We start from the raw sequence: 57671 nt of genomic DNA, 5'->3' as shown, positions 1-57671 counted from the left end.
CACGGGCTGGATGGAGATACCGTGATCGGCGAGGTTCTTTTCGAAGATTTCGCGGGTCCGCGATCCCCGCTCTCGCATGACGAAGGACAGGCCTTCAAGCTCTGCCACGAAGACGCTCTCCCGCGCCGCCAGCGTGTGAAAGACGGGCACGCACAGGCCAAGCCGCATGCTGAGGAATTTGACGCCATAGAGGCGCGGATCATCAGGTGCACGGGCGGTAATGGCGACATCGGCGCGATAATCGATGATCTGTTCCATCACCCGCGCGGAATTGTCCACCGAGAGCGAAAAGGTTAGCTGCGGTCGCTCTGCCTTCAGCCGCGAGAGGATCGGCAGCGGCAGCACGGGGCCATCGGCAGCGACGCGCAGATGCCCGCCCGCAGAACCCGTATCGCCGCGCAGGAAGGCCTTGGCCTCGTTTTCGGCCTGAAACAGGCGCGCGGTGATTTCGAACAGGCGTTCGCCCTGCGGGCTGAGGCTCACCCCCCGCGGTTTTCTTTCCAGAAGGTTCACACCGCTGATCGCCTCCAGCTCGCGCACATGGGCTGAAAGGGTGGATTGGCTGATCGCCATGTCCCGCGCGGCCTGAGAAAAACCGCCCGATTGCGCGACGATGTGAAAGGCCTTCAGCTGGGTGGTCGACATGAGATCCTGTTCTGCCGGCGCTAGCGCCGTGTGCGCCTTCCTTCTGCCGTGCGATTATCGGCGAAAACGCTGACAACACCATGACGCCCGCGGGAAGGCTTCGTTTACCCTGTGGCGTAACCGATGGCGGCCATGGGAAATCGCTATGGCGCGTTTACACTTTGTTAGGAATTCGTCATCCGGGCGTTAGCCCCTGCCTCTAATCGTGCCGCCATGGCCTCGGCCAATCCGTTTCACGCAAAAAGGCCCAAGAGATGACGACTTCGCAAAACTCGATCGCCAACCCCATCGAAACCTCTTCCGACTGGCTGCTGAAGATCCCGGACCTCGCGCAGCAGCAGAGCATTCTCGTTTCGCCCGGTGGCACCGGCACGGTAACGTCCTACAGCCTGGTATATGACGTCTATTTCCCTTCGGGCGGCTCCACCGAATGGATACCCTTCCTTCAGACGGATCTTACCAACAGCAACGACGGTGACATTTTTGGCTCTGCAAGCAGTGCCAGCTACGGTATCGGCATCGGCGGTAATTATCGCGGCACGGCCAAACTGGATGCCTGGAACCGTGTTGGTGTCACGATCGAAAAGAATTCGAACGGCACCGTTTCGATGAATAAATACGTCAATGGCGACTATATCGCGACCCAGCAGATATCGTCCAATCCGGGACGCTTCGCCATCGACCTGTCCAAAGGCTTCCTGATCTTCTCGGATGAGGATGGCGATACATCTCCCGGCTATCTCAGCAATTTCCTCTTTCTCCAGAAAGTGCTGACGAAGGCCGAAATGTCCTATCTGGGCGCAGCAAAAGCATCGGGTATTCTGCCGGATGTAATGAAGCAGGCGGCAGAGCAGACAGGCGCTCTCGAAGTCCGTTTCTCGGAAGGCTCGGCCGCACCTGCAATCGGCACGGGAACGATTACCGCAAAGGGCACCACGCTCGAATTCACGACGCCTGCAAAGGCTAACGTCCTGGGAATTGGCGAGACGGCCCCTGTCGATCCGTCGGCCGTGGCAAAAACCGCCATGATCAAGGACATGATGGTGACGCCCGACGCGGCAAACGTGACGATCGATCTGTCGAAGTACTTCTCCGGCGAAAAGCTTACCTTCACCGTGCAGAACAGCGAAAACAAGGTCGTGAATGCGGTCCTTGCGGAAGGCAACAAGCTGACGCTTGACTTTGCCGAACTCGGCCATTCCGACATTCGTGTGACCGCGACGGACGCTGCCGGCAAAAGCATGGCCGACGACTTTCGTGTGCGTGTGGCCGGCCCGAACGCCTATACGATCGCGGTTTTTCCAGACACGCAGGACTATACCTCGAACGATGGCATCAAGCATCTCTTCGGCGACATGACGCAGTGGCTGGTCGATAACCGCCAGAGCCACAACATCGTCTTCATGAGCCATGTGGGCGATATCACCCAGAACAACCAGTCGTCCGAATGGGATATTGCCGAAGCTGCGCTGCGCAAGCTTGATGGCAAGCTGCCCTATGCGCTGCTTCCCGGCAATCACGATCAGGGCTCGTCCGGCAACGCCGCAAACCATTCTTCCGACCAGCTGGACAGCCGCTTCTCGGCAGCAAAGCAGGCGGCGACCAATGCCGGCACCTTCGGGGGCGCTTACGATCAGGAACAGGCCGCCGCCCGCAACACCTACAGCACCTTCACCGCGCCTGATGGGACCAAGTGGTTGTCCATTTCGCTCGAATTCGGCCCGCGCGACGACGTGATCCGCTGGGCGGGCGATGTGATCGAGAAGTTTCCCGACCATCGCGTGATGCTCGCAACGCATTCGCTGACGAGCTATGCCGGGCGTCAGGACAATCTGGCAGCGCCGCTCTATGACGAAGGCGCCGGCTATGATTACGGCATGCGCACCGATCAGCGCGGCGCAAATGACGGCGAATATGTCGCCCGCGTCTTGTTGTCCCGTTATCCGAACATCGTCATGACCTTCTCCGGTCACATCTTCGGCGATGGCGCAGAAACCGACATCACCTACAACCAGTTTGGCGAGCCGGTCTTCCAGTTCCTGGTCAACTACCAGAACGGCGTATCCCGCGAAATCACCGGTAACGGCATCGAGTCGCGCGGCAATAACGGCGGCAACGGCGCGATACGCCTGATCACCATCGATCCGGACAATAACCGCATCTCCACCGAAACCTACTTTACCGCCTTCGACGATTACCTCGACGGTTACCGCAGCAAGCCGGAAATCGATCGCAACGGCCTGACCGGTTATTATCGCGGTCATCAGGAAGTGTTCGAAAACGTCTATGTCGGTGCAGGCAAGGCGCGCGCCATGGCCGACGCCGGTGACGACATCGTCGCCAATGCGGCAACCGGTGCATCGAAGGCAAGCGTTAACCTCTCCGCCGCCAAATCACTGCTATCGGCAGACATCAAGAAATTCGTCTGGACGGACAAGAACGGCGATGTGGTTGCCGAAGGCAAGGAAGCGGTTGCCGATCTTTCGCTCGGCAAGCACAAGCTGACGCTGACGGCAACCGACGCCAACGGCGTCAAGACCACCGATAAGATTGACGTTCTCGTTCGCGGCGACCGCACCCTGCTTGTTGAAAACTTCAACGACGGCAAGGCGGACGGCTGGGCCACCAATTTCGGCGCGACCGATGGCAACACCGGCAACTTCCTGCTCAAGGGCACGGTATTTTCGCGCTCGAGCACAACGGATGGCCTTGCCGCTCCGGAGGCAGCGCTCTTCGACCAGAGCGATGCGACCGGCAACAAGCTTGTTTATATTGGCGGACAATCGGCCGGCTGGAGCGACTACGTCCTGGAAGCGACGCTCATCCAGCTCGATAATGACGCAATCGGCGTCTACTTCTATTACAAGGACGCGAACAACTACTACCGCTTCTCGATGGATGGAGAAACGAACCGCCGCCAGCTGATCAAGGTTTCGGGCGGCAATGAAGTTCTGCTCGCTTCGGTCAATGAGGGCGTTCAGTATAATATGGAGCTTCCGCTGACCGTCTCGGTCGTCGGCGGCGTCATCAACGTCTTCCTGGGTGACAAGAACGTCTTTGGCGGCCCCGTCGTGGATGCGACGTCGCCACTCTCCGGCGGCACGGTTGGCGTCTATTCCAGCGGTCAGCGCGCCTCGGTTTTCGATGACATCGTCGTCACGCGCGCGGTCACGACCGCCAAGGCCGGGATCGACCAGCGGGTCGACGACCTGGATGGCGATGGCAAGGCTTCCGTCACGCTCGATGCATCCGGCTCCTTTGGCCCTGAGCATCTGACTGGCTTCGTCTGGACGGACCTCGACGGCAATGTCGTCGCCACAGGCAAAAAGGTCGACGTCGCGCTCGATACCGGCATCAACAGGCTGATCCTGAAGGTCACCTCCGCCAACGGTGCCGTTTCGACCGATCGCGTTGATGTTACGGTCGTGGAGAAGGCGAAAATTCTCGTTGCCGAGGATTTCTCCTCCGCTGGGGCCATGGCGCGCTTCAAGATTGTTGACGAGGGTGAGTTCGGCGGTATCGGACCGGATGGAAAGTCCTCTGAGTGGCTGATTTCCAACGGCAGGCTGGTTCAGACAACCGAGCTTGCAAGCCGTGAGCTGACCTGGAGCGGCGCAACCAACTCCGACTACTGGAAACGTGGCTGGAGCCCGATGGGGGACGGCGTCAACGTGCTGCGCCTTGGCACTTATGCGCTCTTCAACGACCCGGCAGCGCTGGCATGGACCGACTACGCCATCGAAACAACGTTCCAGACACCTGACAAGGACGGTCTCGGCTTCCTGTTCCGCTACAAGGACAGCAAAAACTATTACAAGCTCGAACTGGATGCCGACGGCATTCTTGATCGCACTCCGAGCAATGGTGCCGGCAGCATCTTCAATCTCGTCCGGATGCGAAACGGCATCGAGGAAATCCTCGCTCAGGTGCCGGGCAAATATGAGCCTGGCCAGGATACGAAGCTGCGCGTCGAGGTCATCGGCGACAAGATCACCGCTTTCCTCAACGAAGAGGCGCTGTTTGCCTATCCCATCGGTGATCGCGAACTCGACGCGGGTACTTTCGGCCTCTATTCCTGGGGTAATAAGGGTCTGGCCTTCGACAATCTGACAGTGGTCAATCTGAAATCCGGCCTCGAGGCGGGCACAACCATCAACGGCACGGAAGCGCGCGACACCCTCGTGGGTACAGATGCCGATGAAACGATCTTCGGCCAGGGGGGCGATGACCGGTTGATCGGCAACGCCGGCAACGACCGCCTAGCCGGCGGCGATGGCAACGACGTGCTGATGGGCGGGGCAGGGCGTGACGCGCTGTCCGGCGGCGACGGTGACGACGTGCTGTTTGGCAATGAGGGCAACGATATCGTCTCCGGCGGTCTGGGTGACGACGTCATCGAAGGCGGTACCGGCAACGATCTGCTGCTGGGCGGTGATGGCTCCGACACCTATGTCTATGGCCGCGGTGACGGCTCCGACGACATCGTCGAGACCGCTGGCGCAACGGGCGACAAGGACGTTCTCGTTCTGCACGATATTGCCAGAAACGAAGCCGTCGTGCACAAGTTCGGCGACAACGTCGAAATCGAATTCGGCAACGGTGAAAAAATCTCGCTGCGCAGCCAGCTCGCTGGCGGCGGTCTAGAACTGGTGACCTTCGCCGACGGAACGCTTCTCAACCGCGATGCGATCGTCAAGGGTCTTGTCAACCGTGGCCCGGTTGCTGCTGCCGATACGCTGGCTGCAGTCGATGAAGATGCGGCATCCTTCCTTATTTCCTTCGCCACATTGCTGGCGAATGACAAGGACGCCGATCTCGACCAGCTGGCGGCGACGGGTGTCTCCCTTGTCGCGGGTGGAACAGCGGTTATGGAGGAAACGGGCATCCGCTTCACCACGGCTGCCGATTTCAACGGCACGGCGTCCTTCAGCTACAGGATCACTGACGGTCGCGGCGGTTCGAGCGAGGCGACGGCAAGCTTCACCGTCAAGCCTGTCAATGACGCACCTGTTGCCGCCTCCATCGCCGTCAAAACGGATGAGGATGTAGTCCTGAAGGGCAAGGTCGTTGCATCCGATATCGATGGCGATACGCTGACCTTCGCCATCAAGGCCGATGCCGGCGCGGCGAAGGGCGAAGTCAAGATCGACGCGGCGACCGGTGAGTGGGTCTATGCGCCGAACGCCAATGTGAATGGAACCGACAGCTTCACGGTTGTCGTTTCCGATGGCAAGGGCGGCAGTGCCGAGAGCGTTGTCTCCGTCACGATCAATCCCGTCAACGATGCGCCCGTGGCCGTAGACGACAGGATCACCGTATCGGAAAAGGATAGCGCCAGCTTCGATCTGGTCGCCAATGATACGGATGTGGAAGGTGACCGCCTGACGCTCATCAGCGTCGCAGTTGCAGGCGTCGCGGGCCTTGCCCTGACCAGCGAACAGGCAGCTGCTGCCTTCTCCGTGGTCGATGGCAAGCTGGTTGTCGATCCTTCCTCGGCTTTCGCGGCCCTGGAAGATGACCAGCAGGCGGTCGTGACGCTCACCTATACGGTCCGCGACGCCAATGGCGGCGAAGCGCACGGCACCACAACCGTGACTGTGAACGGCTACACCGAATACACCATCGTCAGCGGTACTGACGGTAACGACGTCCTGGTGGCTGGCGATGGCAAGGACATGCTGGAAGGTGGTGACGGCAACGACACGCTGCTGGCCGGTGCCGGCAACGACATGGTGGATGCGGGCGCTGGCAACGACCGTGTGGTTGCTGGTTACGGCAACGATATCGTCGAGGGCGGCGCCGGTAACGACGTGCTGATGGGCGGCGCCGGCAATGATGTGCTTCACGGCGGTGCTGGCAACGACCAGCTGAACGGCGGATCGGGCGATGACACGCTGATCGGCGGGGCGGGCAACGATGTGCTGACCGGTGGCAGTGGTGCGGATACCTTCGTTTTCGCGGCCGGCAGCGGCCGGGATGTGGTGACGGACTTCCAGGCCGGGGCTGACGGCAAGGATGTCGTCGAACTCTCGAAGGACGTCTTTGCGGATTACCAGGCGTTTATCGCCTCCGGGGTCTTCACGGATGGCGACCACGGTGCCGAGATCGCCTTCAAGGACGGGTCGACGATTACCTTCGATGGTGTGAAGACCCAGCAATTCGTCATCGACGACTTCCGCTTCGCGTAAACCACCAGGGCGCATCCATCCGGGTGCCCTTCAAATCGCGCCAAACCCGCCGATTTCGGCGGGTTTGTGCTTGAGGGAGCCTGGCATGAGTGGCCGACCCTGTCGGCAAAGACGAAGTAAGAAAACGTCTTCGTCATTGGCCCCCCGGGGGCCGGAGAGCACGCTGTCGCCAATATTGCTGCAGCGGACGTGCTGACCGGCGCTGGCGCTGGACGGGATCGCCCATATTCGGACGGCGACCTGTTGGACGGCCAGCGTCGAACCAGCTGCGGGGGGATATCTCAAATCATAATCGATGTAGGGGAGGGCGGTTTTCATCGCCGATGCGTGTGATGACTCATGAATTTTCTTGATCGATTGTCGCAAATGCACGCGCAAGATTGACGTTTTTCCGGTGCGGCGCTACCACCTGTGCCGGTGCCCGTCAGCCGACGGTCATTCGCTGAAATAGCGGCTGGTCGGCGTGCTCGGGTTGTCGTGTCAAAGGGGGAACCGTCCTTGTCGCTTTATCCTGTTCTCCTCGGCAGGCTCGCCCGGCCGGATCTGTTTTCCGATCTCGCAGGCATCGCTCTCGGCGGCAAGGCTTGGTCGGGCGCGGAATTCGATGTTTTAAATCCTTCGACCGGTGCGCTGCTTGCGCGGCTGCCGGATATGGGGCCTTCGGAAACCCGGGACGCGATCGACCGCGCGGCCGAAGCGCAGGGCGTGTGGCAGAGCCTGCCGGCCAAGGATAAGAGCGCGGTGATGCGCCGCTGGCACCAACTGATTGTTCTCCATTCGGACGACCTCGCAACGATCCTGACGGCAGAAATGGGTAAACCGCTGACGGAGGCAAAATCCGAAGTCGCCCATGCCGCTGCTTACGTGCAATGGTATGCCGAGGAGGCGAACCGCATCTATGGCGAAACGATTTCCGCCCCTTCCAACGATCGGCGGATGCTCGTTATCAAGCAGCCGGTGGGCGTGGTCGGCACCATCACGCCGTGGAATTTCCCTGCATCCATGGTCGCCCGGAAGATTTCGCCCGCACTTGCCGCCGGCTGTGCCATCGTATTGAAACCAGCGGAACAGACGCCGCTGGTGGCAGGGGCAATGTTCGTGCTCGCGCGGCTTGCCGGTTTTCCGGAAGGGGCGCTTAACCTTATCTATGCCAGTCAGGGCGCCGATGTCGGTGCGGAATTGTGCACCAATGCCAGGATACGCAAGATCAGCTTCACCGGCTCAACCGAAGTCGGGCGGCTGCTGATGAGCCAATGCGCGCCGCAGATAAAGAAGCTCAACCTCGAATTGGGCGGCAATGCACCCTTCATCGTTTTTGACGATGCCGATATTGATGAAGCCGTGGAAGGCGCCATTCAGGCGAAATTCCGCAATGGCGGCCAAACCTGTGTTTCGGCCAACCGCATCTATGTCCAGTCGGCGGTTCACGATGAGTTTTCGGAAAAATTCGTTGCGCGGGTGGCAGAATTGAAGGTCGGCGACGGCTTCGATCCCGAGGTGACCATCGGTCCGATGATCGACAGCCACGCCATCGACAAGATCGAGGCACATCTGGCCGACGCCGGCGCAAGAGGCGGCACAATAAGGTGTGGCGGCAAGCGTGTCGGCAATGGCGGAACCTTTTTCGAACCTACGGTCCTTACCGGCGTCACCAGCGCGATGCGGGTGGCGCAGGAAGAGACTTTCGGACCTTTAGCGCCGATCATCCGTTTCGACGATGCGGAGCAGGTTGTTCGTGAAGCCAATGACACGATCTACGGTCTGGCTGCCTATTTCTACGCCTCCAATCTCAAGCGCGTGTGGCGTGTTGCCGAAGCCCTGGAATATGGCATGGTCGGTATCAATACCGGCCGCATGTCGTCGGAAGCAGCTCCTTTCGGCGGTGTCAAACAATCCGGCATCGGCCGCGAAGGTTCGCGCCACGGCATGGAGGATTATCTTGAAATGAAATATCTCTGCATGGGCGGCATATAGCGGCCGGCCGTCACGGGTTCCCGTGGATCATCGCCCTCAGTAACATTTGTGCGCCAGCGACGCTGGCTGCGATCAGCCTGTCGTTCATCAACGAGAAATGCAGGGTAGGCTGGTGAAGCAGCAGCCCTTTACGAAACCGATGGCCGCCATGGGAAATCCCTATGGCGCGTTTACGATTTTTCAGGTCTCCGTCATCCGCACGTTAGCCTTTGCCGCTAGGCGTGCCGACATGGCTCTCGGGCCACTCCCGTGTCGCGAAGGAAGGGCAGGAGATGACGACCTCTTCAAACATGATCGCCGGCCCGCTCGCGATGCGCTTTTTCCCGTTCGCGGAAGATTGTCACAGGCGTATTGCCGCCGGCTGATCCCGCCGCCGCGATTTCAATGGACAGTAAAATGCGTTTCCAATCCGCCAATAGTAATGTTCGTCAGATCAAGGGTGTATTTGCGGGCTGCGCCGTCGCTTTCATCGGCGTCGGTCTCATGAGCGCCCTGGTCAATATTCTTTATCTCACCGGCTCGCTGTTCATGATGGAGGTCTATGACCGCGTCCTGCCCAGCCGCAGCCTGCCGACGCTGGTGGCGCTGTTCGCCATCGTGGTGGCGCTTTACGTATTTCAGGGTCTGTTCGATGCCCTGCGCGGGCGCCTTCTGGTGCGCATCTCCGATCGTCTCGATCAGGTCCTCTCCTCGAGGGTCTACGAGGCGGTGATCGGATTGCAATTGCGCCTGCCGGTCAGCGGCGCCCAGGCACAGCCGCTTCGTGATCTCGATACAATCCGCTCTTTCCTGTCAGGAAGCGGGCCGACGGCCTTGTTCGACCTGCCCTGGCTGCCTTTTTATATTGCCATCTGTTTTGCCTTTCATTTCTGGCTTGGCGCCACCGCGCTTGCCGGCGCCGCAATTCTCACCGCGTTCACGCTGATGACCGAGCTTGTCTCCAGACGCCCCGTCGAGGAGGCCGCACGACACGCCTCCCAGCGCAATCGGTCGATTGAAAGCGTGCGCCGGAACGCCGACATCGTCGCCGTCATGGGTATGGTTCCGCCCCTGCGCGATCGCTGGCAGACGGGCAACCGCGCTTATGTGCGCGAACAGCGCGCTGCAAGCGATATAGCCTCCGGTTTCGGCGTGGCAAGCAAGGTGCTGCGCATGCTGCTGCAATCCGGCATTCTGGCGGTTGGGGCGTGGCTGGTCATCAATGAGCAGGCGACACCCGGCATCATCATCGCCGGCTCCATCCTGTCGGCGCGGGCGCTCGCGCCGGTGGATCTCGCCATCGCCAACTGGAAGGGCTTCATCGCTGCCCGGCAGAGCCGCCGCCGTCTCGAAAAGACGCTTGCGCTGTTGCCGGATGCCGCCATGCGCATGGACCTTCCGGCGCCCCGCTCCCTTCTCTCCGTCGAACGTGTCGGCGCCATTCCACCGGAAGCGACCGAGCCGGTTCTGCAGGATGTCGCCTTCACGCTGGCGGCCGGCAGCGCCCTTGGCGTGATCGGCGCGAGCGGTTCGGGGAAAAGTTCGCTCGCACGGTTGCTGGTCGGCCTCTGGCGCCCGCTCAAAGGCTCGATCCGTCTGGATGGCGCAACGCTGGACCAATGGCCGGCAGAGGCGCTGGCGCGCCACATCGGCTACATGCCGCAGGCAATCGACTTGCTGGACGGCACCATTGCGGAAAACATCGCCTCCTTCGACCGGCAGGCGAGTTCGGAAAAAATCATCGCGGCCGCCCGTGCTGCGCGCATCCACGACCTCGTTGTGAGCCTGCCCGATGGCTATTCCACTCTGGTAGGCGAAACCGGCCGACAATTGTCGGCGGGGCAAAAACAGAGGATAGCGCTGGCGCGTGCCCTTTATGGCGAGCCGTTTTTCGTTGTGCTCGACGAACCCAATTCCAACCTCGATTCCGAAGGCGAAGAGGCGCTGACGGCTGCCATTCTCGGCATTCGCGAGCGTGGCGGCGTGGCCGTCATCATCGCCCATCGTCCAAGCGCGCTTCTGGCCGTGGACAAAGTGCTCATGCTCGCTGACGGACGGCAGCAGGCCTTCGGCGCCAAGGAGGAAGTACTCGCCAAGGTGCTGCGTCCGGTCGGTGGTGCGGCAGGCGCCCTCAAGGTCGTGCAGACCACGGAAGCAGGAAAGATCTGAATATGGATGAATGGCAGACACTCAGACGCTCGATCCGCAACCATATTTTCGTTGGTGGACTGGGTTTTCTAACCCTCGTCGGCGTCTTCGGCGGCTGGGCCGTCGGTACCGAGATTGTGGGTGCGGTCATCGCGCAGGGTTCTCTGGTGGTGGAAACCAGCCTGAAGAAAGTCCAGCATCCCGTGGGCGGCGTTGTCAGCGAACTGGCCGTGCGGGACGGAGACCGGGTCAAGGCAGGCGATGTGGTCATGCGTATCGATGCGACGATGACCAAGGCCAATCTCGCCATCATCGTCAAGAGCCTCGATCAATACACCGCCCGCAAGGCGCGGCTGGAGAGCGAGCGTGATCGGGCCGGCCGGGTGATTTTTCCGCAAACGCTGCTCGATCGCGCCGGCAATGGCGAGGTTCTGGCCATGATGAATGCCGAACAGCGCCTGTATGAAAACCGCAAGGCGGTTCGCGAAAGTAAAAAACGCCAGCTCGAACAACGCGTGCGACAGCTTCGCGATGAGATAAGCGGCATGGAAGCCGAGCGCGCGGCGAATTTGCGCGAGCAGGGCATGGTCGATGAAGAGCTCATACGCTTTCGCTCCCTGCATGAAAGGGGGCTGATGGAAAAAAGCCGCCTCAGCACACTGGAGCGTCAGGCCACGGATATCGACGGTGATATTGGCCGGCTGATGGCCGGCATTGCCGGGGTCGAAGCGAAGATCAGCGAAACCGCGCTGCAAATCCTGCAAATCGACGAACAATGGTCGGAAGAGGTGGGTTCCGATCTGCGCGAAATGGATGCGCGCATCGGTGAATATGTCGAGCGCCGGGTGGCGGCCGAAGACCAGCTGAAGCGCGTCGATATCCTGGCGCCGCAGGATGGGGTGGTGCACCAGCTTTCAGTGCACACCATCGGTGGTGTTGTGGCGCCCGGCGAGCAGATCATGATGATCGTGCCGGAAGTCGACAAACTGGTGGTCGAGGTCAAGGTCGCGCCGCAGGATATCGACCAGATCTATTACGGTCAGCTGACCAACCTGCGCTTCTCCGCCTTCAACCAGAAAACGACGCCGGAAATAACCGGGACGGTGGAGCGTATCTCCGCTGATGTGACGGTGGATCAGCGAACGGGCACCAGCTTTTATCTGGTACGTGTTGCCACGTCGCAAGAGCAGATAAAGCGTCTTGGCGAATTCAGCCTCATGCCCGGCATGCCGGTGGAAGCTTTCATCACGACAGGTGAGCGAAGCGTCTTGTCCTATTTCCTCAAGCCGTTGATTGATCAGGCGAACCGCACCTTCAGAGAGGCTTGAAGGCAATGGGCGAGGGGCGTAGCTAGCGAAATGGTTTGCTCAATTCTGCGATGTCATGCGCTTTAATTGGCGCGTGGCGTTGCAGTTTTCATAGGGCGCTCGGAATTCTGAGCGGTTGGGCCGCCAAGCGGCGTGATTTGGGCGTAACTATTCCGTGTGATGTGGCCCGGTGTCGTTCCATGAAGCGGACAGTATGTCCGTAACGCCCCCTCCGCTAATCGTTGTCCGACAAACCCTCCAGGGGGTAGCTTCCCTTTGCAACCGCATCGCGTTCGTCGAGGCAGGTCCAACCTGGGACAGGCAGCTCATGCTGTGCCGTGTTTTTGCTTTCCGGAGAAATTGAACGGCCGTGTTGAAGCCGGGACTGGAAGCGAAGCGTTTGCATTGTGTGAGTTTCAAAAAGTTTGAATTGACCGCCTCTCACGGCGAGGCAAAACTTGGGGCATTGGCAAGGGAGAGCAAAAATGGACCAGCCGTGGCGTCACATGACAAGCGCACCGAAAGACGGTACCCGGATTCTCGTGACGATCCGCTCGTCGGAGCAAGGCCCGGCACAGGTGGATCTTGTTTATTGGTCCAATGGCGACAGACTCGGAGCAGAAGGCTGGCGAGCTTCGGATTCCTCACCGGGTCGGATAATTGAATATGCGGAACCGGAGCTGAAGTGCTGGATGCCGGTTCCGGCGGCGAATACCGGTGGGCTCTCGGCGCCATCTCCCTGGGAAGGGGATGATGACCGCGAGCTTTTTGGATCCGGAATATGATGGGTGGAATTGCAGTGAATTTGCGGGAATATCGCGGTGTATCATCCCTGCCTCGTCCGCGGAACTGATATCGCAAGTGCACCTGCATCATCCTGATGCCCTGCGCGCAGGATCGCGTGCGGGTATGGATGTCGTGCTCAGAGCATTCTCGATTGCAGCGCCTGAGGCGGTGTTGTCGAAGACGCACCAACCGTCAGGCGCAACGAGTTCGCAAAAGTGCCTGATCTCATCGTCGCTATAAGTGGAATAATAGATCTTTGGTTTTCCGTGCAGGCGAACATATCGCGGGGGTTCGTTGAAGGTTTCCGCAGGCCACACGAGCACCGGATCGGCGAAAACGCGGTCAATCTTGTATGTTTTCAGCAAATCAACCGCTTCCTGCGACGCCCAGCTCTCGTGCCGGGCTTCAATGACAATCTGCCCGTTATCAGACCCACGCATCGCCTCGAACGCCCTGTCTGACGTCCGGATATCAAAGGCAAGCGATGGCGGAAGCTGACACAGAAGCGGTCCACGCTTTCGACCCAGTGGCGCAAGGTCTTCCATGAAAGTTTCAAACGGTTCGGCTATATCGTTCATTCTGCGCGTATGCGAAATCTCTTTGGGCATCTTTGCAGAGAAACGGAAGGGGTCGGGCACTGATTCAGCCCACCGCGCGAAGGTGGACGCCTTGTGCCGACGGTAGAATGTGGAGTTGATTTCGACTCCATCAAAGACCGAGGCGTAACGTTGAAGGCCGCTCCCTTCTGCCGGGAACCGGTCGGCCACCTTTCTCGGGATGGACCAGGCCGCAGTGGCAATGATTGGCAAATCGTGTCTCCTTCCCCTAACCGGATCCAGTTCAACTCTTTAAAGCTCGATTTCAGCTCAAAAATTTGCTCCAGCCAAGTTCGTCTTAAAACCTCGTCGGCTGACAAGGTTCCGCGACGGTGATCCGGTCGGGGGTCCAGCCGGCTCTTTTCAGTGTCGCTTGCTGGTAAATAGCCGGTTGCAGCATCGAGACGGATCTGGGTGCTCGAATAGTATTTCCGTTACACAGTGTTGGGTGTTGGCGTCTGCGTCTTCCCGTGAGAGTAGCGATGAAACCGGACAATGACCCGGAGCCGAGACTGACCGATGATTGAAATTTCCGCTGCTGCCAGTTGGCTAATGGCTGAGTTCCGACCGGGCTTGGAACACTTCGACAAGGTCCGCGGTTTGTACCAAGGGTCAAGGCGGAAAAGAGAGGAGATATCATGTCTAACTCAAAATCCACGGATGGCGATTACGCCGAAAACACGGGTACGACCGACAATCGGTTCGGCTACTCGCTTGAAAGCCAGGCTCAGTTTGACGATGCCACCGAGATAGCGCGCGGAACGGCCGCCGGCGAAACCCTCAATGTTTATCGCCTTGAACCTGTTGCGGCGCCGGACGACCCACGCTGGCAGAATGCGCCTGCCCACGGAACCGTGGTCGTCGCAGCGCGGACGGCGGGTGATGCACGGATTGTCGCTGCAGGTGCGGAACTCGATTTCATGGAGATCGACGCCCTTCCCGCTGAAGACGTGTCGACGTTGAATGCAAGCGCCTTTAGAGATGAAAAACTCTATACGGTGATCGAAGTGGAACACGGCCGACAGGGTCTGACGCGAGGGGTGATGGACGGCGATGTCCGTATAGACACCATCAAGCCAGTGCAGATCTGAGAACGTGCCGACCCGAAGGGCTGCGGGATTCTCCGTTCTGCCGCAGGCTTTCAGTTATCAGCTCCGATCTGGGTAACGATATGATCGTCAGCTCACCCGGCGGGCCTGCTCCCGTCAGGGGATACGCGTTCCGGGCCAAGCTGCGAGAGCAAGGTCGATCAGCCGCTTCAGCAAGGCGTTGCAGGCGCCGTCGCAGGCTTGGGCGGACATGCCCTGGATGATTGCACCATAAAAGCGGGCAAGCGTGTCGGTATCGGTTCCCGCCGGCAGTTCCCCTTCGTCGACTGCACGGTCGAAGCGGGTCTTGAGGGCCTGCATCGATGCCTCGCGCAATGTCGCCGTCAGACGCGCTACGGACGCATTTTCTTCCGCATGCTGCAGGACGGCCGTGGAGACCATGCATCCGCGCGGCTTGTCCGGCTGGGTGTCTCCATCGGCAATATCGTAAAGGTAAAGCCTCAGAGCTTCGTAAAGCGGCAGATCGGACTGCAATATGTCGGATCGACGGCTGTTTTCACGAGCAATGCTGAAATCCAGCGCCTGGCGGTACAACTCCTCCTTCGATCCGAACATCGAATAGAGCGTCGGTGGATTGATGCCCATCGCTTTCGTCAGATCGGCGGTTGAGGTTCCTTCGTAGCCGCGCTCCCAAAACAGCCGCGCCGCGATGTCGAGCCCGACGTCGCGATCGAGCAGGCGGGGTCTGCCTCGTCTGCGGACTGGTGTCTCCATAAAATAGTGGTCCCTATTAAATTGTTGACAGGTGCGTTTCGCTCCTTATTTATAGGGGTCACTATTTATTTTGGCAACGGAGTGATCAATGTCCAGACGACTTGCAGACAAGACAGCCCTTATCACTGGAGGTTCACGCGGGATCGGCCGGGCGGTTGCCCTTGCCTTTGCCAGCGAGGGTGCCGCGCTGATTGGCGTGCATTATGCCGCCAACGCGGATGCGGCCAATGCCACGGTGCACGAGATCGAAGGGCTCGGCGTCAAGGCCGTCGCCGTGAAGGCCGATCTCAGACAGGGCAAGGACGCGGCCGACAGCCTGTGGGCGCAGTTCAGCGAAGCAGCGCATGTCGAGACGGGCTCGACCGCTCTCGACATTCTCGTGAACAATGCCGGTATCGCGCCCGCACTGCCATTGAAGCAGACGAGCGAAGCCGCGTTCGATGAGGTGATGACGATCAACTACAAGGCGCCGTTTTTCCTGATCCAGGCCGTGGCCGACCACATCCGTGAAAACGGCCGTATTATCAACGTGTCGACCGGGTTTACGCGCATCGCAGCGCCGACTCATCCCGCTTACGCCGCGTCCAAGGGCGCGCTGGAAACGTTGACATTGGCGCTGACACCGGAGTTTGCCACGCGCGGTATCACAGTCAATGCCGTGCTGCCGGGTGTCACGGAAACCGACATGAATGCAGAGTGGCTGTCGTCTCCGGAAGCACGCGCTGGCGCCGAAGCCCTCTCTGTATTCTCGCGCGTCGGAAAGGCGGAGGATATCGCCGACGTGATTACCTTCCTCGCATCCAGCGATGCCCGCTGGACGACGGGGCAGATGATCGATGCAACGGGCGGCGCCCGCATCTAGGGTACGTTGCTCTTGCTTTAGCTAAAGCTGTTCAAGCAAAAGCAGCCCACGAGGAGAGTCTGATTAAGTTCAGCTTGCTCGTCGTTCATCATCACATCCACGGGCGCTACGCGTGTCCGTGGCGTCGTTATCCCCTTGTGCGGTGCCGCCGAGCTACGCGCAAACATGGTCGCGGACATGTGACGCGCCGATCCCTGTAGATTGATTCTGCCGGCGCGCCGTCTAAACGCTTTGCACGACCATCCAGCGGGATGCAGCCCAAGGCAAAGCCACCGGCGCTGTCGCGGCGGGTTCAGCCAAATTCCGATAGTGTTCTGTCGCGCCTGCAGCCTGCCTTGGCAAAAGCCGTCCATTTCTAAATTATTCTGCCGCGATTGTTACGTTTCCGAAACGGGCTTTGACGAGAAGCGCGGCTTCTGCGATTGCCTGATTTACCCGGGCGTTCACCACGGGAGAAACCTGCCCTTCCACGTAATCCCGGCCGGAGGTGTAGATTGCGGTCGGCGTCACGAAGGCTTCGAAAAAGGCAAATAGCGGCCTGAGTTGGTGTTCCACCACAAGCGAGTGCCGGTCCCCGCCGCCTGTCGCCGTCAAGATGACAGGTTTGCCCCTGAGGTCGGCGGGATCGAGAAGATCGATGACGTGTTTGAAGAGGCCGGTATAGCTTCCCTTGTAAGTCGGTGAACCGATCACCAGAGCTTCAGCGTCGATGATGGTCTGAACGACCTGCCGCGCGCTGCCTTCCAGGTCCGCTACGGATCGTGCCGAGCTTAGGGAGGAGCCGAGATCCTCAACGTCGAAAACCTGATGTTGCAGGCCCAGTTGGCCGGCCAGCGCCTCGCTGACGCTTTCGACGAAGCGCTTTGTGCTTGATGGCCGCGATGTGTTGCCGGAGAAACCGACGATCAGATTGTTGCTCATTGAACTTTCTTTCGGGTGATCCTGCATAAATGCGGTTTGTGTCTGCGCGCCCTAGGCCGTCTTGAGAATCGACAGCCCGGCCGGATGTGCCGATCGATCATTCTCGCCGGTCTTCCACTTCTCAAAGGCGGCGCGTCCGAGAATGGCGACGGACGTGTCTTCCTGAGGTGCATGGACGAGGACTGACTGGATATCCCGGAAATGACGCTCGAGCCCGAGATCGGCATTGAGACCGGGGTTGCCGATGCCGCGGACCGCCAGCTGGACAGCGTCGCGGATTTGCCTCCCGGCGAGAAGGCGGGCCCTTATCAGGTGTTCGGCATCGCCAATATGGTTTGCGAGCGCGCCAAAGATGATCTGGCGGGCGCCGGCAACCAGAAGGTCGATTTCACCCGAGAGTTCAACGAAACGTTCCGTTTGCGCAATCGGGCGGCCAAGATTAGCCGGCACGCGCTCATGCGCGAAGCGGATGAACGCTTCTTGGGCGGCTTCGGCCGCGCCCAGATAGATGGCAGTGAGTGCAAGCGTCATTGCCGCGTGGCCGCGATTATCCTGCTGGGCGACCGAGGGATCAACGAGCTCCAGCACATTTTCTGCCGGGATTTCAACCTCAGTATATTCGACATCGTGCGAACCGGTCGCTCGCATGCCGAGGCTTTTCCAGTTCTCGATAATCTTGATGCCGGGCAGACCGTTGGGGACAACGAAGGTGCCGACCCGCGGCTGAACCTCATCGGTATGCGCCCAGACGAGAAAATGGGTGAGGCCATAGGCACCCGTTACGAAGCGCTTGCGGCCCGTGATCGACCAGCCATTTGCCGTCCGGTGCGCACGCGTGGCCGGCAATCCGCCGCGGGCCGGCGACCCCAGCTCTGGTTCCACACGCGCGGCGTTCAGAAGAAGCGGCTGCTGCATTGCCTGTGAAAGAAGTTCCCTGTAGAGACCGTCCGGCCAATGGCCTTTCGTGGCCTGCCCGAGATGTGTAAAAATCGTCATTGCGCTGATAAGCGCTACAGAAGGATCGCCTCGCCCGAGCGCCGCCAGAATATGGGCTGCGGTGCTCAAGGTTCCTCCCGGTCCGCCATAACGCGTGGCCACAGTGCTTTCGAGAAGTCCAGCCTTATGAACGGCGCGAATACCGGTCCAGGGAAACTGACCGGTCTGATCCGCATCCGGTGCGGCTTCGGAAAGGACGCGCGCGGCTGCGTCGAGTGCGGTGGGGTCATAGGACATGCGGATAGCGGCTTTCTCATGGTCGGCAGGCGGGATCATCCGTCACAGGGGTGGATGATCCCGGTCTTGGAAGAGAGGTGGATCGGTCCGACGGCGTGGTCGGACTGCCGTGATCAGGCGGCGGCCTTCTTCTTCGCCTCTTCGCGTTCGCGAATACCCTCGCGGACGAGGGGCAGGATGTATCGTCCGTAGTCTACGGCATCATTATAGTTGTCGTATCCACGGATCGAAATCAGATCGGCGCCAAGGTCGATATAGTCGAGAATGGAGTCGGCGATCGTGCGTGGCGACCCGACCAGGGCGGTCGTCGCGCCGCTGGCATTGGTGGCGGTAACGGTCGGATACCAGAGCGCGCGGTCATGGACGTCGCCGCGCTTGGCGATATCCAGCAGACGCTGGGACCCGATATTGGCAGGAGGCGCTGCATTGACCGGGGCACGAGACAGGCCCTTCTGGCGGTTCTCGTTCAGACGGTCGAGAACCCTGTGCGCCTTTTCCCAGGCCAGTTCATCCGTTTCGGCGACGATCGGCCGGAATGTAACCCAGATCCGGGGGCGGTCGGTGCGCCCGGCTTTTGCGGCTTCGGCGTAGATACGGTCAATCTGCTGTTTTGTTTCAGCCAGCGGTTCGCCCCATAGGCCGAAAATGTCGCAAAGGGAGCCGCCGATACGATAAGCAGCATCCGAAGAGCCGCCGAGCGAAATCGGGATAAGGCCATTGGTCGGACGCACGGCGCTGCGGAACTGCTTGAACTGGTAATATTTGCCTTCGAAATCGAACGGCTCCGTCGAAGCCCATGCAAGGCGAAGAATGCGGATATATTCTTCCTGACGCTCGTAACGCTCTTCCTTGTTGAGGAAATCGCCTTCGCGTGCCTGCTCCTCGTCGCTCCCGCCCGCGATGAAGTGGACGACAACGCGCCCGCCGCTCAACTGGTCGAGAGTGGCGAGGGACTTGGCCGCAACCGTTGGATAAACCGTGTTGGGGCGGAGCGCGACAATGATCTTGATGTTCTTCGTGTGCGCAAGCACCGTCGCACCCAGCGTGAAGGGATCGAACGAAGAGGAGGAATAGGGAATGAGCGTGTAGTTGAACCCGTAGTCATCCAGTGCCCGCGCGTAACGTTCCAGAAACAGCGGATCGACCGGAGCATCAGGGATGGGGTTCAGATCATTGGATGCGTTGGGAAAGCTGACGCTGATGAATTCCGCAGCCATGGGAGCTCCTTGCTGTTTCTAAATGTCGAGTGAAAGCTAAAGCCGACGTGGCATATGAGGAAGACAGGTCTTTCTATTTCTATGGAAAATGTAGAAAATATTGCCTGACTATTCTGGTGGCCTAGAACCGGCGATTGCCGCCGGGCCTGCATCTGCGTCATAAGGGCCGGTTTTCCACCCAAGGGAGGGAGCAACCGTCGTCGCAAGATCGGTGAGCAATCTTACGTTTTCGGTCAATCCGAAAGCCGGAGGCAAAAAGAGGACGAGCTCATCTGCGGCCGCCAGCCCGGGGTCGCTCAGTACCGCCTCAATGACCGTATCCGGTGCGCCCTGAAAAACGGGGGAAATCATGGCACCAGCCGGTTGGCCGGCAGGAGCCAGCGCACCCTTCGGGCGTGAGGCCGCAATGCCGACTGTGCGACGTTCAAGGTCATAGGCGGCATATTTTTCCCGCAGTTCCGGAGTGGTGCCGACCAGGATCGACGCTGCAACGGCGACCGGAGGCGGCGTTGTCTTCCAGATTCGCAGCCAGTGAGTGCGATAGGCATCGATGATACGCGCCTGATATTGGCCAAACGTCTCGCCCTCGTCCTGATCGTGAAGGACGGTACCGGAAATCAGGCCGATACCGAGTTCGGCGGCCTGAATCGCTGAATCGATACTGGCGGAGCCCTGTCGGATACGGCTGCGCAAGGTGGGGCTGTGTGGGGTCACCCGCAACTCGGCTCCCGGAGGCGCACCAACGTCGTTCGGCGTAACAACGTGCAGAACATCACCGGCAATGGCGGCAAGAAAACGCGACTGTCGCCGCTTTGCCTCTGTCCGGGCATCGGTATCCACGGATCCAAATACGGCATCGAACGCCCCATTTGCCCCGGTTGAAATCGCAAGTTCAAGCCGGCCGTCGATCAGCAGGTCGGTCGTGCCCGCCGCTTCGGCCAGCAGAATGGGGTCCTGATAACGCATCGGGATGACGGCGGAGCCAAGCGTAATGTGCCGTGTATGCTGGCCGACCGCCGCAAAGAAGGGCAACGGGGAAGAAAGATAGTGGTCGAAATGGCGCTGATAGGCCCAGCCGGACTGATACCCAAGCCTTTCCGCCTGTCTGAACAATTCTATGCCCTGTCGGAGCCCCTTTGCCGGACCGTCATCGTCGTTGAATGATACCCGCGTATTGACACCCAGCCGGCTTTTCGGCCGGAACAATGCGGGAAGGTCGCGCGACGCTGCTGCAATATTCATGCGAGTTGTTCCTTCCGCAGCGCGTGCGGGGCTGCATGGGTGCGGGCCGTTCCGGCGATGCCCGATGGGATGGAGTTCAGCAGCGACGCGGTGTATTCGTGTCGCGGATTGCCGAAAATCTCGGTGACGGTCCCATGTTCGACAATGCGGCCTCGCTGCATCACGGAAACGCTGTGCGCAAGTTGTCTGACGAGGGCGAGGTCATGCGAAACAAAGACATAGGTCAGTCCGAGCTTCGCCTGCAGCGACAGCAGGACCTCGACGATATCCGCCTGAACGCTGACATCGAGAGCGGATGTGGGTTCGTCCAACACGATCACATCAGGCTTGAGGACCAGCGAACGGGCAATTGCCACACGCTGACGCTGCCCGCCTGACAGGGCTGATGGCTTGCGTTCCATGAGGTGCTCGCTCAAGCCGACATTTGCGAGAGCTTCCCGCACCTGCTCGGATCGCTGCTTCGGAGTACCGATCTCGAATCTGTCGAGCGGCTCACGAACAAGCTGGCCCACCTTCCATGTCGGGTCGAGTGACGTGAACGGGTTCTGGTAAACCAGTTGCAGATGCCGCCATACCGACCGCAGGGAAGCGCGGCTCTTGCTTGTAACGCTCTCGTCGGCAACCGTGATGGTGCCGCTTTCCGGCTGCTCGAGCCCCAGCAGCAGGCGGATGGTCGTGGTTTTCCCGGAGCCGGATTCGCCGACAAGCGCGTGTGTCGTGCCTGCCGGAACCGTAAACGAAATATCATCCACAGCGGTCAGGGTTTTGCCATCGACGGTGAAGCGCTTGGTAACGCCGCTGACAGCGATCTTTGGCGATTTGTCACTATCGAGAAGGCTGAACCCCGGATCGCGAAATTTGGCATAACGCTCCGGGTTGAGCGCGGGCACGTCGCCATGGAGTTTTTTGGCATAGGGAGAGGAGGGGGAGGAAAAAACAGCCGATGTCCTGCCCGCTTCCTGCACGACGCCGTTCTTCAGCACGACGAGATTGTCCGCCCTCTCCGCCGCTATTGCGAGATCATGGGTGATGAGAAGCAGGCTGATGTTCAGCTCATCGCGAAGACGGGAGAGGAGATCGAGAATGCGTTTCTGGATTGTGACGTCGAGCGCCGACGTCGGCTCATCCGCCACCAGCAATGCGGGGCGCGGTAATATTGCGAGCGCGATCAGTACACGCTGCAGCATTCCGCCCGACAGTTGATGCGGATAGGAATCGTAAACCCGTTGCGGATTGTCGAGACCCACCTTTGCGAATGTTTCCAGAATGAGGAGCTTGCGGATTGCGGGGTTGGCCTCTTCCGTCAGCGCTGCCGCCTCCAGCGCCTGCGCGCCGATTGTTCTCACAGGATTGAGAGAGTTGCCCGGATCCTGCGGCACGAAGCCGATTTCGCGGCCACGAAAAGGCCTGAAGCGCCGTTCCGGCAATGCCAGAATGTCCTGCCTGTCGAAAACGACCCGGCCCGTGGCGTTTGCGCCGTTGGGAAGCAGTCTTAGTACAGCCTTTGCGATGGTCGACTTTCCCGAACCGGATTCTCCGATCAGCGCAAGGCTTTCGCCACGCCCAAGCTCGAAGCTGACACCGTGCACGACCTCCTGCCGCCCGTAGGACACGGCAAGATTTTCAACGCCGAGCAGGGGTATGGCGGGCTGCGGAGCCTCTGCCACTATCCGGGGAGGGGTCGGCGCTGTTTTCAATGCGATTTGCGAAGCCATCGGCTGATCCTGTTGACAGAGAGGACGGTCACGATCGTAACGAACGCGGGCGCATAAACGAGCCAGGGCCACTTGAGGTAGTCCTTGCCGATCGAGGTCAGCAGGCCCCAGTCGGAAGAGGGCGGCGGATCGCCGTAGCCGAGGAAGGCGAGGCTGGCGATGACGAGAATGGACTCGCCGAATTGCAGGACGGCCAGCGGCAACATCGAGCGGGATGCGTTTGGCAGCACATGTCTCAGCACGATGTAGCCGCGTGAGCCACCCGAGAGAAACGACGCCTCCACGAAGGTCGCCTGACGCGTCTTGATGACCTCTGAGCGCGCCACACGGGCGAAGAAGGCGATCGCCGATATGCCTGTCGCAATGGCGGCGTTGATTGTCTCGAAGCCGATTGCCGTGACGATGATGACCGCCAGCAGGAACTTCGGGATGGATAACAGCACGTCGACAAAACGTGCAAAGACGATATCCACCCAGCCGCCGAAAAATCCGGCAAGCAGACCGATCACACCGCCGATGACGACGCCGATGACGACAGCGACCAAAGCGCTCGATACAGATGAAGCGGTGCCATAAACGACCCGTGTATAGAGATCGCGCCCGAGATGATCCGTGCCGAACCAATGGGCAAAACTTGGCGCAAGAAGCTTGTCAGCCGGGACGCCGTTGATCGGGCTTTGGGTGGTGAAAAACTGCGGTGCAATCGACCAGGCGACGACGATTGCGATGACAAGCAGGGAGAGGCCGACCGTTACAGTTATGTTGAGAGTTTTCAGTCTCTCGAACGGATTGCTGATGGAAGCCGGGCTGGAAATAAGGCTCATGGTTTGGCCCCCGTTTCAAGGCCAAGCGACGTGTCATCGATCGTCGACAGGCGGCGTTTTCGGCCAACGATAATTTTTACCCTTGGATCGAGCAGCGGATAGAGGAGATCGGCGATGAGGTTGACGACGACGAACACCACGGCCCCCAGCGAGACGATCGCCTGCAGGACCGGCAGATCCTGAGTGCTGACGGAACGCTGGACGAGACTGCCGATACCGGTGCGGCCGAATACCGTCTCCGTAATCAGCGAATTGCCCAGAAGTTCGCCGACGGTGAGGGCGATAACCGTCACCACGGGCAAGGAAGCGGGCTTGAGGAGATGTGTTGTGAAAAGCCGTCTTGGCCCGATGCCGCGACTGCGGGCAACCGCTGCGTAATCCTGCTCTGCCTCATGATCGAGATTGGCGATCAGGACCTCCGCGATCTGTGCGGAAAACGGTATGCCGATGGTGATCGCCGCAAACAGCGTGGCCCAGAAACTGTCGGGTTCGATGACCCGGAACAGCCTGAGCTGAAAACCGAAAAGGTGGATCAGAAACAGGCCGATGACGAAATTTGGTGTCGACAGGAACAGGGAAGGGAAGGCGCGCAGCAATCCCTGTCCGTAACGCTTCGGCACGACCTGCGTGCCGTAGGCGACCGCAAAGGCGAGGATCAGCGCCACGGTCAGCCCGGCGGTGGCCAAGACCAGCGTCGATGGCAGCACCTCGGCGATGAGCGTCGAGACCGGTCGGTTGGAGCGCATCGAGATGCCCAGATCGCCTGTCAGGAAGGCCGACAGGGAGTGCCAGAGCTGCACGATGATCGGCTGGTCCAGCCCCTGTGCCGCAATGATTTCGGCGATCTCCTGCTCGGTAAAGCCGTTCTGCGGGTTGCGCAGAACGCTGGTGATCGGGTCGCCAGGCAGGACGCTGACGACCACGAAGGTGAAGACATAGGCCAGAAGGATGACGACGATCGCCTGGCCGAGCCGCTTTGCGGCGTAGGTTAGGTAGGCATTGCTCATGCCGTCACCTCCTTGACGTTACTCGGTGGGTGCTGGCGTCATTCGGCAATGAACGCTGTGTAATAGCTGGCATAAGCGACGCCGTTATAGACTTCGCCCTTCAGCTTCGGCGATTGCACGTAAATGCGCTGAACGATTTGCGTGCGCGGGATGAAGTAGCCCTGTTCCAGCACGTATTTTTGCAGGCCATCGAGCAGAGGCTTCCGATCCTCGACGGAACCTGCACCAGCGATCTTGTCGCGCAGGTCGTTGAGCGTCGCATCACGCTCGTCCAGCGCAAACCAGTTCTCGCCATTATTGGCGTTGGTCAGGATGCTTGCGACCGTGCCGGCGTCGATAAAGCTGCGGGTGACTTCATATGTCGGAACGGCGGCGCCACCGAATTTGACCTTCTCGCCAAAGGTCACGACATCATAAGCCCTGATATTGACCTTCCATCCAAGCCTGCCGAGCTGCTGGGCAATCAACTCATCGACTGATTTCGAGGTTGCCAGATAAGGATTGGAATGGATCGTCAATTCCAGCGGCTTGCCGTCCTTCACGCGAACGCCGTCCGCACCCTTGACCCATCCGGCTTCGTCCAGAAGCTTTTCCGACTTGTCCGGGTTGTAGGCGAGGAGATCGCTGTGATCCGTGGCTCCCGGGACGTTGCTCTGGATGAAGGACGTCGCGAGCTTCCAGTCCTGCGTATAGACTGTGTCGATGATTTCCTGACGGTTGATACCTGCCTGAAGTGCCTGACGCACCTTCACATCATCATAGGGCTGAAGCTTGGTGTTGACGGCCCAGCCGTTGACGAAGCCGAGATAACGCGGGGTCGCGATGGTGAAGCCTTCCTCCTTGAGCGATTTCAGTTCCTGGGGCGAGGCGTTGTACGCGACATCCGCCTGACCGGACTGAACGGAGGCGACGCGAAGGGATGGCTCAGAGACCAGCTTGTAGGTGATGGTATCGAGATAGGCGGGGCCGGTGTGGCCGACTGCGGCGGGACCCCAATTATAGTCCTTGCGCTTGACCAGGGTGACGTGGTCGCCCTCTTTCCAGGACTCCACCACATAAGGTCCGCTGCCTGCGGTCTTGCTGAGGTCCGCCTGCTGGCCGGCAGGCTGGGCAATGGTCTTGGGAGAGATCAGGATGGAGCCGTGGTAGCCAAGCGTCGGAATGAACCCGAGCGTCGGCTTCTTGAAGAAAACCTTGACCGTCGTCGCATCAACCGCTTCGGCGTGATCATAGGTCTTGGGGAAGAGGCCGATCGGGTTGATGCCCTCGTTCTTGCGGCCGGCATACCAGATGTCGAGATTGGCAACGACGGCCTTGGCATCCAGCGGTTCGCCATCGGAGAAAGTCACGCCGCTTTTGAGGTGGAGGGTGAACTCCGTCGCGGTGTCGTTCTGCTCCCAGCGCTCGGCAATCCACGGGCTGACCTTGCCTTCGGCATCGACGTACAGCAGCTTATCCGTGACATGACCCCATATATGGCCCTGGAAACTGGAGATCGCGCTGTTGTTGGGGATCCACGTGTCGCCCAGGGAATCGATCAGAAACGTGATGTCACCGCCATCATGTGGCGTGTCTGCGGCCACAGCACTCAAAGGTGCAGCCGTCGATAAAAACAGCGAGGCGGAAACAGCGAGCGAAGCCGTAAGAAGCAGCCGACGACGCGAAAGAGACGATGAGAAAGGACGCTTTGTCATTGTATGATCCTGAAAATTCCAAAGTTTTTCGTTGCAATTTCGGCATCTCCTGGGATGCGCGTGCTTCTGCGGTGGCTGCTCAAACGCATGTCAAGCCGTTGCCGCGCCGGCCTCTCGGCCGAGCAGGAGATGCTTAAGTTCATTGGTGGCCTGATTGGGCGACGCGACGCTAGCGAGCGGTTCCCGAGAACCTGCGTGGCAGAGGAGCGCGCCCGCTTCTACATATTCCAGTCATGGCGCGATTCCCTTCTGCGCTGTCCGTCTTGCCCTTAACCTAGCAGTCAGGCGTGAGGGAGAAAGACTGGTTATTCTTTTTCTATGGATTTAGTGAATTATTTTATCGTCATTTCGGCGGCTATTTGGATTGGTGTTTCAGGGCCCCTTGGAATGCGGGGTTCCGGCGTGGAGTGACGACGGCTCGGCGTCTGGGCCGACCTGGTCTCGCGATACAAATCGCATGGCCTGGAAAATTGTCACGGGCGGCAGAGCCCCGGTGAAGCGCTCGATATCCACCTTCGCGATCTGGCCGGTCGATGCCTGCGACAGTTTCGATGTGCCGATATCGCGGGTCAGAATATTTGGATTTCCGTGGATGCATATCGAGTTTTCGGCAGTTGGATCCTCTGGTTCGAACCAGGCGCCGGTAGCGAGCTGCATTACCCCCGGCATGACGTCTTCACTGAGAAGGGCGCCCGCCAGGCAGCTGCCGCGCTGATTAAAAAGCCTCACGACATCGCCGTCAGATATTCCACGAGCCGAGGCGTCGGCTGGATGGATACGGACGGGCTCCCTGTCCATGATCTTGGTGGAACGGCTGAAATCGCCATAGTCCAGCTGACTGTGCAGGCGTTGATATGGTTGATTGCAGACGAGATGCAGCGGATAGAGGTGCGCATCGTCTGGAGTTTCCATTCTGGGTGGATACCAGCGCGGATGACCCTTGCAGTCATCATAACCGAAACCCTCGACGGTCCCGGAAAAAATCTCGATCTTTCCTGAGGGGGTCGCCAGCGGTTTCGTTGCGGGATTCTCAAGGAAAGCGCGCGCCGGTCCACCGTCGTCCGGCTTGACTGGAAGGGACAGTTCTCCGCGTTCCCAGAAGGTTTCAAAGTCCGGCGCCTCATGGCCCGACGCGGCAAGTGCCTGACGGGTCGTTTCGTATAGAAAGGCAAGCCATTCTCCGCTGCCGCGGTTTTCGGTGAATGCCTCGAATCTGCCGAGTTCGCGGGCAATGCCGGCGAATATTTCGTAATCGTCGCGTGCTTCGCCGACGGGGGCGATCAGGCGCTTCATGGCGATCATCAGCGGATCGCGATCGGCGGCGCCGATGTCGTCACGCTCAAGCGTGGTCGTGGCGGGCAGCACGATATCGGCGTGTCTGGCGGTGGAGGTCCAGGCGGACTCGTGGACGATGATCGTTTCCGGCCGCCTGAAAGCGGCTCGCAACCGGTTGATATCCTGATGATGGTGAAATGGATTGCCGCCCGCCCAATAGACAAGCCGGATGTCAGGATAAAGAAGCGTGCGCCCGTTGTAATGGAACTCGGCGCCGGGATTGAGCAGCATATCGGAGATGCGCGCGCAGGGAATATAGTCCGGCACAGGGTTTTTGAATTGCTGCAGCGTTGGCAGGGGAACGGCGAGCAGGTTCTTGCCGATATTGCCCAACGCGCCAAGGGAATAAGAAAATCCGCCGCCGTCCGATCCGATCTGGCCGAGCATGGCGGCAAGCACAATGCCCATCCACACCGGCTGCTCTCCGTAATCGGCCCGCTGCAGCGAATGACTGACGGTGATCAGGGTTCTCGAACCGGCCATCCTGCGCGCCAGCCTGCGTATTGCGTCCGGCGCGATGTTGCAGATTTCGGCCGCCCATTCCGGGCTTTTGTGCTGGCCGTCCTCCCTGCCGAGAAGATAGTTTTCGAACCGGTCATATCCGACCGTATAACGCTCCAGAAACGTCCGGTCGTGCAGGCCTTCCGTAACGAGGACGTGCGCCAGCCCGAGCATCATCGCCACGTCGGTGCCCGGGATGATGGGAAGCCACTCGGCATCCGCCTCAGCGGGGAAATCGTCTGCCAGAGGGCTGATGAATGTGAAATGCGCACCGCGAGCCTTCGCGCCGGCAAGTTTTTGCCGGACCGTGTGCGTGCTGATCCCTCCGCCGTGGACATCGGCATTCTTGATCGCCATCCCGCCAAAGGCGAGCACCAGCTCGCTGCTGCGTTCGATGGCATCCCAGGTCACGCTCTTTCGGTCGAAGCTGTCATAAGGGCCCAGGACATGGGGGATTATGACCATGGCCGCACCGGAACTATAGGTGTTGACCGACCGGACATATCCGCCGAGGACATTCAAGAAGCGGTGGATCTGGCTTTGCGCGTGATGAAAGCGACCGGCACTGGACCAGCCATAGGAGCCGCCGAACACGGCGCTTGGACCGTGACTGTCGTAGACCCGCCTCAGTTCGTCGGCGACCAGTGTCGTCGCTTCGGCCCAGCTGACCTCGACATAGTCGTCAGCGCCCCGCCGCTGTGCATGGTCGGTTTCGCGCTCAAGCCACCCCCGCCGGACAGCGGGCCGTCGGATGCGGACGGGGCTGTCGGCGATCGCCGGAAGATTGCCCAGTAGCGGGGATGGATGGGGGTCGCCGGAGTGAGGCTTTATCTCCAGTCGCCCATTTGTGAGCTGCCCGGAGAAGGCCCCCCAGTGAGAACTGTGAGTCTTGAAGGAATTCATCGTGTCGCCCCAGCGGTCGCGGATCGCAAAGTAACATTCTATCTCGGCAGGATTTTGCCGGGATTCATGATGCCGGCTGGATCGACTGCATGTTTGATGAGCGCCATAAGATCGACCGCGTCACCATGCTCTTCACGCAGGTAGGCGATCTTGCCGGTGCCCACGCCATGTTCGCCGGTCGAGGTGCCGCCGACCGAGAGGGCGTATTGCACCATCTTCTTGTTGATGGCCGCCACCTCGCCGAGCTCTTCCGCATTGCCGGGATCGACCGCGAAGACGACATGATAATTGCCATCGCCGACATGGCCGAGAATGGCAGCCGGTACGCTGCAATCCTGCAGGAGCTCGCGGGTCTTCAATATGCAGTTGCTGAGCTGCGAGACCGGAACACAGACATCCGAAGACCAGCCTTTGGCGTTTGGCCTTTGCGATACGACAGCATAAAATGCGTTGTGGCGCGCTTTCCAGAGGCGATTGCGTTCTTCAGGGGCGTTGGCCCACTCGAAATCCTTGCCGCCATGGTCTTCCACAATGGCGGACACCATATCGACCTGCTCCTGGACGCCGGCGGGCGAGCCGTGAAACTCGAAAGCCAAGGTGTCCTGGATCTTCAGCTCCAGCCCGGAATAGGCATTGACGGCCGTGATCAGGCCACGGTCCATGAGCTCCATGCGGGCGACGGGGATGCCGAGTTGCACGACCTGAATGGCCGCCGCGACTGCCTGTTCGACGCTCTCGAAAGAGCAGAGCGCCGCCGAGATGGTTTCGGGTATTCCATAGAGGCGAAGGGTTATTTCGGTGATGATCCCCAGCGTTCCTTCCGAACCCACGAACAGCCGCGTCAGGTCGTATCCGGCAGAAGACTTTCTGGCGCGACCGCCGGTTTTGATAACCTGGCCGGTCGGCAGCACCACGGTCAGGCCCAGTACGTTTTCACGCATTGTTCCGTAGCGGACGGCGTTGGTGCCGGAAGCGCGGGTTGCAGCCATGCCGCCAATCGAAGCGTTTGCGCCGGGATCGATGGGAAAGAACAGTCCCATGTCTCGCAGATATGTGTTCAACTGCTCCCGCGTTACCCCGGCCTCGACCGTACAATCCAGATCTTCACTGCTGATACGGGTGATTTTCGACATGCGTGAAAGGTCGATCGAGACCCCGCCATTGACGGCTGTCAGATGCCCTTCCAGCGAAGTGCCGGCGCCAAAAGCGATGACGGGCACGCTTTCCGCCGCACATAGCCGCACGATCTCGGACACTTCGGAGGTGGTTTCCGCGAAAGCGACCGCATCGGGAAAGGCGGCTGCGTGATGCGCCTCGCCCCGCCCGTGCTGCTCGCGCAGTGTCGGCGACGTTGAAAGACGCTCCCCGAGGAGGTCTCGCAGGGATCGGATGAGAGAAGGAGACAGGTCAGGCATAAAACATTCCGTGTAGGCGGGTCGCAAAACGCTGCGACAGACTTACAAACCTTGAGGGCGAGGCGCGCGGCCGGCGACGCCATCTGGCAGTGAACATCAGGCGGCCAGTTTTTCGCCCCTGAGATGACGCTCGAGGAACGGAAGGCTGTCCTGCCCCCAGTAGAGTTCATCCTGATAGCGATAGGTCGGAACCCCGAACACACCGGCGGCCCTGGCAGCTTCGAAGCTCGCCTTCTGCAAGACAGCAACCGCGTCGCTTTTGCCATGTTCATCGAGGGCTACAGCATCGAAGCCTGCAGCCGTCGCGATGGCCTGGCGGATGTCGGCCTTGCCGATGTCTTCACGGCGGACCCAGAAGGCCTCCTGCAGTGCAACTGCAAGCTTCAGCCAGTCTTCACCGGTTTCGATTGCCGCCGCAACCATCAGGCCTGCCGGGGACGGATCCGAGAGCGCAGCGCGATTGTCGAAATTGAGCACTTTTCCGCGCAATGCCGCCCACCGCTTCAGATCCGTGATCCAGTAGGCGCGTCTGGCCTCCGGGCGATTTTTCGAGTAAATGCCACCGTTTTCCTCGATCAGCGGAATAAGGTGAGGGCGGATAGTGGCGCCCTGCTGTTTCGCCAGGGCGGCAAAGGGTTCAACACCAATGAAGGCCCAGGGTGAGCCGATGCTGAAGAAATAATCAATCGTCTTTGTCATTGTCTGCTGCTTTCAGTTCGGTTGATCGGTGGAGGCGGCGGCCGTGGCGAAAACGGAGAGAGCGCAGTCACGCGCGATCAGCACCGCCTTGGGGTCGCGTCCAACCGCGACGGTCGCCAGCGCCCCTTCGTAGAGAAGTGAGAGATGGGCGGCGGCGATGTCCACTGTGCTGCCGGCCCTTGCCAGGATAGCGGCGAACAGGTCCCTGACCTTCGCCTTATGGGTACGCGCAACGAACACGACCCGCTCGGATTCGCCATGTTCGGCAACCGCAAGAGCGAAGGCGCAGCCGCGAAAATCCGGGCTGTCGGCCTTTTCGTGGAGTTGCTCGAAAATCAGCCGGATCTGCTCCTTCGGAGCCATGTCCGCATCCACCACGTTCTGAAGCGCGTGGATGACCCGTTCATGACGCGCTTCCAGATAGGCTGCAACAAGATGATCCTTCGAAGGGAAATGCCGGTAGAGCGTCGCCTTCGCGACATTCGCTTCCTCGATGATCCGATCGATGCCGACAGCCCGGATGCCTTCGCGATAGAAGAGCGTGCCGGCGGCGGTGAGTATATGGTCTGATATGGCTTCTCTCATTATATCGTTTCACACTGTCGTTTGATAAATCGCACTGCTTGAGGCCGCCGGTCACGAAGGGCTGGCGGGATTGGGCTGCGCCGGCCGGTCCGGGCCGGCGATGAGCGACGTGATTGCATCGAGCGGCAGCGGCTTTGAAAACCCGCCCTGTTGCGCCAGTTTGCCGGCCAGCGTCTGAACAGCGTCGTTATACGGCGTTGGCACATTGTGAAGCCGGCCGAGCAACACGATCTCTCCGTTGAGGAAATCCACCTCACTTGAGGCTCCGCGCCTGAAACTCTGCCACGTCGATTGCTGGCCCGGGTGAATGCCGCTGTTCGGCGCTACTCGCCAGTTCGAGATGTCTAAGGTTCGCTCGGAGGGTGAGGCGAGGGTGTAACCTGCCGCGTCGAGCACATGGCGGGCTTCATCCACCAGCGCCGCGCTGATCTTGTCGTTCAGATCGGCCGGGCCGTCGAACAGTTCGAGGACGTTGCGAACGTTGTGGAGGAGCTTTGCTGCTTTCCAGCGGCGGATATCGTCACTGGCCTCGGCAAGATATCCCGCCCTGTTGAGGTCTGCCGTGACCTGCGTCGTCACGTCATCCTGTCCGAGCGGAAAACGCCCGACTGTCACGATGCCCAGTTGCGGCTCGCCGCCAACCACCACCTTCCCGGTTTCTGTGAACCGCGCCGGTGTCAGAATGCTTGCGCCATACACCCTGGAGAATGTTCTCAGGGCATTGGCTTCAGTCGCCAGTCCATTCTGAAAAGTCACTATAGGCAGCTGTGCAGCCGCCGGTGCCGTCGTGTTGGAGACGTTCTGCCAGGACCAGAAGGCGAGTGCGCTTATGGCATCCTGAGCCTTCACCGTGAGCAGGAGGATATCATCCCGTCTCAATTCCGGAAGATCCGTCAGGTCGAAGACCTTCAGATCGATCTGCCGCGTCTGTGCGGGTCGTTGAAAGGTGAGGCCATGCTGCCTGATATGGCTTATCTGGGCTCCCCGCCCGAAAAGTGCATAATCAATGCCGGAAAGTGCAAACTGTGCTGCAAGGCTCGCGCCCACCGCGCCGGCGCCAATGATAACATAACGTGGCATCTGTCGTTTCTCGTCCTGTCTTTTTACGCTCCGGATCTACGGAGATATTGGTGTGGTGATTGGTTCGGCGGTTTCGGCGGCGGTTGAGGACGGTGGCAGGATGCGTTCCGGAGCATTCTGAACGGATCGTAAGGCCTTCGAGCGGGGCAAAGGAAGACCGGTCATTCTATATCTACTAATTTTATAGAAAATAAGTTCCCGAAACCGGTGATTTCGGGAGAGATTGCGCCGCCCCGGCCCGCGCCTTGTATCGCCGGGGCAAGGGCGCGCCTTCGTTTGATACCGTCAGCCGCAATGGAATTTATTTGATAGCGAAACCGAGGCGACGCAACGTCCGGCTCAGTTCCGCACGGCCCTTCAGCGCGGCGGCGTTCTCCACACGCTGGGAAATGGGCCCTGTCCAGCCATTTTGGGGCAGGCCCTGTTTTTCCTGAAACACCTTTAATACCTCATCATAAGAATTGAGGTCATCGTGGGCGGGTTCCGAATAGGTTTCATGAAACAGAACGGATGATTGTGACAAGCGCGGTTTGACATCTGTTTTTACCGCCGGGTCAGGATAGCCGACCGTCAGGCCGAAGACGGCAACCGTCTCGGCAGGTAGGTTGAGTTCGCGGGCCACGTCCTCCGGCCTGTTGCGGATGCCGCCCACGTAGCAGGAGCCCAGGCCGACTGAATCAATTGCGGCAACAGCGTTCTGCGCTGCCAATGCAGCGTCGATGGCGCCGATCAGGAAGCTTTCCAGGTAATCCAGTCCTTCACCCTCATTCCCCTGGCTTGAAGCGACCGTGCGCAGCCGCTTCAGGTCGATAAGCCAGATGAGGAAAAGGGGGGCATCCTTTATATGGGCGTTGCCGCCGGTGAAACCCGCCAGTCGTGCCTTGCGCTCCTTGTCCTGCACCGCAACCACACTCCACGCCTGAAGATTGGATGATGTGGGCGCTGATTGCGCGGCGGCGACCAGAAGCTCCAGGCTGCCCTCCGGCAGAGCTTTGGGCAGATAGGCGCGGGCGGTGCGATGGTTCAGCAAGGCGTCGATGGTGTCATTCCAGAAAGGCGGAGAAAAATCGGCCTGCATTCCATAACGGGCCTCGACGCGCTGCTGTGGGATTTCCAGTTTGGTAATCGGACTGGGCGGGGTCATCGGATGAAACTCCATAATTGGGGGTGGAAGGGTCGGGCTCGAATGTGCGGATCAGAAAAATGGCAAATTCCTGTGATTTGATATGGCCTGCCGAGGCATCTGCCGAGCAATGTCCTTCTCAATCGCGATTTTGAGATGAAACAACATTTCCACGGGAATGCTGAAACAAACGCCGGCGAGATTTCTTCGCATTCCACCATCTGCTCCGGATGCGCAACGAAGATCCCGATGGATGGGGCAATTCAGCGCGAGTTTTGGTGCCTGCTTGCGTAAGTATTGAAATAAAATTCCGCAAGGAATGATTTCTTCGACTAGGAGGAAGAATTTTATCCTTAGGAATGCGCTGCATTGCCCCGATGCTTTCGTCATCGAAACGACGTTTTCAAACGGGGATTTTCATGACGATCGGACGCCGGCAGTTCAATAAAATGCTTCTTTTGGCAACAGCAGGAACGGCCCTGCCTGGTTCGGTGTTCGCAGCGGGTGGCGATGCGAGCCGGCCCGTCTCCGGCGGCACGCTCAGGCTGCTTTATCGTGTCGATCCCGGCAACGCGCTTTTCGCCATCAACACATCGTCAGGCACGGGGCAGGCGATCGGCCCGAAGATTGTTGAAGGCCTCCTCACATTCGATTTCGACCTCAAGCCGCAGCCCTTGCTGGCAACGGAATGGTCCGTTTCCGATGACCACCTGCGTTATACGTTCAAACTCAGGCCAAATGTGAAATGGCATGACGGCAAAGATTTTACATCGGAAGACGTTGCCTTTTCGATTTTCCGCCTGAAAGAAGCGCACCCGCGCGGCCGCATAACCTACCAGAACGTTCAGGCGGTGGAGACGCCGGATCCCCTCACTGCCATTATCGTTCTGTCCAAACCCGCACCGTTTCTCATTGCTGCGCAATCGAGTTCGGAATCGCCGATCGTGCCGAAGCATATTTTCGAAAAGCTGAAGCCCGCCGATGGCCAGACGCTGCAGACTGCTATTGGCACCGGCCCCTTCAAACTGACCGAATGGACGCCGGGGAGCCATCTAATCTTCGATCGAAATCCCGATTATTGGGATGCTGGCAAACCCTATCTTGATCGCATCATCCTGCGCATCATCACCGACCCGGCTGCGCGGGCAGTGGCGCTGGAGACGGGGGAAGTCGATCTTGGCGACAACCCCGTGCCGCTGGCGGATCTCGAACGGCTGAAGCAGAACCCCGATCTCGTTCTGGATACGAACACCTATGCCTATGCGGGTCCGCAGCAGCAGTTGTTCTTCAATTATGATAACGAAATCTTCCGCAAGAAAGATGTTCGCCTGGCCATTGCGAAGGCAATCAACCTCGACGAGATCGTCAATGTGGCGCTCTTCGGGTATGCGCAGATATCGCCGAGCCCCGTCAGCACGGCCCTTCCCAACTGGTATGATGCTTCGGTCAAGCCATATGCCTACGACCCAAAAGAAGCGGAAAAGTTACTCGACGCGGCGGGATATCCACGCAAGGAGGACGGCAAGCGCTTTCCAGTGCGGTTGACCTACAATTCCTATCTGACGCCGGGCTATGCCGATGTCCTTCGCAGCCAGCTCGAAAAGATCGGCATTGCCGTCGAAATCCGCAAATACGACCTGCCGACCTATCTGAAAACTGTCTATACGGACCGTGCCTTCGATCTGGTGGTGGAATCGCTCTCCAATACCTTTGACCCATCGCTCGGCATCCAGCGCGCCTACTGGAGCAAGAATTTCAAGATCGGGCTGCCCTTTTCCAATGCGGCAAACTACGCCAATCCAGAGGCGGATGCGCTTCTTGAAGCGGCCGCCATCGAAACGGATCCGAAGAAACGCTGGGTAACTTGGAGCAAGTTCCAGCATCTCATCCATGACGACGTCGCCTCCGTCGATCTCGTGGCGGCGGGAAGCCAGATCGTGGCGCACAAGCGGGTCAGGAACTATGTCACCGGCGCGCAGGGGCTGAACTGGAGTTTCGGCGATCTGTGGCTCGATCCGACCGCTTGAAACCCCGCATGAAAATTCCGGATTTGTCAGGAGAAAACGCAATGTCCGTATTTGCTGTAACAAAAGATCGTCTCATCGAATGGCTGCGGGATGGCAGGGAACTTGCGGTTCTGGATATCCGTGCCGCCGAGGACGTGGGGTATGCTTCACCGCTATTTGTCGCCAACCTTCCGGTTGACAGGCTGGAGGCGGAAATCGATCGCTTCATTCCTCGCCCCGTCGTGCGCACCGTGCTGGTGGATGATGGAAAAGGCAGCGCGGAGCAGGCGGCCGAACGGCTTGCCGCCAAGGGTTGGACCGACATTCATTTTCTGCGTGGCGGAATCCCGGCATGGATAGAAGGTGGCGTTGAGGCGTTGCCGACATTCGATATTCCTGGCGTTCCTTTCGTTCAGAAGGTGAGAAGCGAGAAAAACACGCCTGTGGTTTTTGCGCGTGAGCTCAAGGCGTGGCAGGAAGCCGGTGAGGATGTTGTCATCCTCGATACGCGCACATTGCCGGAATATGAAAAAGCGCACGTGCCCGGTGCGATCGGTGTGCCGGGGGCAGAACTCCTGCTGCGCTTTTCCGATCTCGTTCCCTCGCCCAAAACAAGAGTCGTCGTCTCCTGCGCGGGCCTGCCCCGCGCAATTCTCGGCGCGCAGACATTGATCGACGCCGGTGTCGAAAACGATGTCAGTTACCTGCATGATGGGACGCGCGGCTGGACGGATGATGGATTTGAGCTGGAAACAGGCCGCTCCCGAACATATTCGCATGTGAGCGCCAGCGCGAAAGAGATTGCAGAAGCGCGATTGGAGGCCTTTTCCGGGGATGACGATCTGCTCTTCATCGACCGCCCGACCACCGAGACATGGTTGAAGGATCCATCACGAACGACCTATTTCCTGGATGTGCGCACACCGGAAGAGTTCGAAGCTTCCCATCTGCAGGGCTCAATTTCGTCGGAAGGCGGGCAGCTTCTCGGTGTCGCCTATCGAACGATCGCGGTGCGCGGTGCCCGGGTCATTCTGGTGGATGACCTGCTCGGCGCCCGCGCCAGGGTCGTGGCCCATTGGCTGAAACGCAGAGGGTTCGAAATCGCGCTCCATTTACACGACTTCGAACAGGGTGCCGAAGCGGCAGCCGCCTAGACCCGGCTTTTGGGTGTTCGCCAGACGGCTCTACAGACAGGAATTTGCAATGACCAATGCCAGCCATGCCTGGGGTTCTGCGCCCAGCAAAAGCTTTGAAGTGATCGCCGAGAGGTTTCGGGGAATTTTTGCCGAAATTGGCGAAGATTCGATACGACACGATCTGGAACGCGAGCTTCGTTTCGATGACTATGAAGCTTTGAAAAAGGCCGGCTTTTCCAGATTGCGCCTGCCGGAGAAATTTGGTGGTCTGGGCCTGACGCTTCCCGAGCTTTTTGGCTTGATCATTGAACTCGCGCAGGCGGATCCCAACCTCACCAATGCTTACCGCAGCCATCTCGGCTTTACGGAGGATCTGCTGAATGCACCACCTTCGCCATGGCGGGATGCGTGGCTGGAGCGGATCGGACGTGGCGAAACCATTGGCAGCGGCTTTTCGGAAATCGGGGATGCCAAACTTGGAACCTATTCCACCCAGCTCACCCGGGATGGCGGCGGCTGGCGGCTGAATGGCGAGAAATATTATACGACCGGCTCGCTCTATGCCGACTGGATCACGCTTGGAGCTGTAGATGGCGACGGTGTACCGGTTGGTGCGCTTGTTCCCACAAAGGCTGAAGGCGTCGAGATCGTCAACGACTGGGATGGTTTCGGACAGGCGCTGACGGCAAGCGGCACGGCGCGTTTTACCGACGTGGCGATTTCCGAGGACCTCATCAAGCCGAGCGCGCTTCGTTTCAGCTATTCAGGCGGCTTTTTCCAGCTCGTCCATCTGGCCTCGCTTGCCGGGATCGGCCGCTCGGCCGCATTGGAGATCGCCCGCCATGTTGCGGAGCGCAAACGCGTCTATCAACGCAGTAACGCCGCGCGTTTTTCTGAAGACCCACAGGTGCTTCAGGTCGTGGGGCGGATCAGAGGCGCGGCCTATAGCGCCGGCGCCATCGTGTTAAAGGCCGCGGAAGCCCTGCAGGCTGCCTATGATGCCAATCTGTCTGGAGACGAGGAGCGCATTGCATCTGCGAACCGTGACGCGGAGCTGGAGGTCAGCCAGTCGGTTACGGTGGTCAGCAACCTTATCCTGGATGCGTCCACTGCCCTCTTCGATGCGCTTGGCGCCTCAGCCGCAAAACGCAGCCATGGTCTTGATCGTCACTGGCGAAACGCCCGCACGATAACCTCACACAATCCCCGTATCTATCACGACCGTATCGTTGGAGATTTCGCCGTGAACGGCGCCTCACCAGCGCCAAATGGAGGCGTGGGGATAGCACCGCAAACGCAGAAGGAAAAATCCGAAGCATGATCAAAACATGCGGTCCGACGGGCGATAAGCATTGGAGCCTGTTGTTCGGTATCCACGCAGCGCAAACAGGATAGTGAAATTGGGCAGGATTTATCGGGATTTTACAGAACTCGTCGGCAATACGCCGCTGGTGGAACTCGCCAGAATTCGGACGAAATACAATCTCCAATCGCGCATTCTCGCCAAGATCGAGTACCTCAATCCCGCAGGCAGTGTCAAAGACCGCACCGCCTGGCGCATCATACGTGAGGCTGAGAAGAGCGGCCGATTGAAGCCGGGCGATCTTCTTTTTGATTTGACCAGTGGTAATACAGGCATCGGAATTGCGGCGGTTGCCTCCGCACGCGGCTATCGCACGAAATTTTATCTTCGCAATACCATCAGCGAAGACAAGATCAACATCCTCAGGCAATTCGGCTCCGAGATCGAACTGATCGAAAATGAGGAGCTCTTCCAGCCGGATGCCATCCATCGCATCATCGACAGGATCAAGGCTGAAAATCCGGATGCATTTTATACCGGCCAGCGTTCCAATGATGCCAACCCGCAGGTTCATTTCGAGACGACCGGGCCGGAAATCTGGCGCGATACCGACGGTGACATCGATATCCTGGTCGCCACCGTTGGTACGGGCGGCACCGTGTCCGGTGCCGGACGTTTCCTGAAGGCGCAAAAACCGGAGATAAGGATCGTTGTTGCCGAGCCGACACCGCAGTCCGTTCCATCCCCCGAAAACCCCGGCGCTTCCACGATCGAAGGCGTCCACAAGGTGACCGAGGTGGAGGAAGGGACCTTGCCGGAGACCTACGACAAGAGCGTCGTGGATGAAGTCATTGCCGTTACCACCGAAGAGGCGCGGCGGGCAGCGCTTGCGGTGGCCAGAGAGGAGGGCTTCCTTGTGGGAACCTCATCCGGTGCAGCCATCTTTGCCGCGATCGAGCTTTCCCGCCGCGCGGAAAACAACGGCAAGACGATTGCGGTCGTGTTTCCGGATAGTGGCGAGCGCTATCTTTCGCTTTTTGATGCCCCTGACTGAAAAGTCTGCTCGCATGGTTCGCGGCCCCGGAGAAGTTTGAACTGTGCCCGTGAATGACCATGTCGGCGAAATCATTGCCCTCTGACGCCGGATGTGGAGCGAACACAAGACCGTCAGCCGCCGATGCTTGAAAAGAGCGCAGGCCGTTATTGAAGCGGCCTTGAATGTCCCATTTTCAAACGCTACATTCCATCGGTCCGCAGCAACAACAGGATGGTCGACAATGGATTTCAACCCGATAGCAACGCCACTTTGCCTTGCCATGCGGGAAAACCTTGTCCATGACCCACTTTATCACACTCTCCAATCTGTCCTGGTTCACGCCTGACGGTCGTTCGCTTTTCACCAATCTGAATATTGTATTCGGCCCGGAGCGTGTCGGGCTGGTCGGTCGTAACGGCGTCGGCAAGACGACGCTCTTGAAGCTGATCGCCGGCGAATTGACACCATCTTCGGGTTCTGTCTCTGCCCCATCGGGTATCCACATCCTGCGTCAAAGCGTCCAGGTGGCCGAAGATGAGACGATTGCCGATCTCTTTGGCGCGCGTGATGCGCTCGCTGTACTTGAACGGGCGCAGGCGGGTGGCGCGACGTTGGAGGAACTGGCCGATATTGATTGGATGCTTGAGACGAATATCGAGGCGGCACTCGCGCGCTTCGGCCTGTCCATGCCCGCGACGACACTGCTCGCCCGACTCTCCGGCGGGCAGCGCACCCGTGCAGCGCTTGCCGCTCAAATCTATCATGCACCGGAGTTCCTGATCCTCGACGAACCCACGAACAACCTCGATCGTGACGGTCGGACTGCAGTGATCGAACTTGTGAGCGGCTGGCGTCACGGCGCAATCATTGTCAGCCATGATCGTGAATTGCTCGAAACGGTCGACAGCATTGCTGAACTGACATCGCTCGGTATCAGCCGTTATGGCGGAAACTGGAACCACTACAGCGATCGCAAGGCACTGGAGCTTGACAATGCCAGGCATGAACTGGCCGAGGCCGAGAAGCGGCTCAGCGCCGTCGAGCGCAAGGCGCAGGAGACGGCCGAGCGGCAGGCTCGTCGCGATGGTGCAGGCAAAAGGAAGGCGGCGGAAGGAGGAATACCGAGAATTTCGGCCGGAGGGCGCGCCATGCGGGCGGAGCAGACAAGCGGTGACAGTGCCGCCACGGCGCGCCGAATGACGGGGGAGGCCAAGGCAGACGTCGCAGAGGCGCGAGGGCGCATTGAGGTGCTTGAACCATTCATGCTGTCCATACCGTCCACCGAACTGGTGGCGTCAAAGACGGTTCTGCGGCTGGAAGACGTAACTGCGGGTTACGAACGCAATGCGCCTGTCCTGTCCGATCTGTCGCTTGCGATTACAGGTCCGGAACGGATTGCGGTGGCGGGGCCGAACGGTTCGGGAAAGACGACGCTGCTTTCCGTCATCACCGGGTCTCTCGCGCCATTTTCTGGTTCGGTCCGAGTTGAGGTTGCTTGCGCGTTGCTGGACCAGAAGGTCAGCTTGCTACGACCCGGGCTATCCATCCGGGACAATTTCATGCGTCTCAACCCGCGGTCCAGTGATAACGCCTGCCGGGCCGCTCTTGCCCGCTTCCTGTTTCGCGGCGACGCCGGTTTGCAGGATGTGCGGCATCTGTCTGGCGGCCAGATGCTGCGCGCCGGCCTTGCCTGCGTCCTTGGCAACCAGAAGCCGCCGCAGCTTCTCATACTCGATGAACCGACCAATCACCTCGATCTTGATTCCGTCGCGATCGTGGAGGCCGGCCTGAAAGCGTATGACGGCGCAATTCTGGTCGTCAGCCACGACGAGGCGTTTCTGGAGGGGATCGGCGTGTCCCGACGGTTTGAGCTTCATGGACGCCGTCAAACATGAGCAACGCCGCGCATTTTAGCGCGGCATTTGGTCATTCCAGAAGCCAGCTCGACGGTCTGAAGAACGTCCTGAGGCTCTCTGTGCAGGCGATTGACGGCAGCACGCATCTTGATTTCTTGTTTCGAAATGGAGCGGCTACCCGCCACTGCGGTTCAGCGTTAAACCTGTGCCTGGCCGCCGTCCGCGAAGAGCTCGGCGCCGTTGACGAAGCTCGCATCATCGGAGGCGAGGAACAGCGTCGCCTTGGCGATCTCTTCGGCTTCGCCGACGCGACCGAGAGGGATGCGAGAGGCGAGGTAGTCGAGCAGGCCCTGCTGCTGTTCCTTGTCGTCGCCTGCAAGTTCGACGAGGCCTGGTGTGCGCGTGGCGCCGGGCGAGATGACGTTGACGCGGATGCCCGTGCCCTTGAGGTCGAGAGCCCAGGAACGAGCCAGGTTGCGCACCGCGGCCTTGGAAGCGGAATAGACGGAAAAGGCAGCCGTGCCTTCGGTGCCGGCAGTCGAACCCGTCAGCACGATGGACGAGCCCTTGCCCATCAGCGGAAGTGCCGCCTGCACGGTCAGGATCACAGCTTTCACGTTGCGGCCAAAGGTGTCGTCAATCTGCTCCTCGGTGATCTGGCCGAGCGGCAGCATGGTGCCGCCACCGGCATTGACGATGAGGGCGTCAAGGCGGCCCTGTTCCGCCTTCACCTGGGCGAACAGCTTGTCGAGGTCAGCGTTGCTCGAGGAGTCCGCCTGTACGCCGACCGCGCCCTGTCCTATTTCTGCCACCGCTTCGTCCAGAGCGGCCTTGCGGCGGCCTGTGATATAGACGCGTGCGCCTTCGGCAGCGAACAACTTGGCCGTCGAAAGACCGATGCCGCTGGTTGCTCCGGTGATGACGGCGATCTTGTTTTGAAGCCTGTTGGCCATGTTAACTCTCCTGATGCTTGGGCGCGCGAAATGGTTCAGCCCGAATGCACGGCCTGTTGAAATTCTGAATTTGCTCGGGATGTGGCGCTGGCCATTGGCCTCGTCACAGTCCGATGAGGAGAAGTTAGTTCGTCAGCCCGGTGGAGAGAAGCCGCTCAGGGTGGAGACATTATCCATCTGGATGGATAGTCGCCGTCACATCGCGCCGTGTGTCGACCGCTTCGAACACCTTCGCTGCCCATTCCGTGAAGGCGCGTAGCCGCGGATTTGGGAAACGATCAGCGGGATAGACGAGATGAAGGGGATGATTGTCCGGCTTCCAGTCGGGGAGAAGTTCAACCAGCGCCCCGCTCTTGAAATGGGGCCGCGCGAGAAATCCGAAGCTTTGGCCAATTCCCAGTCCCGACAGCAGCGCGTTCAGATGCGCGGTACTCTCGTTGACGGAAACGCCGCCAGAGGCCGGGAGATACTCGCTTCGCTCTTCGCCGCGCTGAAAACGCAATGGAAATCTCTTTCCAGATGACGCGGAGAAGTAGGAGACGATCCGATGCTTCTCGATATCGTCAGGTCGCTCCGGCAACTGCAGACCAGCCAGATAGGTGGGCGATGCGCAAATGACGTAGTCCAGCTCGCACAGCTTCCGCGCCTTCATCGATGAGTCACCCAGCGCCCCGCCGCGAATGACGCAATCGATACCCTCACTGACGAGATCGGCGGGGCGATCGCTGACACCGAGCATGAGATCGATTTCTGGATAATGGCGCTGAAAATCCGAAAGTGCCGGGATGAGGATCTGGTTTGCCAGCACAGATCCGATGTCGACGCGCAGCTTTCCTTTGGGTGTGCTGCGGGAGCCGGCAATAGTGCCGTCCATGTCATCGAGATCGGCGAGGAGCTTCAGCGCGCGTTCGTGATAAGCGACGCCCTCCGTGGTCATCGTGACCGACCGCGTGGTGCGCTCCACGAGCTTTGTTCCGAGATGTGCCTCGAGATCCTGCACCAGCTTGCTGACTGAGGACCGAGGAAGGTTCAGCATATCCGCCGCCTTGGCGAAGGACCCGGCTTCGGCGACGCGGACAAATGTTCGAATGGCGAGTATCTGATCCAAGAGAGGCCCAACAAGCAGGTGGAGATAATCTACATCTACACCTGGCCGGCGAGCCCTGCCATGCAGGTTCTTGCGAAAGGTGGATAAATCTGCGCCATACGACGATATCCGAACGTTCATTCACGAACACAGGCAAAACGCCGCGTGTCCTTTCGGGCACGCGGCGATTTATCGTGAAACCGGATGGCAATTCCCTCGCGATCCGGTTCCGTTCATGCCTGTGCGTCAGCCGATCTTCACATTGTCGTCGCGCTTGATGGCGATGACGGTCGAGCGGGGCAGCTTGCCTTCGCCGTCCGGGAAGGGGGCGTCGGGGTGCTGGATGCCGACGAAGTGGGTGCGCTTGTCGGCGGACCAGGTCTGGCCGGTGACTTCGGAACCCTTCGGCGCAGTCAGGAAGCGCTCAATGCGGCCAGTGGCCGGGTCGCCCGCCAGCATCTGGTTGTTGCCCTGGCCGGCGAAGTTGCCTTCATTGGTGTCCTCGCCATCGGTCTGGATCCAGAGCAGGCCGGTCGAGTCGAACATCATGCCGTCAGGCGAATTGAACATGTTGCCTTCGTTGATGTTCGGGGAGCCGGCATAGGCGTCCTTGTGGACGGCGGGGTTACCGGCCATGCAGAACAGGTCCCACTTGAACTTGCCGTCCGCATGGTCGTCATTTTCTGGATACCAGCGCACGATCTGGCCGTATTCGTTCTTCTCGCGCGGGTTGGCGGCATTGATCGCCATGGCGTCGCCGCCGGCATTGGCGCGCAGCTTGCCGTCCTTCATTTCGCCGCGGCGGCTGTTGTTGGTCAGCGCGCAATAGGCTTCGATGGCGACGGGGTTGATGGCGACCCATTCCGGGCGGTCCATGGTCGTCGCGCCCACCTTGGAAGCGGCCTGGCGGGTGAAGACGCAGATTTCGTCGATCTTCATGCCCGTGGTTTCCGGCGTCAGGGCAAGCCACTCGCCGGCACCGTCATCGGAGAACTTCGCGACGTAAAGCGTGCCTTCGTCCAGCAGCTTGGAGGTGTCGCCGCCCGGCACGTAGATGCCGCTGGAGACGAATTTGTAGAGGAACTCGCCGCGCTCGTCGTCACCCATGTAAACGACGACACGGCCGTCACGGGCGATCACCACGGCGGCGTTTTCATGCTTGATGCGGCCAAGCGCGGTGCGCTTGATCGGCGTGGACTTGGCGTCCGAGGGATCGATCTCGACCACGTAACCGGCGCGACGTGGTTCATTGGGGTTCTTGGCAACGTCGAAACGGGCGTCGAACTTCTCATAGGCGTAGCGGGTCTCGGCGACGATGCCGTAACGCTTGTAATCGTCAGGCAGCTTGAAGGCGGCGTCGGTGGTGCCGAAATAGCCGTTGAAGTTCTCTTCGCAGGTGAGGTAGGTGCCCCAGGGCGTGCGGCCTGCGCCGCAATTGTTGAAGGTGCCGAGACAGTCGACACCCTTGGGGTCGGCGGCGGTCTTGACGAGATCGGAGCCTGCGGCCGGGCCGGAAAGCTTCATCGGCGTGTTGTGGTGGATACGGCGGTTGAAAGGGCTGTCGAGAACGATTTTCCAGCCGTCCTTGTCTTCCGCGACTTCCATGACGGTGACGCCCTGCATGTTCTGCAGGATTTTCACGTCGTCGGCCGTCTTCGGGTTGCCTTTTTCGGCGTGCGGCAGGTTGGTTTCCGGGTTCACATATTCATGATTGACGGCGATCAGCTGGTGGTTGCCCACCACGAAGAGTTCCATGCCGTCGGTATTTTCGCCGAAGACCTTGTCGGAATTTTCAACGCTGACGCCCTTTGCGGGGTCGAGATCAGGAACGTTGGAGAACAGCGGCTGGCCCCATTTCGCCAGCGGCTTCCAGTTATAGCCTTCCGGCACATGGATGGTGTGGTCGGTGGCGGCGGCAACCGGCTTGAAGGGGAAACGGCTGACGGCGGCTTCCCGCGCTTCGGCCGAGGTGCTGCTCATCAGGTTGCCGAGCGTGCCCATGGCGGCTGCGGCCGAACCGAAGGCGAGCACGCCGCCCAGAAAGCCGCGGCGGGAAATCGCGGTTTCGACCACGCGGTCGAAATCGGTTTCGGCCGGCGGCGGGTTCTGCAGTTCGTCCCACTCGTCCCAGGACAATTTGCTCGTATCGATGTCGGTCATATCGTGTCTCCACCGTTCAATGTTTGGAATCATTCCAACAGGCTGCGTACCTTCCGAGTGTTTCACTCGGATGACGGGAAGACAGGTTTAAAATATGATTGTCGCGGTTATGAATCTGCTGTTTTTCCCTCAATGCGGGATGAGCACGCGGGTGAGGAGCTGGCCCTCGAAGCGGCAGAAACGGAAAGGAACCTCCGTTCCGCACTGCCATTCCTCGCTGAGTTCGGCCGTCAGGCACAAGGATCCCGAGCCATTTGCGTCCAGGCGGGATAATTCGGCCGCCTCGAAAAAGAACAGCTTTTCCACCATGGGATACAGCGCCTTGAACAGGCTTTCCTTGGCTGAGAAAATCAAGCCGGTGATGACGGGATCGATAATGTTGCCGAGGTTGTAGCGCTCATTTGCGGTCAGGAGTTGTGGGGCGATATCGCGGGCCTCCTCCTCTGTCAGCAGTTTTTCGATATCGACGCCGATAGCGCGAAACTGTCGACAGCAGCCTACAAGCGCAATCGCCGTGCCCTGGCTGTGGGAAATTGCGCCAATCACCCCTTCAGGCCAGAGAGGCGCACGGTCCTCGCCCATACCGGGAAAGATGGAACGGCCGGTCAGGCGGCGGATGGCTTCCGCAGCGCATCTGCGCCCCGCGATGAATTCCGCCTTGCGTCTTTGCGTGGCGCTTGAAAGCTGCGGCGGCAAGGGAGGGACCTCGCCGCCGCAGCCCTCATCGGCGCTGAAACGAAGGGTAAGGCAATGGCAGCCGCATATGTCGTCCGGCCAAGGCCAGATGGCCTCGGGTGGATCGCCGGAGATGGCGTCGTGATCAAACGCCGTTACAACGTCCATGTCCCTTACTCTCAATCCAACGGCTCGAATTCAAGCCGCAAGCGTGGCACCGCCATCAACCACGATCTGCTGCATCGTCACGTGCCCGGCCTGATCGGAGGCGAGGAACAGCACGGTATCGGCAATATCGTCCGGCCTTGCGATCTTGCCGAGCGGAATGCCGAGCTTGAACTGCTCGGGCAGGCCGGCGACCAGCCGGTCCTTGCCGGCAGGATCGCTCAACATGCCGGCAAGCATCGGCGTATCGGTGGACCCGGGTGAAACGACGTTGCAGCGCACGCCATAGGGCGCAAGCTCGAGGGCGGCGCAATGGCTGAGGCTGACCAGCGCTGCCTTGGAGGCGCAATAGGCCATCATGCCGATGCGCGGCACGACGGCGGCATTGGAGCCGATATTGACGATTGCGCCGCGCCGCTGCCGTTTGAAGGTGGCGCTCCACTGTCTCAGCATATGGAACGGCCCGGCAGCGTTGACATCCATGCACGCCTTCCAGTCTGCGGGCGTCAGGCTTTCACTGTCGCCGAGCCGTAATATGCCGGCGGCATTGACGAGAATGTCGAGCCCGCCCCATTCGGTCTCGATCGCCTTGCAGGCCGTCTCCACCGCCGCCGCATCGGTGATGTCGAGTGCGATCTGGCGGAAGGGCGCTTCCGCCGTTCTGGCCTGGAGGTCGAGGCCGATGAGATCGGCCCCTTCCTCGATGAAACGTTCGGCGATGCGGCGGCCGATGCCCTGAGCCGTACCCGTTACCAGCACGCGCCGCCCGGTAAATCTCTGTTGCGTCATCTTTTTTGTCCGCTCAGGCCGCGAGCCGCTTTTGGTCGATCAGCGTCCACCAGGCGGAGAGAGTGGGCACACGCGCAAGCTCATCGAAGCCGACGGTGACGCCGCGTTCCTTCAACTCTCCGGCAAGCTTCATCACCTGCAGGGAATCCAGCCCGTAGAAGATCAGGTTTTCGTCGGGGTCGATATCGCTCTCATCCTCCACCATCTGCAGGACGCGGGCCTTCAGCCATTCGCTGATATCGTCGCCCTTTCCCGCGCCGACAAGGCTTGCGGCATCGATCACCACGCCGCAGCGTGTGGCCACATATTGCAGCGCCATGCGATGCTCCGCCTCGGAAAAATCGGCAACGCCATCACCGATCATGAACGGCTGGATGTCCTTCATAAAGGCTTCAACTGCCGTCATCATGCAGCCTATATGGGCATAAACGCCGCCGACGATGATCTGATCACGGTTCCAGCCCTTCATCCGTTCGGCAAGGTCGGAGCGCTGGAAGGCGCTGTAGCGCCATTTGGTCAGCACCACGTCGTCAGGCGTTGGGGCGAGCTTGTCCACCACCTTCTGCAGTTCGGGATCAACGACGGTCAGACCCGGTCCCCACATGTCGTTCAGAAGAGCACGGTCGCCGGGCGGCTGATTATGCGGCTGGGCGGTGTAAATGACAGGGACACCGTTCTGAACGGCCCATGTCTTCACCTTGGCGAGATTGTCGATGAGGGTCGTCATCAGCTTGCCGTCGGCCTCGTAGAACCGCAGGAAATAACGCTGCATATCGTGGATGAGGAGTACGGCGCGTTTCGCATCGGGCTGCCATTTTGTCTTGTTGGCCGGAAAACTCGCGGCGACCGGCATGGGATAATCGGAAATGGTGGGGATCGTCATGATGACCTCGGTTTGTGCGGCACCGGCTGGGCTGGCGCATTTAGGAAACATGGGGACGCCATTTTGGCGTCCCATTCGATGGGTGCGGAATGTCAGGCGCTGACGGCGACGGGGGTCGTCAGCAGATCGCGCAGGCGTTTTTTGTCGATTTTTCCGACGGCGGTGAGGGGCATGGCGTCGATGAAGCGCACACGATCCGGCAGCTTGTAATCCGCGACGCCGAGGCCGGCGAGGTGCTGGCGAATAGCCGGCGCCTTGAGAGCGGGATCGCGGGACACGACGAAGACGCAGCTCTTTTCGCCCAAAAGCTCGTCCTGCATGGCCACCAGCGCCGCATGGGTGACATCCGGATGCCGCAGGATCAGGTTTTCCACCTCTTCCGAAGCGACCTTTTCGCCGCCGCGATTGATCTGGTCCTTCACCCGGCCAACGACCCGCAGATAACCTTCGGGCGTGCGCTGCACGACGTCGCCGGAATAATAGAAGCCATCCTTGTCGAAGACCCGGGCGCTGTGTTCGGGCGCGCGGTAATAGCCCCGGAACGTATAGGGGCCACGCGTTGCCAGCATGCCGGCTTCGCCCTCGGGCACGTCGTTGCCGTCCTCGTCGACGATGCGGATTTCGTCATCCGGGCTGATCGGCCGGCCTTGCGTGGTGAAGACGATATGGTCGGGGTCACCGAAGCGGGTGTAATTCACCAGACCTTCCGCCATGCCGAAGACCTGTTGCAGATCGCAGCCCAGCACTTCCGGTACCTGGCGGGCCAAAGCCTCGGCGAAGCTTGCACCGCCGACCTGCAGGAGCTTGAGCGACTTCAGCCTTTCGCGATGGGCGGGCGCAGCCTGCAGCCACAGCGCAACCGCCGGCGGCACCAGCGGCACAATGTTAACGCCGTGTTTTTCGATGAGATCGAAGCAGGCAAGTGGTTCCGGATTGGCGGCCATGACCACCGCACCGCCGGCGTGGAACACACCGAGCGCGCCGGGCGAACTCATCGGGTAATTATGCGCCACCGGAATGGCGCAGAGGAAGCGGGTCTCAGGGGAAAGGCCGCAGATTTCCGCACTGGCCCGAACGCTGTAATCATAGTCGTTATGCGTCCGGGGGATCAGTTTTGGCGTACCGGTGCTGCCACCGGAAAGCTGGAACAGCGCCACTTCATCGGCGGCGGAAGGGGCGTAAACGGGTGGGTTTTCGGCAGGGGCCGCCAGCCGCCGTTCCAGGCTCAACCGCGGATCTGTTTCGCCAAGCAGAAGGGTCAGGGTAAGCCCGGGAGAAGCAGTCTTCAGCGCCTCCAAAAATGTGTCATTGGCGAAAAGCTCGTGGCTGCGCGAGCCGATCACCAGCTTCGGCGCGATCTGCTCCGCATAGGAGGTCATTTCCAGCCGGCGATGGCTGAAAAGTGCGTTGACGGGGGCCGCGCCGATCTTCATCAGCGCGAAAAAGACGAGATAGAACTCGGCAATGTTAGGCAACTGTACCAGCGCGGTGTCGCCCTTGCCGATGCCAGCGGCGGAGAGATGTCCGGCCAGATTGGAGGATTGCCGGTCGATATCCGCGTAGGTGAAGCGGCGGTCGCCGCAGATCAGGGCCGTCGCGTCCGGCCGGCGCTCGATCTGTTCGGTGAGGATGCCGCTCAGCGGCCTGTCGATCCAGTAACCGCGCTCGCGGTACCGGCGCGTCAGATCGTCGGGCCAGCGTTGAAATTCGATTGTCATGGTTTGTCCCCGGGAAATCAGGCAGAAAGACCGCAGGCGTTCAGCATGGTCTTGAGTTTGGTCTGCACCTCGGCCCATTCGGATTCGGGCTCCGATGCCTCAACGATGCCGGCGCCGGCAAAGAGCCGCACGGTTTTCCGCTGCACGGTGCCGCACCGGATCGTCACCACCCACTCGCCATTGCCCTCAGAATCCGTCCAGCCGACCATGCCGGTGAAGAGGCCGCGCTCGAAAGGCTCGACGAAGCGGATAAGGCGATGGGCGCGCTCGGTGGGGAAACCGCAGACGGCCGGCGTCGGGTGCAACAGGCACGCAAGCTGCAGGGCATTGGTCTCGGGGTCGGCGAGGCGGCCTTCGATGCGGGTCGAAAGATGCCAGAGGGCCGCCGTGTTGATGAGGGAGGGTTTTTCAGGGACATCGAGTTCCGCGCAGACCGGCGAAAGCAGGGAGCGGATATCCTCGATAACGAGGCTGTGCTCGTAGTGGTCCTTTTCCGAAGCCGATAGCCGCTCGGCGTTGGCCTTGTCCGCGGCGGGGTCGACCATCCGCTTTGCCGATCCCGCCAGCGGGTTCGAGATGATGTTCTCACCCTGCTTGCGAATCAGGAGTTCCGGGCTGACGCCGATGAGGTCGCCGCCATCGGGCAGCGGAATACGGAACTGGTAACCTTCGCGATTCTGTTTGGCGAGACTCGCCAGCAATCTCTCGACATTGACCTCGGAAGCGAAGGTGAGTTCGCGCATGACGGAAAGTACCGCCTTACGGACATCGGAATGGCGGAAATTGACGATGGCGTGCTCTACGGCGCGTTTAAAGCCGGTCTCGTCCGGCAGGCTGTTCTGGCCGACAAGCGCGGGCATGGCCGAATCGGCGACGACCGGCGCGGTTTCTCGTGGGCTCCACTCATGGTTGTTCGGTATATAAAGGCATGAGGGTTCGCTGACATCGAAGGGGATTGCCCCAATGGCGATCGGATTGTCCTGACCAGCCCGGCGGGCCCGTTCGAAAGCGGCTTTAATCGCTTGCTGCAATGGGCTGCCCGTATCTTCTCCGCCGCGGGCCGGAAGCCTTATCCTTTCGCGAATTCCTTTGGCCCGCAACTGCCCGGTACCGGAAGTGAAAAGAAAATCTCTATTAAAATCAGCAATTTCGTCGGATTCGACGTCATTCGTCCTGAGTGCTCCCGTTTTCATGGGATGCCTCCTGTTCGAGTGGTTGACGATGGCTTATACTTGATTATGATAATCATGTTTTGTCAATCGGTGCAAATTCACATGCTAAATTTAACTCCGATGCAGGTGGCCTACTGGGTCGGTCGGGAGACGGATGGGATACTCGGAAAAGTTACGCCCCATCTTTATCTCGAGTTCGAGGGGCGAGCTCTGGAGCTGGAAAAACTGGCCGTTGCGGTCGGCAGGCTTTGCCGGCGACACCCGATGCTGAGCCTCAGGATCGATGCGGAAGGGCGTCAATCCGTCGATCCTGATGGTCGCCCGCTGCATCTCGATGTGGAGGACATGACGGCGCTTGATGCGGAGACGCTTGCGCGCCGGCTCGAGATCAAGCGCCACGCGTGGAGCCATCGCGCGACGGATCTTCGCACTGCGCCGCCCGCGGCGATTGCGCTCAGCCTGTTGCCGCATGGCCGTAGCCGGCTGCATGTGGACACGGACATGTTGGCCATCGATCCGGCCAGCGTGCGGATATTGATGGAGGACCTCGCCGGCCTTTACGACGAGGCGGACAAGGATGAAACCGCGCGTCCCCCGGCGGCGCAGCCATCCTTCTTCGACTGGACGAAACGCCTTGCGGCCGATCCTGACCTCAAGAGCGTGCGGGAATACGACCGGTCGTGGTGGCGGCAGCATATTGCGGATATTCCGGACGCGCCGCCGCTTCCATTCTTACCGGAGGATGCGTCACGCGCCGTTCATACGGACCGTTTTGCCACGATGCTTACGGTCGTTGAACGTGACGGTCTTGAACGGGCTGCGCGGCGTTGCTCGGTAACGATGTCGACCCTGTTGCTCGGTGTTTTTGCCGTGGCGCTGTCGCGGGCGATCGATTCCGAAAAGTTCCGGCTCTCCGTTCCGGCTTTCTGGCGTGCACCCCTGGTTGAAGGGGTTGATTCCATCGTCGGTGAGTTTTCCAACGTGCTGGTGCTCGGCGTCGATATAAGACCCGCTGAAAGCGTCGAAGCCCTGCTCGGGCGGGTTTTCGATGACATGAACGGCCTGCTTGCCCATCAGGCCTATCCGGGCGTCAGCATCATGCGCGACCTCTCTCGCTTGCGAGGCGGTTTGCAGACCTCGCCCGTGGTTTTTACCGCCGGTGTCGACCTGCCGGGCGGCGATCTGTTTTCACAAAGGGTTGGGCAGCTGTTCGGCTCCCTGGTCCACACGGTATCGCAAGGGCCGGGGGTTGCGCTGGACGCGCAGGTCGCGAGGCTTGATGGCGGCCTGCTGATAAACTGGGATGTGAGGCTCGATGCGCTGCCTGAACCATGGCTTCGCGCCCTGTTTAAAACCTACGTGGGTCTCCTTCGCCGGCTCGCTGATCACCCGGACCTCGTTGAGGAAAGCGTGGAACGATTTGGTGCTGCGATGCCCGAACAGCTGGCCGATAAAAAAGGAAACGCCATGGAACGTCCGCTCTCGCCGCTGCAGAAGGCATATCTTCTCGGTCGCGGCACACATCTGCCGCTCAGCGGCGTGGCGATGCAGGAGTTTCGCGAATATCGCGGCAGCATCGACCCCGCCCTGCTGCGGACCCGCCTTTCTGCCATGGTCGAGAGACATGAAAGCCTGCGCACCCGCATCGACGAGCGGCGCCTCGTGCAGATCGTGTCCGGGGAAGCGGAGATCAACCTTGATATGATCGATCTCTCGGATATTTCCCCGGCGGCAGCGGAAGCGAGGATCGATGCCGTCAGACGGGATTTTTCCCACGCCCATTTTGATCTCGCCGCCTCTCCCTGGCGGGTCACGGTCTTCCGCCTGCCGGCGTCCGAAGCAAAGGCTGATCATGTCGTGGTGTTCCTGCGTTTTGACGCTCTCATTCTTGACGGGCGGGCGATAGCCAACCTCGCGACGGAACTTTTTGACGGTGTCCTGCCGGTCGCAATCACCGCTGCGGCTGAAACGCCAGGAGAGGATATCGCAGCCGCCCGTGCCGGGGACGCGGCCTATTGGACCGAGAAGCTGAAAGAAGCTGAAGTGCCCTCGCAGTTGCCCTGGAAAGCACCGCTCGAAACCATTCCGACGTCGCGATATAGCCGCCAGAGTCTGATTGTCGAAAAGCAGCGCTTCTCCACCTTTGCGCGGGCCGGTGCGAAAGAGCGCCTGTTCAAGAATTCGGCGCTCACGGCGGTCATTCTCGAGGTGCTGTCGCTCTGGCTGAACGAGGGTGCGCTGGTGGTCGGCATTCCCGTTGCGCCGCAGGTGGACGGGGCCTTCGCCAACCGCTCCAGCTTCATCGCCGTCCAGTGGAACGCGGCAAAAGACGATTTTGCCGTGCGGGCGGCGGGCCTGCAGAGGGATGTGCTGGAAGGGCTGAACCATCTGGCTTTTTCCGGCATCGATCTCAATCGCGTGCTTCTCAATGCGAATGCGGGCGGGCTCGCCCTGCCTGTGGTGATTACCAATGGTCTGACGTGGCCGACGCTGTCGCCGGATTCGGCCATGCGCTCGACGGACGGTTTGACGCAGACGCCGCAGGTCGCGCTGGATTTTCGCTTTTCGCAGAATCCGAAGGGCGATCTCGTCCTCGATATCGACTATGCGGAGCAGGCGATCGATGCGGCGATGGTGGCGGATATTCTCGCAGCCGTCGAGCGCGCGATTGCGGGGATCGCGGATAGCGGCGCTTTCGTCCTCAACGGACGCGATATTGTCGACCTCTCCCATTACCGGCTGAATGGCGATGAAGGAAACTTCGTCTGCCCGCCATTTCTGGAACGGATCGCCGGCCGTTTTTTCGCAGGAGAGCCGTCACGCACCGCGCTTGTCAGCGGCAAGCGGCGCATCGCCTATAGCGAGCTTGGCGAGATGGTGGCGCGCGTGATCACGAGCCTAAGGGCGCGCGGCATCGGTCGGGGCGATGTCGTGGCCATCTGCCTGCAGCGTAGCCCCGAACACACGGCGATCACGCTTGCCGCGGCCCTGATGGGGGCGGTCTGGGTGCCGGTCGACGCCGGTTCACCCGACGATCGCCTGCAGTATCTGCTGACCAATTGCCGCCCGGCGCTCATCGTCGCCCGCCGCGTTCCGCAGGGTTTCCAAGCTGTCGATCCGGCGGTGCTTCTGTCCACACCCGCTCCGGCTGGCGCACCGGTCTCCATGGCGGAGTTAGCGGCGCTTTCCCGAAGCGAGGGGCCTGCCTATTTTCTTTACACGTCTGGCACGACAGGCAAACCGAAATGCGTCGCGCTTTCCAACCGCGCCACGGCCAATGTCATTGGCGGCACGCTGGCGGAATGGGCGGTGACGGAACGCGACGTATTCATCTCGGTCACCCCGCTGCATCACGACATGTCGGTCTTTGATGTTTTTGGCGCGCTCGTTGCAGGGGCAACGCTGGTGCTGCCGGAACCCGGAGAGGAAAAGGATGCGGTGCGCTGGAACGAGCTGGTCGCAGAACATGGTGTCACGCTGTGGTGCTCCGTGCCTGCCATCCTCGAAATGCTTCTCGCCTGCCGCCGCGGTAACCAGCTATCGTCGCTCCGGCTTGTCGCGCAGGGCGGGGACTATATCAAGCCTGTTATCATAGAAGAGCTTCGCCGGCTGAAGCCTGACCTGCGGCTGATATCGCTCGGCGGGCCAACGGAAACGACGATCTGGAGCATCTGGCACGAGATTGTTGCGGAAGATGTGGCGGCCGTGCCCTATGGCCACCCGCTGCCCGCCAATCGTTATTTCGTCCTCAACGATCACGGCGGCCATTGCCCGGCGGGCGTCGTTGGCCGCATCCATACCGCCGGCGTGAATGTCGCGATCGGCTATCTCGAGGACGGCGCGATTACCCAGACGGATTTCGTGACGATTACCGATCCGCAGGGAAACAGCGTGCGCGCCTTCCGAACCGGGGACCGTGGCCGCTACCGGCCGGATGGCAAGATCATGTTCGCGAGCCGTGTCAACGGTTACGTCAAGGTGCGGGGCGTGCGCGTCTCGCTGCCGGATGTGGAAAACGAGCTGATCCGCCACCCTTCTCTCCAGAGGGTTCTGGTGGTGGATTACGGTGCCGAGCAAAAGGGCGAGGCGGCCATCGGCGTGCTTTATGTCACGGCACCCGGCCTCGAACTCACCACTGCCGAACTGCGCGACTTTGCCCGCCGGCATCTGCCGGAATCGCATGTGCCCGGCCGGTTTCTCAAGGTTGACGATCTGCCGCTTTCGGCAAATGGCAAGCCCGACCGCCGTCGCGCCCGTGAACTCTTGACCAGTGGAACGGCTGACGCGGAACCGGCAAAATTCTCCGCCCCTGCGGTTCCAGACGTCGATCACGGCGACCGCCGGGTGCTGGATATCTATCTCAGCGTATTGGGTAAAAAGCCGGCAAATGTGGATGCAGACAGCGACCTGCTGGCGCTCGGACTTTTGCCGTCGCACCTGAAAACCGTCTCGGCCGAAATTCGCGCCGTCTTCGGTGTTGACCTGACACCGCAGCAGCTTTTGCGGTGCCGCAACGCCAGGCAGGTGACGTCGCTCATGGCCGTACGGGCGGCGTGAACCCCGTCATTTCGGGTGGCACTTCGCGCCCGGCAACGAAAATAGTGCAAGGAAAAACAGATGGCGCATATCGATCCCGCCGGCGGCTGGCTTCCACTGACGCAGCCGCAACTCGATTTCTGGGAGGAATTTTCCTTCCATCCCGACGAACCGGTTTCAACCGTCGCCCATTACATCGATCTTTCCGGTGCGGTGAATGAAAGCGCGCTCCTTCAGGCGATCACACGCACCGTGCGCGAATCCGAAGTCCTGTCTATCCGCTTCCGCGTCGGCGATGATGGCGAGACGCCGCAGCAATGCTGCGACCCAAGCCATGCCCCGGTTGTGGAACTTGTCGATCTCCGCGGCAATACCGCTCCGCTGGAGGAGGCTTTGCGGCGCATGAACGCGGATGTGGAAGCGCGGCTCGATCTCACGGCCGACAGGCTCTCGGCGCAGCTCCTCTACCGTATCGCCGATGATCGTTACCTTTGGTATATCCGCGCCCATCATATCGTCGTTGATGGTTATGGGCTGACGCTGGTGGAGCAGCGCTGCGGCCAGCTTTACGGGCACTATTGCGGCAAGGGTGAAGCGGGTCCGGATTTTCACCCCTTCGGCGATTTCCTGGCGGAAGAGGAAGCCTACAAGCGGAGCCGGCGTTTCGAAAAGGATCGCGATTTCTGGACAGCCTATCTCGCCGCACCCGCCGATCTGCCGGTGCTGGACAAGGATTGCGAGGATTATGGCGGCGGCGGCCTGCATGCGGATGCGGCCTTGCCGCCCGGTTTCAGCACGCGGTTGCAACGACTGGCCGGCGCACTGGAGATTGGCTGGCCCGATCTTCTGGTGCTGCTTTCCGGTCTTTATCTCCACCGGGTGCTGCCCCGTCCGGATCGTGATGTCCTGACACTGTGGCTGCCTTTCATGAGCCGCTGGGGCAGTGTCGGCGCGCATATGCCGGCCATGCTCGTCAACATCCTGCCGTTCCACCTCACCATCGAGCCGGGCGAGGACGTCGCCGCATTTCTGACGCGCAACGCCGCCAATCTGCGGAAGCAGCGCCTTCACGGCCGCTACCGTATTGAACAGATCGCCGCCGACCGGGAAATACCGAAAGGCCGGCGCTTCTTCTTCTCGCCGCTCATCAATGTCCTGCCGTTCAGCGCGCCGGTGTTTGCCGGGCTCACCGTTGCCAGGCACATTCTGGCGAATGGTCCCGGCGACGGGTTCAACCTTACCTTCCGCGGTGAAGATGACGGCAGCGAACTGAACCTGCACATCGATGCGGACTCGGCGCTGACACAAGCGGGAGACTTCGCCCGCTACCGTAAAGAGCTACCATTGTTCCTCGATGCCATGCTGCGCGAGGAGGCCTTGGCGCTTGCGGCGGTGGAGGCGTCCACGGCGTTCCGCCTGGCGGTCTGAGGTGTGACGGCGTGCGGATGCAGGGGCCGCGCCAGGACATTCTCATCAGCGTTCAAAGACAAATAACCCGGCTCCGTCAGGCGAAGCCGGGTTTTCCTTGGCAGGTCCGGCTCAGGCGAGCGTCGTCAGCACGCGGTCCGAAGCGCCGGTTTCCGCAAAACGGCTGAAGATGCCGCTGGTGGTGCTGCGCAGCCGCTCGACATCCTCAGGTCCGTAACGGTCCGAACGGTAGCTCATCAGCACGCGAATGGAGCGATCGCCGCCGATCGTCTCTTCCATTACCTCGAACTGCAGCCCCAGCATGGATTCGTGTTTGTCCGGATCGATCTGGCGGAATTCCACCGCCCTGCCATCCGGCCCCGCAAGGGCGCCGTTCAGCTTGTTCTTGGCGTGGATCTGGATGAAGACCTCGAACAAATGGTCGCGACCCGGCGTCATGCCCAGTGCTTCCTCCACGAGATCGATCGGGATTTCGCTGTGTTCCAGCGAGCCATTGATGGTGTTCTTCACCGAGGAAATCAGTTCGCCGACGGTCATCGTTTCCGTGAAACGAACGCGATGGGCGACGACCGTGGTGAAATAACCGATCGTATCGAAATAGTTGCTGTCGGTGCGGCCCGAAGCCGAGGTGCCGACCACGAGATCGCTCAGCCCGCCGAGATGGCGCAGCGATGCGGCAATCGCGGCATAGACCACGTTGAACAGCGAGGCGCTGTTCTGCCTGGCAATGGCGTAAAGCCCGTCGCTGACATGTTTTTCCAGCTTGAACTCGATCCAGCCGCCTGCCGGTGCTTCGTCCTGCGATGCCTCGTGCGGTGTGCTTTCCTGTCCGTTGAGGGTAAGGCCTTTCGGCGCATCCCGCAACATATCGGTCCAGTAGGCAAGGTGGCTGGAATTGACGCCTGACGCGACCTGTTGTCTTGCAAATTCGTGGAACGGGGCTGGTCTGGTCGCAAAGACCGGGGC

Annotated in this window: 40 protein-coding genes (2 of these 40 running past the window's edge); 14 read left to right on the top strand and 26 right to left on the bottom strand. The window is 60.1% G+C overall.

The features are described 5' to 3' along the window. Positions 1-645, bottom strand: partial view of a LysR substrate-binding domain-containing protein gene (locus K7A42_RS14635; protein ID WP_004445381.1) — the 5' portion only. It extends 219 nt beyond the left edge of the window; the window shows 645 of its 864 coding nt (coding positions 1-645); its start codon is at positions 643-645; the stop codon falls past the left edge of the window. A 254-nt stretch (positions 646-899) separates the two neighbouring features. On the opposite strand from K7A42_RS14635, the gene K7A42_RS14630 reads away from it, so the two are divergent. The 5 genes from K7A42_RS14630 to K7A42_RS14610 all read left to right on the top strand — a co-directional run bounded on the left by K7A42_RS14630 (position 900) and on the right by K7A42_RS14610 (position 13026). Then, positions 900-6833 (top strand): Ig-like domain-containing protein, encoded by a 5934-nt coding sequence (locus K7A42_RS14630; protein ID WP_282455455.1) that lies wholly within the window; start codon positions 900-902, stop codon positions 6831-6833. 543 nt (positions 6834-7376) lie between these two features. Further along, positions 7377-8807 (top strand): NAD-dependent succinate-semialdehyde dehydrogenase, encoded by a 1431-nt coding sequence (locus K7A42_RS14625; RefSeq protein ID WP_282455502.1) that lies wholly within the window; start codon positions 7377-7379, stop codon positions 8805-8807. Positions 8808-9203: 396 nt separating this feature from the next. After that, positions 9204-10955, top strand: a complete 1752-nt coding sequence (locus tag K7A42_RS14620; RefSeq protein WP_282455454.1) for a type I secretion system permease/ATPase — start codon at positions 9204-9206, stop codon at positions 10953-10955. A gap of 2 nt (positions 10956-10957) precedes the next feature. Further along, the gene (locus tag K7A42_RS14615; protein WP_282455453.1) at positions 10958-12262 is read left to right on the top strand and encodes an HlyD family type I secretion periplasmic adaptor subunit; all 1305 of its coding nucleotides are present in this window, start codon (positions 10958-10960) and stop codon (positions 12260-12262) included. Positions 12263-12726: 464 nt separating this feature from the next. Further along, entirely contained in the window at positions 12727-13026 is a 300-nt protein-coding gene (locus K7A42_RS14610) for a hypothetical protein (protein WP_004445373.1), read from the top strand. Positions 13027-13113: 87 nt separating this feature from the next. Here the strand turns inward: K7A42_RS14610 and K7A42_RS14605 are convergent, their stop codons facing one another. Continuing rightward, positions 13114-13836, bottom strand: a complete 723-nt coding sequence (locus K7A42_RS14605; protein WP_282455452.1) for a DUF72 domain-containing protein — start codon at positions 13834-13836, stop codon at positions 13114-13116. A gap of 425 nt (positions 13837-14261) precedes the next feature. On the opposite strand from K7A42_RS14605, the gene K7A42_RS14600 reads away from it, so the two are divergent. Further along, positions 14262-14714, top strand: a complete 453-nt coding sequence (locus tag K7A42_RS14600) for a hypothetical protein (RefSeq protein ID WP_004445368.1) — start codon at positions 14262-14264, stop codon at positions 14712-14714. A 114-nt stretch (positions 14715-14828) separates the two neighbouring features. On the opposite strand, the gene K7A42_RS14595 is transcribed toward K7A42_RS14600, so the two are convergent. Beyond that, positions 14829-15446, bottom strand: coding sequence for a TetR/AcrR family transcriptional regulator (locus tag K7A42_RS14595; protein ID WP_006698382.1), 618 nt, complete (start codon positions 15444-15446; stop codon positions 14829-14831). Positions 15447-15534: 88 nt separating this feature from the next. On the opposite strand from K7A42_RS14595, the gene K7A42_RS14590 reads away from it, so the two are divergent. Continuing rightward, positions 15535-16308, top strand: coding sequence for an SDR family oxidoreductase (locus tag K7A42_RS14590; RefSeq protein ID WP_282455451.1), 774 nt, complete (start codon positions 15535-15537; stop codon positions 16306-16308). 360 nt (positions 16309-16668) lie between these two features. Here K7A42_RS14590 and K7A42_RS14585 read toward each other — a convergent pair whose 3' ends face one another. From K7A42_RS14585 to K7A42_RS14520, 14 genes are all read right to left on the bottom strand, one after another. After that, on the bottom strand, positions 16669-17229 hold the full coding sequence (locus K7A42_RS14585; protein ID WP_136883049.1) for an NAD(P)H-dependent oxidoreductase: 561 nt from the start codon (positions 17227-17229) through the stop codon (positions 16669-16671). A 51-nt stretch (positions 17230-17280) separates the two neighbouring features. Beyond that, the gene (locus K7A42_RS14580; protein ID WP_282455450.1) at positions 17281-18462 is read right to left on the bottom strand and encodes an acyl-CoA dehydrogenase family protein; all 1182 of its coding nucleotides are present in this window, start codon (positions 18460-18462) and stop codon (positions 17281-17283) included. Between the two features lie 113 nt (positions 18463-18575). Further along, positions 18576-19679: an LLM class flavin-dependent oxidoreductase gene (locus K7A42_RS14575; RefSeq protein ID WP_004445361.1), complete on the bottom strand. Its 1104-nt coding sequence runs from the start codon at positions 19677-19679 to the stop codon at positions 18576-18578. A gap of 108 nt (positions 19680-19787) precedes the next feature. Further along, positions 19788-20921 carry an LLM class flavin-dependent oxidoreductase gene (locus K7A42_RS14570; protein ID WP_282455449.1) on the bottom strand — a complete coding sequence of 378 codons (1134 nt, stop codon included), beginning with the start codon at positions 20919-20921 and terminating at the stop codon, positions 19788-19790. Continuing rightward, complete coding sequence (locus K7A42_RS14565) at positions 20918-22636, bottom strand: dipeptide ABC transporter ATP-binding protein (RefSeq protein WP_220359867.1); 1719 nt, start codon at positions 22634-22636, stop codon at positions 20918-20920. Before K7A42_RS14565 ends, K7A42_RS14570 begins: the two co-directional genes overlap by 4 nt. Then, complete coding sequence (locus tag K7A42_RS14560; protein WP_282455448.1) at positions 22615-23460, bottom strand: ABC transporter permease; 846 nt, start codon at positions 23458-23460, stop codon at positions 22615-22617. The genes K7A42_RS14565 and K7A42_RS14560 overlap by 22 nt, the downstream gene beginning before the upstream one ends. Then, positions 23457-24467, bottom strand: coding sequence for an ABC transporter permease (locus tag K7A42_RS14555; protein WP_077985655.1), 1011 nt, complete (start codon positions 24465-24467; stop codon positions 23457-23459). Before K7A42_RS14555 ends, K7A42_RS14560 begins: the two co-directional genes overlap by 4 nt. A 38-nt stretch (positions 24468-24505) precedes the next feature. Then, positions 24506-26161: an ABC transporter substrate-binding protein gene (locus tag K7A42_RS14550; RefSeq protein ID WP_035206982.1), complete on the bottom strand. Its 1656-nt coding sequence runs from the start codon at positions 26159-26161 to the stop codon at positions 24506-24508. Positions 26162-26533: 372 nt separating this feature from the next. Continuing rightward, entirely contained in the window at positions 26534-28900 is a 2367-nt protein-coding gene (locus tag K7A42_RS14545) for a molybdopterin guanine dinucleotide-containing S/N-oxide reductase (RefSeq protein ID WP_282455447.1), read from the bottom strand. Between the two features lie 38 nt (positions 28901-28938). After that, the gene (locus K7A42_RS14540; protein ID WP_125271285.1) at positions 28939-30315 is read right to left on the bottom strand and encodes an FAD-binding oxidoreductase; all 1377 of its coding nucleotides are present in this window, start codon (positions 30313-30315) and stop codon (positions 28939-28941) included. Between the two features lie 96 nt (positions 30316-30411). Then, positions 30412-31014, bottom strand: a complete 603-nt coding sequence (locus K7A42_RS14535) for a 2-hydroxychromene-2-carboxylate isomerase (protein WP_006698373.1) — start codon at positions 31012-31014, stop codon at positions 30412-30414. Between the two features lie 12 nt (positions 31015-31026). After that, positions 31027-31599 (bottom strand): TetR/AcrR family transcriptional regulator, encoded by a 573-nt coding sequence (locus K7A42_RS14530; RefSeq protein WP_004445351.1) that lies wholly within the window; start codon positions 31597-31599, stop codon positions 31027-31029. A 51-nt stretch (positions 31600-31650) separates the two neighbouring features. Then, positions 31651-32679 carry a ketopantoate reductase family protein gene (locus K7A42_RS14525; RefSeq protein ID WP_282455446.1) on the bottom strand — a complete coding sequence of 343 codons (1029 nt, stop codon included), beginning with the start codon at positions 32677-32679 and terminating at the stop codon, positions 31651-31653. 301 nt (positions 32680-32980) lie between these two features. Beyond that, positions 32981-33823: an NADPH-dependent oxidoreductase gene (locus tag K7A42_RS14520; protein ID WP_282455445.1), complete on the bottom strand. Its 843-nt coding sequence runs from the start codon at positions 33821-33823 to the stop codon at positions 32981-32983. Positions 33824-34221: 398 nt separating this feature from the next. On the opposite strand from K7A42_RS14520, the gene K7A42_RS14515 reads away from it, so the two are divergent. The 5 genes from K7A42_RS14515 to K7A42_RS14495 all read left to right on the top strand — a co-directional run bounded on the left by K7A42_RS14515 (position 34222) and on the right by K7A42_RS14495 (position 41178). Beyond that, on the top strand, positions 34222-35829 hold the full coding sequence (locus K7A42_RS14515; protein ID WP_282455444.1) for an ABC transporter substrate-binding protein: 1608 nt from the start codon (positions 34222-34224) through the stop codon (positions 35827-35829). A 41-nt stretch (positions 35830-35870) separates the two neighbouring features. Further along, positions 35871-36962, top strand: coding sequence for a rhodanese-like domain-containing protein (locus K7A42_RS14510; RefSeq protein ID WP_136883042.1), 1092 nt, complete (start codon positions 35871-35873; stop codon positions 36960-36962). Between the two features lie 49 nt (positions 36963-37011). After that, positions 37012-38265: an acyl-CoA dehydrogenase family protein gene (locus K7A42_RS14505; RefSeq protein ID WP_282455443.1), complete on the top strand. Its 1254-nt coding sequence runs from the start codon at positions 37012-37014 to the stop codon at positions 38263-38265. Between the two features lie 73 nt (positions 38266-38338). Next, positions 38339-39301 carry a PLP-dependent cysteine synthase family protein gene (locus K7A42_RS14500; RefSeq protein WP_282455442.1) on the top strand — a complete coding sequence of 321 codons (963 nt, stop codon included), beginning with the start codon at positions 38339-38341 and terminating at the stop codon, positions 39299-39301. A 281-nt stretch (positions 39302-39582) separates the two neighbouring features. Next, positions 39583-41178: an ABC-F family ATP-binding cassette domain-containing protein gene (locus tag K7A42_RS14495; RefSeq protein ID WP_282455441.1), complete on the top strand. Its 1596-nt coding sequence runs from the start codon at positions 39583-39585 to the stop codon at positions 41176-41178. Positions 41179-41336: 158 nt separating this feature from the next. On the opposite strand, the gene K7A42_RS14490 is transcribed toward K7A42_RS14495, so the two are convergent. From K7A42_RS14490 to K7A42_RS14455, 8 genes are all read right to left on the bottom strand, one after another. Next, complete coding sequence (locus tag K7A42_RS14490) at positions 41337-42092, bottom strand: SDR family NAD(P)-dependent oxidoreductase (RefSeq protein ID WP_022562810.1); 756 nt, start codon at positions 42090-42092, stop codon at positions 41337-41339. 169 nt (positions 42093-42261) lie between these two features. Then, the gene (locus K7A42_RS14485) at positions 42262-43200 is read right to left on the bottom strand and encodes a LysR family transcriptional regulator (RefSeq protein WP_108081542.1); all 939 of its coding nucleotides are present in this window, start codon (positions 43198-43200) and stop codon (positions 42262-42264) included. 225 nt (positions 43201-43425) lie between these two features. Then, entirely contained in the window at positions 43426-45339 is a 1914-nt protein-coding gene (locus K7A42_RS14480; RefSeq protein WP_004445336.1) for a PhoX family protein, read from the bottom strand. A 129-nt stretch (positions 45340-45468) separates the two neighbouring features. Continuing rightward, a complete protein-coding gene (locus K7A42_RS14475) occupies positions 45469-46182 on the bottom strand; it encodes a 4'-phosphopantetheinyl transferase family protein (protein ID WP_004445335.1) in 714 nt (237 codons plus the stop codon). Between the two features lie 30 nt (positions 46183-46212). Then, a complete protein-coding gene (gene dhbA, locus K7A42_RS14470) occupies positions 46213-46968 on the bottom strand; it encodes a 2,3-dihydro-2,3-dihydroxybenzoate dehydrogenase (protein ID WP_022562806.1) in 756 nt (251 codons plus the stop codon). Positions 46969-46981: 13 nt separating this feature from the next. Beyond that, positions 46982-47851: an isochorismatase gene (locus K7A42_RS14465; protein WP_006698361.1), complete on the bottom strand. Its 870-nt coding sequence runs from the start codon at positions 47849-47851 to the stop codon at positions 46982-46984. Between the two features lie 92 nt (positions 47852-47943). Continuing rightward, positions 47944-49569 (bottom strand): (2,3-dihydroxybenzoyl)adenylate synthase, encoded by a 1626-nt coding sequence (locus K7A42_RS14460; protein ID WP_282455440.1) that lies wholly within the window; start codon positions 49567-49569, stop codon positions 47944-47946. Between the two features lie 17 nt (positions 49570-49586). After that, positions 49587-50762, bottom strand: a complete 1176-nt coding sequence (locus K7A42_RS14455; RefSeq protein ID WP_136883035.1) for an isochorismate synthase — start codon at positions 50760-50762, stop codon at positions 49587-49589. 81 nt (positions 50763-50843) lie between these two features. Between K7A42_RS14455 and K7A42_RS14450 the strand changes: the two genes are divergently transcribed. Together K7A42_RS14450 and K7A42_RS14445 are read left to right on the top strand one after the other, a co-directional pair. Continuing rightward, positions 50844-55298 carry an amino acid adenylation domain-containing protein gene (locus K7A42_RS14450; protein WP_282455439.1) on the top strand — a complete coding sequence of 1485 codons (4455 nt, stop codon included), beginning with the start codon at positions 50844-50846 and terminating at the stop codon, positions 55296-55298. 60 nt (positions 55299-55358) lie between these two features. After that, a complete protein-coding gene (locus tag K7A42_RS14445; protein ID WP_282455438.1) occupies positions 55359-56705 on the top strand; it encodes a condensation domain-containing protein in 1347 nt (448 codons plus the stop codon). 111 nt (positions 56706-56816) lie between these two features. Here the strand turns inward: K7A42_RS14445 and K7A42_RS14440 are convergent, their stop codons facing one another. Continuing rightward, positions 56817-57671, bottom strand: the end of a protein-coding gene (locus K7A42_RS14440; protein WP_282455437.1) for a condensation domain-containing protein. The gene runs 1980 nt beyond the window's last position; only the last 855 of its 2835 coding nucleotides appear in the window; its start codon lies beyond the right edge, outside the window; the stop codon is at positions 56817-56819.

The sequence above is a fragment of the Agrobacterium sp. InxBP2 genome (assembly GCF_026191755.1).
Classification (GTDB): Bacteria; Pseudomonadota; Alphaproteobacteria; order Rhizobiales; family Rhizobiaceae; genus Agrobacterium; species Agrobacterium pusense.
The sequence above is the reverse complement of the archived record's forward strand: the minus strand, read 5'-3'. Positions and strand labels throughout refer to the sequence as shown.

Bases quoted from the DNA above. Each gene is read 5' to 3' on its own strand.
- K7A42_RS14475 (WP_004445335.1), bottom strand. From the start codon at position 46,182: ATGGACGTTGTAACGGCGTTTGATCACGACGCCATCTCCGGCGATCCA.
- K7A42_RS14580 (WP_282455450.1), bottom strand. From the start codon at position 18,462: ATGTCCTATGACCCCACCGCACTCGACGCAGCCGCGCGCGTCCTTTCC.
- K7A42_RS14480 (WP_004445336.1), bottom strand. From the start codon at position 45,339: ATGACCGACATCGATACGAGCAAATTGTCCTGGGACGAGTGGGACGAA.
- K7A42_RS14615 (WP_282455453.1), top strand. From the start codon at position 10,958: ATGGATGAATGGCAGACACTCAGACGCTCGATCCGCAACCATATTTTC.
- K7A42_RS14590 (WP_282455451.1), top strand. From the start codon at position 15,535: ATGTCCAGACGACTTGCAGACAAGACAGCCCTTATCACTGGAGGTTCA.
- K7A42_RS14570 (WP_282455449.1), bottom strand. From the start codon at position 20,921: ATGAATATTGCAGCAGCGTCGCGCGACCTTCCCGCATTGTTCCGGCCG.
- K7A42_RS14595 (WP_006698382.1), bottom strand. From the start codon at position 15,446: ATGGAGACACCAGTCCGCAGACGAGGCAGACCCCGCCTGCTCGATCGC.
- K7A42_RS14520 (WP_282455445.1), bottom strand. From the start codon at position 33,823: ATGACCCCGCCCAGTCCGATTACCAAACTGGAAATCCCACAGCAGCGC.
- K7A42_RS14455 (WP_136883035.1), bottom strand. From the start codon at position 50,762: ATGAAAACGGGAGCACTCAGGACGAATGACGTCGAATCCGACGAAATT.
- K7A42_RS14540 (WP_125271285.1), bottom strand. From the start codon at position 30,315: ATGCCTGACCTGTCTCCTTCTCTCATCCGATCCCTGCGAGACCTCCTC.
- K7A42_RS14555 (WP_077985655.1), bottom strand. From the start codon at position 24,467: ATGAGCAATGCCTACCTAACCTACGCCGCAAAGCGGCTCGGCCAGGCG.
- K7A42_RS14545 (WP_282455447.1), bottom strand. From the start codon at position 28,900: ATGAATTCCTTCAAGACTCACAGTTCTCACTGGGGGGCCTTCTCCGGG.
- K7A42_RS14585 (WP_136883049.1), bottom strand. From the start codon at position 17,229: ATGAGCAACAATCTGATCGTCGGTTTCTCCGGCAACACATCGCGGCCA.
- K7A42_RS14465 (WP_006698361.1), bottom strand. From the start codon at position 47,851: ATGACGATCCCCACCATTTCCGATTATCCCATGCCGGTCGCCGCGAGT.
- K7A42_RS14565 (WP_220359867.1), bottom strand. From the start codon at position 22,636: ATGGCTTCGCAAATCGCATTGAAAACAGCGCCGACCCCTCCCCGGATA.
- K7A42_RS14445 (WP_282455438.1), top strand. From the start codon at position 55,359: ATGGCGCATATCGATCCCGCCGGCGGCTGGCTTCCACTGACGCAGCCG.
- K7A42_RS14450 (WP_282455439.1), top strand. From the start codon at position 50,844: ATGCTAAATTTAACTCCGATGCAGGTGGCCTACTGGGTCGGTCGGGAG.
- K7A42_RS14515 (WP_282455444.1), top strand. From the start codon at position 34,222: ATGACGATCGGACGCCGGCAGTTCAATAAAATGCTTCTTTTGGCAACA.
- K7A42_RS14505 (WP_282455443.1), top strand. From the start codon at position 37,012: ATGACCAATGCCAGCCATGCCTGGGGTTCTGCGCCCAGCAAAAGCTTT.
- K7A42_RS14530 (WP_004445351.1), bottom strand. From the start codon at position 31,599: ATGAGAGAAGCCATATCAGACCATATACTCACCGCCGCCGGCACGCTC.
- K7A42_RS14490 (WP_022562810.1), bottom strand. From the start codon at position 42,092: ATGGCCAACAGGCTTCAAAACAAGATCGCCGTCATCACCGGAGCAACC.
- K7A42_RS14600 (WP_004445368.1), top strand. From the start codon at position 14,262: ATGTCTAACTCAAAATCCACGGATGGCGATTACGCCGAAAACACGGGT.
- K7A42_RS14630 (WP_282455455.1), top strand. From the start codon at position 900: ATGACGACTTCGCAAAACTCGATCGCCAACCCCATCGAAACCTCTTCC.
- K7A42_RS14525 (WP_282455446.1), bottom strand. From the start codon at position 32,679: ATGCCACGTTATGTTATCATTGGCGCCGGCGCGGTGGGCGCGAGCCTT.
- K7A42_RS14560 (WP_282455448.1), bottom strand. From the start codon at position 23,460: ATGAGCCTTATTTCCAGCCCGGCTTCCATCAGCAATCCGTTCGAGAGA.
- K7A42_RS14495 (WP_282455441.1), top strand. From the start codon at position 39,583: ATGACCCACTTTATCACACTCTCCAATCTGTCCTGGTTCACGCCTGAC.
- K7A42_RS14575 (WP_004445361.1), bottom strand. From the start codon at position 19,679: ATGGCTGCGGAATTCATCAGCGTCAGCTTTCCCAACGCATCCAATGAT.
- dhbA (WP_022562806.1), bottom strand. From the start codon at position 46,968: ATGACGCAACAGAGATTTACCGGGCGGCGCGTGCTGGTAACGGGTACG.
- K7A42_RS14620 (WP_282455454.1), top strand. From the start codon at position 9,204: ATGCGTTTCCAATCCGCCAATAGTAATGTTCGTCAGATCAAGGGTGTA.
- K7A42_RS14510 (WP_136883042.1), top strand. From the start codon at position 35,871: ATGTCCGTATTTGCTGTAACAAAAGATCGTCTCATCGAATGGCTGCGG.
- K7A42_RS14460 (WP_282455440.1), bottom strand. From the start codon at position 49,569: ATGACAATCGAATTTCAACGCTGGCCCGACGATCTGACGCGCCGGTAC.
- K7A42_RS14550 (WP_035206982.1), bottom strand. From the start codon at position 26,161: ATGACAAAGCGTCCTTTCTCATCGTCTCTTTCGCGTCGTCGGCTGCTT.
- K7A42_RS14535 (WP_006698373.1), bottom strand. From the start codon at position 31,014: ATGACAAAGACGATTGATTATTTCTTCAGCATCGGCTCACCCTGGGCC.
- K7A42_RS14610 (WP_004445373.1), top strand. From the start codon at position 12,727: ATGGACCAGCCGTGGCGTCACATGACAAGCGCACCGAAAGACGGTACC.